The sequence below is a fragment of the Streptococcus caprae genome, assembly GCF_042649745.1.
GTDB lineage: Bacteria > Bacillota > Bacilli > Lactobacillales > Streptococcaceae > Streptococcus > Streptococcus caprae.
Genome location: NZ_JBHRZV010000052.1, coordinates 64,127 through 121,797 on the forward strand (window position 1 = coordinate 64,127; position 57,671 = coordinate 121,797).

50 protein-coding genes and 1 pseudogene (1 of these 51 cut by a window edge) are annotated in these 57,671 nt (G+C 37.0%); 49 read left to right on the forward strand and 2 right to left on the reverse strand.

Annotation, left to right across the window (positions count from 1 at the left end):
• Positions 1-199: helix-turn-helix domain-containing protein (locus ACFORF_RS09735; protein ID WP_380427727.1), on the reverse strand; the 199-nt coding region annotated here is incomplete at its 3' end.
• Positions 200-315: 116 nt separating this feature from the next.
• Between ACFORF_RS09735 and ACFORF_RS09740 the strand changes: the two genes are divergently transcribed.
• From ACFORF_RS09740 to ACFORF_RS09920, 37 genes are all read left to right on the forward strand, one after another.
• A complete protein-coding gene (locus ACFORF_RS09740; RefSeq protein ID WP_380427992.1) occupies positions 316-1,158 on the forward strand; it encodes a hypothetical protein in 843 nt (280 codons plus the stop codon).
• 120 nt (positions 1,159-1,278) lie between these two features.
• The gene (locus ACFORF_RS09745) at positions 1,279-1,545 is read left to right on the forward strand and encodes a hypothetical protein (RefSeq protein WP_380427729.1); all 267 of its coding nucleotides are present in this window, start codon (positions 1,279-1,281) and stop codon (positions 1,543-1,545) included.
• Positions 1,546-1,998: 453 nt separating this feature from the next.
• Positions 1,999-2,334, forward strand: a complete 336-nt coding sequence (locus tag ACFORF_RS09750; RefSeq protein ID WP_380427730.1) for a hypothetical protein — start codon at positions 1,999-2,001, stop codon at positions 2,332-2,334.
• Positions 2,327-2,677 (forward strand): hypothetical protein, encoded by a 351-nt coding sequence (locus tag ACFORF_RS09755; RefSeq protein ID WP_380427732.1) that lies wholly within the window; start codon positions 2,327-2,329, stop codon positions 2,675-2,677. Before ACFORF_RS09750 ends, ACFORF_RS09755 begins: the two co-directional genes overlap by 8 nt.
• Entirely contained in the window at positions 2,674-3,465 is a 792-nt protein-coding gene (locus tag ACFORF_RS09760; protein ID WP_380427734.1) for a DNA/RNA non-specific endonuclease, read from the forward strand. The genes ACFORF_RS09755 and ACFORF_RS09760 overlap by 4 nt, the downstream gene beginning before the upstream one ends.
• Before the next feature lie 10 nt (positions 3,466-3,475).
• Positions 3,476-3,928, forward strand: coding sequence for a hypothetical protein (locus tag ACFORF_RS09765; protein WP_380427736.1), 453 nt, complete (start codon positions 3,476-3,478; stop codon positions 3,926-3,928).
• Between the two features lie 10 nt (positions 3,929-3,938).
• Entirely contained in the window at positions 3,939-4,499 is a 561-nt protein-coding gene (locus tag ACFORF_RS09770) for a hypothetical protein (protein ID WP_380427738.1), read from the forward strand.
• Positions 4,500-4,518: 19 nt separating this feature from the next.
• Positions 4,519-6,885, forward strand: a complete 2,367-nt coding sequence (gene mobP2, locus ACFORF_RS09775; RefSeq protein WP_380427740.1) for a MobP2 family relaxase — start codon at positions 4,519-4,521, stop codon at positions 6,883-6,885.
• A 127-nt stretch (positions 6,886-7,012) separates the two neighbouring features.
• The gene (locus ACFORF_RS09780) at positions 7,013-7,270 is read left to right on the forward strand and encodes a hypothetical protein (protein ID WP_380427741.1); all 258 of its coding nucleotides are present in this window, start codon (positions 7,013-7,015) and stop codon (positions 7,268-7,270) included.
• A gap of 18 nt (positions 7,271-7,288) precedes the next feature.
• On the forward strand, positions 7,289-12,394 hold the full coding sequence (locus ACFORF_RS09785) for a PBECR4 domain-containing protein (RefSeq protein WP_380427743.1): 5,106 nt from the start codon (positions 7,289-7,291) through the stop codon (positions 12,392-12,394).
• A gap of 159 nt (positions 12,395-12,553) precedes the next feature.
• A complete protein-coding gene (locus ACFORF_RS09790) occupies positions 12,554-14,302 on the forward strand; it encodes a type IA DNA topoisomerase (RefSeq protein WP_380427745.1) in 1,749 nt (582 codons plus the stop codon).
• Complete coding sequence (locus tag ACFORF_RS09795) at positions 14,295-16,148, forward strand: AAA family ATPase (RefSeq protein WP_380427747.1); 1,854 nt, start codon at positions 14,295-14,297, stop codon at positions 16,146-16,148. Before ACFORF_RS09790 ends, ACFORF_RS09795 begins: the two co-directional genes overlap by 8 nt.
• 90 nt (positions 16,149-16,238) lie before the next feature.
• On the forward strand, positions 16,239-16,586 hold the full coding sequence (locus ACFORF_RS09800) for a TrbC/VirB2 family protein (protein ID WP_380427749.1): 348 nt from the start codon (positions 16,239-16,241) through the stop codon (positions 16,584-16,586).
• Positions 16,587-16,599: 13 nt separating this feature from the next.
• Positions 16,600-17,673 carry a hypothetical protein gene (locus ACFORF_RS09805; protein ID WP_380427751.1) on the forward strand — a complete coding sequence of 358 codons (1,074 nt, stop codon included), beginning with the start codon at positions 16,600-16,602 and terminating at the stop codon, positions 17,671-17,673.
• 19 nt (positions 17,674-17,692) lie between these two features.
• A complete protein-coding gene (locus ACFORF_RS09810; RefSeq protein WP_380427753.1) occupies positions 17,693-18,481 on the forward strand; it encodes an LPXTG cell wall anchor domain-containing protein in 789 nt (262 codons plus the stop codon).
• Positions 18,482-18,506: 25 nt separating this feature from the next.
• Positions 18,507-21,872 (forward strand): SspB-related isopeptide-forming adhesin, encoded by a 3,366-nt coding sequence (locus ACFORF_RS09815; protein ID WP_380427755.1) that lies wholly within the window; start codon positions 18,507-18,509, stop codon positions 21,870-21,872.
• Positions 21,873-21,967: 95 nt separating this feature from the next.
• Positions 21,968-22,402: a single-stranded DNA-binding protein gene (locus ACFORF_RS09820; RefSeq protein WP_380427757.1), complete on the forward strand. Its 435-nt coding sequence runs from the start codon at positions 21,968-21,970 to the stop codon at positions 22,400-22,402.
• A 398-nt stretch (positions 22,403-22,800) separates the two neighbouring features.
• Positions 22,801-23,058: a hypothetical protein gene (locus ACFORF_RS09825; protein WP_380427759.1), complete on the forward strand. Its 258-nt coding sequence runs from the start codon at positions 22,801-22,803 to the stop codon at positions 23,056-23,058.
• Positions 23,051-26,200, forward strand: coding sequence for a VirD4-like conjugal transfer protein, CD1115 family (locus tag ACFORF_RS09830; protein WP_380427761.1), 3,150 nt, complete (start codon positions 23,051-23,053; stop codon positions 26,198-26,200). Before ACFORF_RS09825 ends, ACFORF_RS09830 begins: the two co-directional genes overlap by 8 nt.
• Positions 26,201-26,300: 100 nt before the next feature.
• Positions 26,301-26,780, forward strand: a complete 480-nt coding sequence (locus ACFORF_RS09835; RefSeq protein ID WP_380427763.1) for an LptM family lipoprotein — start codon at positions 26,301-26,303, stop codon at positions 26,778-26,780.
• Between the two features lie 118 nt (positions 26,781-26,898).
• Entirely contained in the window at positions 26,899-29,112 is a 2,214-nt protein-coding gene (locus ACFORF_RS09840) for a pLS20_p028 family conjugation system transmembrane protein (RefSeq protein WP_380427765.1), read from the forward strand.
• Between the two features lie 5 nt (positions 29,113-29,117).
• Positions 29,118-29,402 carry a BRCT domain-containing protein gene (locus ACFORF_RS09845; protein WP_380427767.1) on the forward strand — a complete coding sequence of 95 codons (285 nt, stop codon included), beginning with the start codon at positions 29,118-29,120 and terminating at the stop codon, positions 29,400-29,402.
• 144 nt (positions 29,403-29,546) lie between these two features.
• Positions 29,547-29,852 (forward strand): hypothetical protein, encoded by a 306-nt coding sequence (locus ACFORF_RS09850; RefSeq protein ID WP_017768584.1) that lies wholly within the window; start codon positions 29,547-29,549, stop codon positions 29,850-29,852.
• Positions 29,852-30,499, forward strand: a complete 648-nt coding sequence (locus ACFORF_RS09855; protein ID WP_380427768.1) for a hypothetical protein — start codon at positions 29,852-29,854, stop codon at positions 30,497-30,499. Before ACFORF_RS09850 ends, ACFORF_RS09855 begins: the two co-directional genes overlap by 1 nt.
• A 10-nt stretch (positions 30,500-30,509) precedes the next feature.
• Complete coding sequence (locus ACFORF_RS09860; RefSeq protein ID WP_380427770.1) at positions 30,510-32,459, forward strand: virulence factor; 1,950 nt, start codon at positions 30,510-30,512, stop codon at positions 32,457-32,459.
• A 13-nt stretch (positions 32,460-32,472) separates the two neighbouring features.
• Entirely contained in the window at positions 32,473-32,733 is a 261-nt protein-coding gene (locus tag ACFORF_RS09865; protein WP_000182621.1) for a hypothetical protein, read from the forward strand.
• A 13-nt stretch (positions 32,734-32,746) separates the two neighbouring features.
• Positions 32,747-34,084, forward strand: a complete 1,338-nt coding sequence (locus ACFORF_RS09870) for a CHAP domain-containing protein (RefSeq protein ID WP_380427772.1) — start codon at positions 32,747-32,749, stop codon at positions 34,082-34,084.
• Between the two features lie 14 nt (positions 34,085-34,098).
• Complete coding sequence (locus tag ACFORF_RS09875) at positions 34,099-34,683, forward strand: hypothetical protein (RefSeq protein ID WP_380427774.1); 585 nt, start codon at positions 34,099-34,101, stop codon at positions 34,681-34,683.
• A 140-nt stretch (positions 34,684-34,823) separates the two neighbouring features.
• A complete protein-coding gene (locus tag ACFORF_RS09880) occupies positions 34,824-35,645 on the forward strand; it encodes a ParA family protein (RefSeq protein WP_380427776.1) in 822 nt (273 codons plus the stop codon).
• On the forward strand, positions 35,642-35,911 hold the full coding sequence (locus ACFORF_RS09885; protein WP_380427778.1) for a hypothetical protein: 270 nt from the start codon (positions 35,642-35,644) through the stop codon (positions 35,909-35,911). The genes ACFORF_RS09880 and ACFORF_RS09885 overlap by 4 nt, the downstream gene beginning before the upstream one ends.
• A gap of 22 nt (positions 35,912-35,933) precedes the next feature.
• Positions 35,934-36,263, forward strand: a complete 330-nt coding sequence (locus ACFORF_RS09890) for a hypothetical protein (RefSeq protein ID WP_380427780.1) — start codon at positions 35,934-35,936, stop codon at positions 36,261-36,263.
• A gap of 115 nt (positions 36,264-36,378) precedes the next feature.
• On the forward strand, positions 36,379-37,707 hold the full coding sequence (locus tag ACFORF_RS09895) for an ISLre2 family transposase (RefSeq protein WP_380427781.1): 1,329 nt from the start codon (positions 36,379-36,381) through the stop codon (positions 37,705-37,707).
• Between the two features lie 726 nt (positions 37,708-38,433).
• Positions 38,434-39,501, forward strand: a complete 1,068-nt coding sequence (locus ACFORF_RS09900; RefSeq protein WP_380427783.1) for an Abi family protein — start codon at positions 38,434-38,436, stop codon at positions 39,499-39,501.
• Positions 39,502-39,554: 53 nt separating this feature from the next.
• On the forward strand, positions 39,555-39,797 hold the full coding sequence (locus ACFORF_RS09905; protein ID WP_043026249.1) for an ADP-ribosylation factor GTPase-activating family protein: 243 nt from the start codon (positions 39,555-39,557) through the stop codon (positions 39,795-39,797).
• Between the two features lie 336 nt (positions 39,798-40,133).
• On the forward strand, positions 40,134-40,496 hold the full coding sequence (locus ACFORF_RS09910; protein WP_380427784.1) for an SAG1252 family conjugative relaxosome accessory protein: 363 nt from the start codon (positions 40,134-40,136) through the stop codon (positions 40,494-40,496).
• Between the two features lie 2 nt (positions 40,497-40,498).
• Entirely contained in the window at positions 40,499-40,864 is a 366-nt protein-coding gene (mobC, locus tag ACFORF_RS09915; RefSeq protein WP_380427786.1) for a plasmid mobilization relaxosome protein MobC, read from the forward strand.
• The gene (locus tag ACFORF_RS09920) at positions 40,851-42,734 is read left to right on the forward strand and encodes an SAG1250 family conjugative relaxase (protein WP_380427788.1); all 1,884 of its coding nucleotides are present in this window, start codon (positions 40,851-40,853) and stop codon (positions 42,732-42,734) included. Before mobC ends, ACFORF_RS09920 begins: the two co-directional genes overlap by 14 nt.
• Positions 42,735-42,941: 207 nt before the next feature.
• Here ACFORF_RS09920 and rsgA read toward each other — a convergent pair whose 3' ends face one another.
• Positions 42,942-43,898 (reverse strand): ribosome small subunit-dependent GTPase A, encoded by a 957-nt coding sequence (rsgA, locus tag ACFORF_RS09925; protein WP_380427790.1) that lies wholly within the window; start codon positions 43,896-43,898, stop codon positions 42,942-42,944.
• Between the two features lie 181 nt (positions 43,899-44,079).
• Here rsgA and ACFORF_RS09930 point away from each other — a divergent pair, with 181 nt between their 5' ends.
• From ACFORF_RS09930 to ACFORF_RS09985, 12 genes and pseudogenes are all read left to right on the forward strand, one after another.
• Entirely contained in the window at positions 44,080-45,975 is a 1,896-nt protein-coding gene (locus ACFORF_RS09930; protein ID WP_380427792.1) for a M13 family metallopeptidase, read from the forward strand.
• A gap of 217 nt (positions 45,976-46,192) precedes the next feature.
• Entirely contained in the window at positions 46,193-47,077 is an 885-nt protein-coding gene (locus ACFORF_RS09935) for a helix-turn-helix domain-containing protein (protein ID WP_380427794.1), read from the forward strand.
• Between the two features lie 427 nt (positions 47,078-47,504).
• The gene (locus ACFORF_RS09940) at positions 47,505-47,633 is read left to right on the forward strand and encodes a hypothetical protein (protein ID WP_380427796.1); all 129 of its coding nucleotides are present in this window, start codon (positions 47,505-47,507) and stop codon (positions 47,631-47,633) included.
• A gap of 145 nt (positions 47,634-47,778) precedes the next feature.
• Complete coding sequence (locus tag ACFORF_RS09945; RefSeq protein ID WP_380427798.1) at positions 47,779-47,913, forward strand: hypothetical protein; 135 nt, start codon at positions 47,779-47,781, stop codon at positions 47,911-47,913.
• 147 nt (positions 47,914-48,060) lie between these two features.
• Complete coding sequence (locus ACFORF_RS09950; protein ID WP_380427800.1) at positions 48,061-50,940, forward strand: thiopeptide-type bacteriocin biosynthesis protein; 2,880 nt, start codon at positions 48,061-48,063, stop codon at positions 50,938-50,940.
• Positions 50,903-52,081 carry a lanthionine synthetase LanC family protein gene (locus ACFORF_RS09955; protein ID WP_380427802.1) on the forward strand — a complete coding sequence of 393 codons (1,179 nt, stop codon included), beginning with the start codon at positions 50,903-50,905 and terminating at the stop codon, positions 52,079-52,081. The genes ACFORF_RS09950 and ACFORF_RS09955 overlap by 38 nt, the downstream gene beginning before the upstream one ends.
• Positions 52,078-53,703: an ATP-binding cassette domain-containing protein gene (locus ACFORF_RS09960; protein ID WP_380427804.1), complete on the forward strand. Its 1,626-nt coding sequence runs from the start codon at positions 52,078-52,080 to the stop codon at positions 53,701-53,703. The genes ACFORF_RS09955 and ACFORF_RS09960 overlap by 4 nt, the downstream gene beginning before the upstream one ends.
• 487 nt (positions 53,704-54,190) lie before the next feature.
• Positions 54,191-54,586, forward strand: coding sequence for an RNA polymerase sigma factor (locus ACFORF_RS09965; protein WP_380427806.1), 396 nt, complete (start codon positions 54,191-54,193; stop codon positions 54,584-54,586).
• 319 nt (positions 54,587-54,905) lie between these two features.
• Complete coding sequence (locus ACFORF_RS09970; protein ID WP_155963033.1) at positions 54,906-55,142, forward strand: DNA-binding protein; 237 nt, start codon at positions 54,906-54,908, stop codon at positions 55,140-55,142.
• 86 nt (positions 55,143-55,228) lie between these two features.
• A complete protein-coding gene (locus ACFORF_RS09975) occupies positions 55,229-56,737 on the forward strand; it encodes a tyrosine-type recombinase/integrase (protein ID WP_380427808.1) in 1,509 nt (502 codons plus the stop codon).
• An 87-nt stretch (positions 56,738-56,824) separates the two neighbouring features.
• Positions 56,825-56,935, forward strand: a pseudogene (rbgA, locus tag ACFORF_RS09980) (ribosome biogenesis GTPase YlqF); the annotation flags it as partial.
• Between the two features lie 55 nt (positions 56,936-56,990).
• Positions 56,991-57,671: the 5' end (the start) of a DUF4982 domain-containing protein gene (locus ACFORF_RS09985; RefSeq protein ID WP_380427810.1), read on the forward strand. Its footprint extends 684 nt past the window's final position; the window shows 681 of its 1,365 coding nt (coding positions 1-681); the start codon lies at positions 56,991-56,993; its stop codon lies beyond the right edge, outside the window.

The following is a 57,671-nucleotide window of genomic DNA, read 5'->3' on the forward strand; positions in this document are numbered from 1 at the left end:
GACCTTTTTGTTTAGCCATTTGGTCATACTGTTTCTGTGCCAAATCTGCAGAGTAGGAACGTTGACATCGTTTTAATTCTCTGGAGATGGTGGACCGATGAACGCCTAATTTTTGGGCAATCTGGCTAGGTTTCAACCCTAATTCCAAATAAGTCTCTATCTTTATTCTCTCTGTTATGGTAAGATGTAAGTAGCTCATAGATGTCCTCGTGCTCTGTTGGTGTCGTTACTTACAGTTTACACGAAAGAAACTCTATGAGTTTTTTTGTTGCACTATATTTTACAATTTATCAAAAAGAAAAGAGGAAAAATCTTATGAAAAACTTCGTTCAAAAATGGAAATCATTAAACAAAATTGGTCTTAAATTATCTCTTATTTGTGGCTTAAATTGGCTCGTTGGTTTTATCTCTAAAAGCCAGTTTTATCTATTCTCAGCTGTTTTTGCAGGCATGTTGACTTATTATATACCTGAGAAAGCTCGACAAATTACATTGGACATTTTAGTGCTTTTAGTCTTTGCCAATTGTGTTGTAAGCCTAGTTTATTCAAGTTTTTTACAAGAGTTTAGAAGGTTGAAATCTGTACTTTATTCTTTAGCATTACTGTTCTTTCTTGAGGCGGGGATTCAATATGTTAGCCAGCACACGTTAACTGAATCTATGGTTGATCGCTTGCTTATTTTGGGGTCAATTAGTTTTGTTATTCTACTTCTTGCTAAGTTTATTTTGCCGACAATATTTAATCACTATCTCTTCAAAAATGTTATTAATAAAGACTATTTAGGAATCCGAAAAACAACAGATGAGTTGCCACCACAATCAAACATTTATGTTGATGCAGATGAAAAAGATGCTAATAAACGGATGAAAAGGATTAACAAAAATGCTATTAAACCAGCTTATCAAGAGTTTGTAGAATTGAGCTTTTTGAATAGAGAAGTGATAACAGCTATTAGCTATAAAATCGTTCAATTTGAGAAAGAAAATAAACGGACTTTTATAGATACTGATACCATTTATTATCCAGTTTTTACGGTTCATCCTTTCGGAAATATTGGAGGAAAGTCAGACTTTTATCATACACTAATGAAATTCAAACTCAGCCGAAAAGCAGCTTTTATTGTAACAGGTGAATTAAGCGTACTGAAGAAAGTTTAACATATGGAGCTCCCTAATTTTGATATTAGGGAGTTTTCTTTTGGTTATCATTTTTCCCCTTAACGCAGGAATTTTGATTATCTCTTATACTAAAATTATCAAAATGAAGGAGGCTATTAAATGGCAAAAAAAGATCTTACTAAAATTGATTTGGAACTAGAGGAAGCAAAGAAAAAAGTTGCTTCTTTAGAAAATGAACGGAAGCTTGTGGAAGAAAATCTTCAAAAACAAATTGGTAAAATTTACGTTCAGATCCAATTGAAAAAGGATAAAAAACAGTCTTATGAAACCATCCTAGATGATTTAAAAACCGAACTTATGATTCTGAAAGAAGAGGAAAAGGCAAGACGTACAGCTGCTAAAAAAGAAGGTGAAGAAGGAGTTTAAAATAGTTAAAACCCCATCCTCTTCAGGTGAATAACTGCTAAAAAAGTTGTGTCGTTTAGTGCGTTAGGGCAGTGTGCTATAGTGTGTTAAGTAGCACTATTTAACACCATTGACGTGTGTTTTAGTGTGGTATGGACACTAATCGCCACACAAATAGTGTGTGTTTTATGTAGGCGTAGCCGAGAAAATTACCGGTACGGGAAACGTTGATACTATCAACTCCAAACGGTACGTGGGGACAGTTTCCCTTATGCTCTTTTTCTCACACAAGACACCCCAAAAGGCATTAGCCGCAACTGTGTGTCGTCGTGTGTTGAAAAAACCGCAAAAGTAGAACCAGATTGGTTCGTGACGTTGCGAGGTTGAGGTTTTCTTTTTTGCTTCTTTTAGCTTTTGCCTCGTCAAAAGAAAAAAGAAGGGCACTGTATTTTTTAGAAAGAAAAGGTAACTAATATGGTAAAAAGCCATCAAACAAGGATTGAAATTCGTGGGCTATCTTCTCAAGAAGTGGATTACCTAAAAGCTCTTGCGATGAAGACTAAAGCTAAATCATTTAATCAATTTTTACTTAATGTATGTCGTGAAAAAATTGAAAAAGAACAATTTAATTTGGTTGAATCGAACTACCTTGCTCATTTGGAAAATATGAAATTGACATCGGATCATGTTTTGTTATTAACTCAAAAACAAACTGACCTTTTAGCAGATTTTGAAACGAAAATGGCTCTATACGCTGATCACATTTCACGCTGGTTAGAATATGAAGGGGAGGTAGAAAGCAGTGACTAAAGAAATTAAAATTAGATTTATTCCAGAAAAAACATGGGAACAGCTACATATGATATCAGAAAAATATCACTATCCATCATTTAATGAATTTATGCTAGCTCAACTCCAACGAATTGTCGAAAATGATGGCTTGGATTTATACGAGAATAAGTTTGCGGAGACTCTGGCAGATATTAAAGAGCAACAAGCTAAGATTTTGGAACAGTTGCTCAAAAATGAAATCAAGTTACTGGCCTATAGTGCCAAGCAGGATATTGTAGAAGAATTAACGATTGACTGGTTACGATTTATAGATGATGTGGATGCACTTGCTGCGGAGAGAGGAGCAGGAGGGCATTCATGAAGAAAAATAAATTCTTATTAGTCAGCCTTTGCTTCATTGGCATTTTTCTAGTTCAACCACAAAATTTTCAATTTGTAAAAAGTGTCTTTACTCAAAATGATTTAGCTAGTCAATTGAATATATCCGATTCACCTGAAGAAAAAAATGATGACTTGGGTAACGCTCATCAGATTCAAAACAAAGAACTGAAATCAAAAGTATTTGATGGTCAACATCAAGTCATAGTGGTTAATGATAAGGCACGATTTACGACAGATGAATTGAGTTTGAACAATGGCTCATGGGAAAGATATAGTAACCTTGATTTTTTGAATCGTATTGGAGTTGCTGAAGCAATGTTGGGTCAAGACTTGATGCCAACAAATGAACGTGAAGATATTTCATCAGTCAAACCGACTGGCTGGAAAAATAAAAAAATCATGTTCAATGGAAAAGAAGATTATTTGTATAATCGCTCTCATTTGATTGGTTTTCAATTAAGTGGTGAGAATGCCAATGTGAAAAATCTCTTTACAGGAACACGTGCCCTTAATGCAAATTTTGATGATGAAAAATCATCTATGGTTTATTACGAAAATATGGTCGCTACCTATATCAAGGAAACAGGACATCATGTCCGTTATCGTGTGACACCAATTTTTAAAAATGTAGAATTAGTTGTTCGTGGGAGCCGTATGGAAGCCCAGAGTGTAGAAGATGACGCTGTATCGTTTGATATCTATATTTTTAATAGTCAACCAGGATATGATATTAACTATTTGACGGGAACTTCAAAAAAATTACAGTAAAGGAGAAACAATGACGACTAGAATTAATATTTATTTTAACGAAGAAACCCTACAAAAATTTTCTGAAATTAAAACATATTTATCAACGCTTGAAGGAGGTTTGAATCGCCAAGGTCAAAATCATACGGCAACCGTTGTGAAGTTGATTGATGTTTTTTATAAACTCTTTTTAGAAACAAGAGATAGACAACCGTTTTCCGAAAGACTGTCTCGGCTGGAAAAAAATTTGGCTGCTTCAGATGAACAGAAACTCTTGAAGTCCATTCGTCATCAGCTAGATCAAATTCTCTATTTGGAATTAACCAATTTTCATGTAGGGACAAAGGGAAGTCGTTTTGATATTCAAGACTTGGAATCTATTCACTCTCATTTTGATCCAAAACAAAATGAACTGATCGCACGTATTGAAGATATTATTCAAGAGGATGTTAGTCGAGGACAAACGATGAAACACTCTCATTGAGGTTAGATAAATGGCAGATATTGTTGATATCTATTTAGAAACAGGAGATTTTCATGAGGCCGTGAAACGGTCTGGACTACCAACTCATATCGCCCACTTAAAACTGATTCAGAGTGGTTGTCTGAAAATTCAAGATAAAATTCAGTATGGATCTCGAACGGCAAAACTTGGTGGAATGGCCGAAGAGCTTTTTCAAAAGTATGTTCCAGATGCAATTGATGCTAATAAGTATTTCAAGAAAAATAATCCCGTTTATGATTTTTGGTTTGATGGACTAATGATTGATGTAAAGTATAGTTCCTTGCACAAAAAGAAAAATGGGAATTCTCAACATTGGCAGATTCGGACTAAAGGAGATCAAGATTTTATTGTGGCTTTCTTAGAAAAAGAATTTGGCTTAGAATTGCAAGATCCTATTGTCTTATTAGTTCCTATGCAATTTATTGAGGCTCAAAAAGAACTACATATTTCCCAGTCAGGTCCGTGGTTAAATGCTTTTCAAGTTGAACCTGAAGAATTACAGCCCTTGTTAAAGGACTATGCTCAATTACGAAGAGATGGTTTATTTTGATTAAGAGAGAGGAGGAAAGATGAGTCTATCTTCTAGCCCGAATATTACCTTTATGCTTCAATACACGGAAGCCAATAGCCAATATGTGGATTACACAAACCGAGATGAAGCCGTTAAAATGGATGAAGAATTATCTCTAGAAACCTACCGCCAAATGGTGGAAGGACTGACTGAAGAAGAGATGAGTCGTATTCAAGAAGCTGTCCCTGAAACACAGTTGAATTTTAGAGAATACATTGATTATATGAATCGCTCCTATGCTACAGAAGAACAGTCTGAAGAATTAACAGCGGTTTTTACTCAAGAAGCAGACTACCTTCGAAAGCAGCGGTTAACAGAGTTAAAAAATCAACTGGAAACAGCCTATCAGAATGGCTCTCTACTATGGCAGGGTGTTATTTCATTTGATAATGCTTTTCTAGCGGAACAAGGGCTGTATGATGTGGCTACTGATCAAGTTGATCAAAAGGCAATTAAGGCAGTTATGCGTGACATGATGCCAACACTTATCCAAAAAGAGGGGCTTTCTGATTCTGCTTTTTGGTGGGGGAATATCCATCTGAATACAGATAACATTCATATTCATTTTGGGCTGTCTGAGGTTGAATCTAATCGTGACAAAATTTTCTATCGGCCTCGTGGACGTATGGAGTACAAAGGAAATTTTTCCCAGAAAACAATCAACCGTTTTAAGAGTGGTATCTATCATGGACTTCTGAAAGAAGAAACACGATCAAACCTTATCAGAAAAGAACAGGTTCTTGCTAACTTAAAAACTGACTTAATGGCTTCAGTTTACCAGGAGGACAAAATCACCTCTTCAGCTGAAAAAAATTTTTTGGAACAGGCCTATAATCACTTGCCGCTAAACAAGAAGTGGCGTTATGGATCTAATGCCAGAGATTTTGCGGTTAGTAAGTTTTTTCTTGATCGTTACCTAGATTCATACTTGCAAAATGAGGGGAGTATTGCTTATCAAGAATTTCTTCAAGAGACTAGGGAATTTCTAAAGACCTACGCAGGGGTCTATTCGTCTGAAAAAAATCAGGTCTATGAAAAAATCCGAAAGGTTGATGGCAAAACAATTCGGACCTTAGCTGAATCAAAGGGGTATGATTTGGAACATCATCTGGCCCGTCGTGTGATGGATTTAAGGGAACGTTTGGCCAACACTATCTTAAAATCCTTCAGGGAGGCCTCTCCTCAGATTCAAGACATTCAGCTGGAAAAAAATTTGGAAAGCTTTTCTAGTTTGAATCAGAGAAAAATCTTAGATCAGATTCCTGAAGCAAGCGTGGTAAAAAGTTTAAATGCTTGGCAAAAATTAGGCTATTCTGTGAAAGACGGAGATAAACCTATTGAAATTGTAAAGCCTGTTTATGAAGCCTATGACAAGCACGGCACAGGAATTGGCCAACCAGAGTTTGTAATAGACTATGTGTATGATATCAGTCAGCTGAAAGAAAATATCCAGACAAAGACCTTGACTCTAAAGGACTTATCCTTATTATCTTCAAGTGAGTTAACAGAATTGGTGGATGCTGCTAAGTCGAAAACTGATTTAACAGAAAAAGAACGTCGGGAATTAGGGACTTTCCGCTATGCGTTGAAACTCAGTATGTTAGAAGCTAATCAGAAGGAATTGCAGGTGCGTCAAAAACTGTTAGAACAGATTCAACCACTGGTTTCTGATCAACCGTTTGTGGATTTTAAGAAACAATCAATAGTTCAGGAGCTCCAAGCTATAGAGTTACAATTAACCCCTAACTACAAGCTCTCAGAAGATGATCAGCTATTGAAGCAACGCTTAAAGAGTCAGTTTGAAGATAGTGTTGCTCTGCCTATCAATAAAGCAACTGCTGGTTCTATACAGATACCTATTAGACAACTACGGACAGAGATAGGCCTGGTCAGTCAAATACAAGACGATACTATTCTCAGCTTGCTGAGGGGTTCCACAACCACCAAACAAGCTTATATTGAGGAACTCCAAACAAAAGTCTCTATTTTTCAGCTGAAATATCAGATTAATAATCGAAACCAACAGATGGACCAGCTATCAGATGAATCGGCTATTAAAGAGATGAAATTGGCCAATGCCCAGGGATTTGCAGAATTGAAACGTTTGTATGCCAAACTACAACTGACTGAAGATACTCAAAATCAGATTACTCAAGCTGTTTCGAAGCAATTACAAGAGCGTAGAGCCATTAAAAAGACTCAAGTCCAACAGTCACAAGGAAGCAGTAGAGTCAATACAGACTTTATGCGACATTTGACGGCTTCCCTCACCCGTTCGCAGCAGGCAAGCAAAAGAGCACTAATGGAACGTGCACGTAGTGATGAACGGGAGGAACAAGAGGAACGTAGACAAGCACAACGCTAATTAGTCATTGATAAGCTATCAATGGCTTTTTTGCTGAAAAACTTCTTTGATTTATACCCTTAACGCAAGAATTTTGATTATCTCTTACACTAGAAGTAACTGTAGGTACAGGAAGGAGGTGAAGATAATGTTACATTTCCCAAGTGTCTCAGAGGAAGAATTTGATTTTGAATCGGACTGGTTGGTTAAAGCCATGGACGACAGTCAGAAGAATATTCTTTTTGCAGGACAAGGAAAAAATGGTGATTTGGAGTTGGAACTCAGCTATCGGGATAATCCAGAGCAGTTTGAGAGTCTTTCGGTGGGAGAACTGGTTCAACTACCAAAAGAAATGTTTAGAGTTTCTGAAGCAACACCTTATCAACCAAATTATGAGTGTTTTTAATGAATGAAAGGAATTTTTATGGTAGAAGAACACACAAACCAGCCATCGTCACGTGGAAAGAGTCGTCGAGAGAGAGTAGAGCACGCTAGGTCTCGTGATATTTTAGATGTCGCCAATGATCTCCATATGGAACTTGTTCGCTCGAGGAGAGATTATCGCTGGAAAGAGCACGACTCGATGGTGATTTCACCTGATAAGAACATGTGGAACTGGTTTTCACGTCATCAAGGTGGCGATGTTATTGCTTTGGTCCAAACTATGAAAGAGATTAACTTTAATCAGGCGATCGACTATCTCAATGATGGGACTTTCAAGGAATTTGCAGCAGCAGAGCGAGTGCAGGAATCTTTTAACTACTATCTGAAACCTTATGAACAACCATTTGAAACGGCTAGAAACTATCTAAAAGAGCAACGTGGCCTCTCTGATGAAACGATCAACTTCTTCTTAGAGAAGGGGGTTCTCGCTCAAGCTAATGCTAAAGTTAATGGCAGTATTGAACCAGTTGTTGTCTTTAAGTCTTTTGATTTCTCAGGAGAGATTGTTGGGGCAACTCTACAAGGGATTGAAGAAAATTGGTCGAAGTGGCCAGAACGTGGCTATGCTAAGAATATTGTCAGAAATTCAGATGGTATTACGGGTATGCACGTAGATATTGGTCAGCCTAACCGTCTTATCTTTGCGGAGAGTGCTATTGACCTAATGTCTTACTACGAACTGAATAAAGATAAACTTCAAGACGTACGCTTAATCTCCATGGATGGATTAAAGGAAGGCGTTATTGGTCGACACTTAGCACAACTGCAATCAGAATTATCTGGTCGGCCTTTACGCTGGAACCATGATGAATTGGCAGAAGGTTTACAGACAGCTATTGACAATAATTTCTTTGCCGATGGCAAACATGCAGATTGGATTACCTTAGCAGTAGATAATGATGAAGCTGGTCAAAACTTTGTGAGCTCTTTACGTGATAAAGGAGCGGCGGTTACTGAAGCCTTACCAGATTTACAACATGGACAGGAAAAGATGGATTGGAACGATGCTCTAAAAAGCTCACTGTCTGATCAAATTTCTAAAATAAATCAGCCAGAAATAGTTGAAGATTACCAGAACCAAGTGGATGAACTTATTGCAGGTATTACACAGGACGATACAGCTTATTATCTGTGGCATGATGAAGAGCTTCATAACCTGGGAGCTGAGGACTCTGTTTTAGAGGATTTCCATGGCATGCTTGAAGATAGAAAATATCCAGTGGCTGGAGCAGAACTCTATGTTGAAGACTCAAGCAATGATGGTGCAACAGGTTATCTCTCGCTTGAAGGCCATGTACTCGATAGAGACGGCCTCTTTGATTATCTTTCTGATCAAGAGTTCTCGGATTTGGAAAAAGTGGAATTTCTAACCAAACTACAAACCAATCTTCCTGAAATTTGGGACAAAGTCCTTAATCACTATGAAGATACATTCGAGGTAGTTGTTAATAAATACGAACTAAAATCCTCTGATTCTCCTCTGATCCAAAATCAAGATACAGAGTCCTTAGCGAGTGAACAGAAAATTGTGACCTATGATTTTGTTAAACAAGAAAATGAAGAATTAGTGAAGCAATTAGAAGCTCGGATAAAAGCAGGAGAAATATCTATTACTTTTGACACAGATATTTACTTGTCTGATGTCTTCGGAAATTTAGGGAATAGCCATCCACTCCAATACATGACTGACAAGCGACTAGAGGTTTTAGCACCACTTCGACCAATTTTATCTTCTATCGATGATAAGACCGTTGATCTGTATAAAAACAAAGGCACGATGGAACAAGACTCCCTATACCAAGCTTTGAAACCTCACCAACGCACGCTAGGAGTAGATATTTCAACCCGATTTGTTGGAGAACTCGCTATCGCTGCATATTCAACAAATAAACAACTTGAAAGTCTCTCAGCTGAACAGTTCGGAGCTTATTATAGCAATAGAACATTCGATAATTTGTCGCAGTCTATAGAACGAATGCTTGAATACCCCTTGAATGAAGCAGGTATCAAGGATTATACTTATGGCTTTGTGACAACTCCCAATGCTTTTTATCATTACCTGATGGAACAAGAAGGTGAAGTTGTTCTCAGTCGATCTGATGTAGAAATGTTGATGTCTCGTATTGAATCACAGTCTTATCAGATAGAAGAACCCATTCAAGAGGAGGCTGCTGTTTCAGAAGAAAAAGAAAAGTCCCTTGAAATGAATCAAGAGACGGGTAGTATTTTCAGACAACAAAAAAATGCTGAGGGTACAATCGGGGATTTTCCTGAAAATCAGGAGGCAGCACCTCTACCTGAAGCGAACGTATCGCAACCTTTGAATGACTTGTCACCAAGCCAAACTCAGCCTCAGCCTTTACTACATTTTAGCATAAATGAGGATGGGAAGTCAATTAATAAGCGTCATTATCATGCTGTTAGTAATAAGGATTTAGTTAAATTGAATCGTTATGCTGGTACGCTACAACAAGTTGCTAACTGGTATCTGAATGAATTAGCAGATAGTAAAATATACTACTTTTATCAAGAAAATGCTTCTATACAAACACTTCAAGTGTCATTTGATAAAGATAAATTTCAGCACTTAACAGGCGTATTTCCATATAAGGAAGGTCAGTCAGCAGAGCAAACATTGGAAGATTTTGCTAATGGTAATGGCGCTTTTGACACAATTCTCTTAGCCAATAAAGGTGCAGCATTTGATAAGTTAAAAGTCTTGCCTGAATTGCCAGCGATTGTAGAATCGGATTCATTCTATTTTGGAGATCTGTCTCAAGTTCCAAAACTTCATTATTTAGATTTGGATAAAGCTATTAAGTCTGGAGATGAGGATATTATTTTGGCATTGAGGACTATTGATAATACCACTTTCCCTGCTAGTTTGATGAAGCTACGTACAGGATTAAAAAATCAGTTAGCTCAATCAGCTGAAGAAAACATTATTTTGGGAGTTTATCGTGAACGAAAAGGGCAACTTGACCAACTGTCAATCAATGAAGACTATGTCAAAGATGGTGGTCAAGAAATGTTATCCATTTTGGAGAATAAGCAATATGAGGAAGCTCTTGACCCAACTCAAGAAATTATTAACAATGATAAAATCTCAGCTGAACTTTTCACTCAAGTATTGGATGCTGCATACAATGTAGGAGATCCTAGAAAAATTGGAACACAGGTACCTGAAGAGTCTAAAGTAGCTTGGGAACGCTATTATGAACTTTCAGATAAACATGAAGGCAACTTTGGCGTAGTAGTTAGTACTGCTGATCAGATGGGACTGATTGATAAAGACTCTAATTTCTATCGAGAATGGAATCAGGATCGTATTTATAATGAAAACTACCATGTACGCCTTCAATGGGCTGAGACATGGCCAGACGGTCCTCAGCTTCCATTTAAGGAAACAGAGCGTGTAGAGTATCAAACATTTGCTGAAGAGCTTTACAAGCAAAATAGAGCCTTCTACGACCGTCATCAAGAAAGTTTGGCAACAGGAAATCAAGCAGATTATGTACCGTTTACTAAAGTTAAATTTGACGTGTATGCTCCTGGAGGCATACTAATCAAAGATAATATCCGCTATGATATTGGTGATGAAACGGAACCTATCTCACGCTTGTTGGGGTTAGGATATCGTCGTTTAGAAGGACAACCTGAATTAGCAGCCATCGATGAAAAGATTCTTTCTCAGCTGGAAAACCAGGAAGTGAATCTGGAGATTGCTACTGAAGCCAATGAGCAGAGCTTGAAGACACAAGAGGTTCTTCAAGATGAAGCGAGTAGCCATAGAGAAAGTTTCCAGTCTCCTAATCAAGAAATGAAGGCTGATTTGGCCCAAAGAATTGAAGAGATTATGGCTGAAGAATCAACTAAAAATCAAGTCAAAGAAGGAGAACAGGATTATACTGTGATACCTGATGAACCATTTGATTATACCAATGCCTCTGCCTATGAAATCAGTGAATACGCCTTCCAAAAAATTCGTGAATACACCCAGTCACCTGAAGACTTGCTGGAATATATGGATTTCATGAGTAAATTCCCGCAGTTATCCCCTCGTAATGTCGCCCTCATTCATGAACAATGGCGTGGGGCGAATGCAGTCGCAACCTATGACCAATGGCAAGCGATGGGAGAGGCTCTAGGAGTTAAGCCAGAAGATGTCATCCAGACAAAGGCAATCTACACAAATAAAAGAACTGGTGAAACCAAAGAAGTGGTACACCAAGGATTGTCTGTCAAAACAGGAGAAAAGTCTCAAATCACACTGTTTCGACCATTGATGGTCAAGATGATTCCAGTTCTTGATGAAAATGGACAACAGCTTAAAAATGATAAAGGTAATCCAAAATTCAAAAAACTTTCTGAAGCAACTCCACAAGAGAAAGCCCTGGTGAAAGATGGTAAACTTCCTGTTCGTCAATTTCAAGAAAGAGATCCTAAAACAGGTTATCCACGTTTCACCACCTTCAAGGTCTTTGAGTTGTCCCAAACAACGCTGAAACCAGAAAGCTATCCAAAAGCCATGCCAAACCGCCATTACAACTTTAACATGGATAAAGTTAAGACCAAAGAGGTGCTGGAAGGTTTGTGTGATTATGCGGAAAGTCTTGGTGTCAAAATGATGAAAGACGAAGCCCATGTTTTAGGAAATGCAAAAGGAGCCTTTTATCCTGGAGAACAACTCATTCTTATCAATCCAGATAATACTCCTGGAGAAAAAATTGCCACCACGATCCATGAACTGGCTCATGCAACACTTCATAATCCAAAACTGGTAGACCAGTATAAGGAACTACCGAAAGGACAAAAAGAATTGGAGGCTGAGATGACGAGTCATATTTTGTCTAAACATTTTGGACTAGATACCTCTGAAAAAGCAATTGATTATATGGCGAGTTGGACAGATAATCTCAAATCATTAGACGATAAGCAGTTAGCGGATTCCTTGAAACGAGTTCACAAAACAGTTTCTAACATGATGAAACAAATTGAAAACCACACTCAGCCCTATCAATTAGGAAAAAGCCGAGGACAAGGGCCAAATTTTCCTAAGCCCCCAACCAAAGGGCCAAGCCGTTAAACCAGAAGGTAGTCTCGAATGAGACTGCTTTTTGTTGTGCAAGAAATAACATAAAAAGTTATATAACTTTTTCAACGTTGATTTAACTAATTCCCTTAACGCAAGAATTTTGATTATCTCTTACACTAGAACTATCAAAATAAAAAGGAGAGAGGTTATATGGTAACAGTTATTCTAGCTGAAAAAGAAAATCAGGCTGCTGCTTATGCGGAAAGCCTTGGTTCGGCTAGTAAAAAAGGTAAAGTACACATTGTTAAACAAACCCCTTATTTTTCAGATGAAGTTCACATTATAGCTGCTGAAGGTCATTTGTTTGAATACGGCTTGCCAGAAGATAATTGGGATTTGAATAACTTACCTCTAGTTGATGTTTCTTTTAAGCAGAGCTTGAAACAAGACACAACTTCTAAAGAAATTTTCAGGCAGATTTATCAGGAAGTAACATCGGCTAAACAAGTCATTATAGGGACGGATTCAGATCGAGAAGGAGAACGTATAGCTTATTCGATCTTATCTCATATTCCAGAAGGAAAGAAAAAGGTCACCAAACGCTTATGGGTCAATTCATTGACAACAAGAGCACTACAAAAAGCTTTTCAAAATCTAAGAGAACCGCTAGAGACTTATAACTACTATTTGGAAGCTGAAGCACGTGCACAATCAGATTGGTTGGTCGGCATGAACTTATCACCTCTAGTCACCTTGGAATTACAAAATAAAGGGAGACTTCCTAAAGGAAAAGGCAATAGTTTATCCGTTGGCCGTGTTCAAACTCCTGGAGTACGTTTAATCTGTGAGAATGACTTGGCTATTCAGAACTTCAGACCAGAAACTTATTGGAAGCTTCGTTTAGAGGATAAAGATTTAGGTATTACTTTTTCAAATAAAGAGAAATATTCTGATAGTGATATTGTCTTATCTACTTCAAGCCAACTTCAATCAGTCTCCACAATCTCTTCAGTTGAAACAGAAGAAAATCAAAGAGCAGCACCCTCATTATTTAATTTATCGGATATTCAGGGGATGGCGGCTAAACAGTGGGGGTTTGAACCAACTAAAACAGAAAATGTAATCGAAAGTCTCTATCTAAAAAAATACTTGTCTTATCCTAGAACCGATACTCGCTTTATCACGGAAGATGAGTTTGACTACTTGAAAAACTATTTGAAGAGCTATCAAGAGGTTGTTAATTGCTCTTTTGAGGCAGTGAATTTAGATCCTAGGGAAAATTATGTCAATCCAGAAAAAGTGGCCAAAACAAGTCACTATGCTCTTATACCAACTGAAAACATTCCTAACCTAGTGACTTTGAAGCCAGATGAGCGGTTAATCTATGAAGCAGTTGTTCGCAGAACTCTTCTGATGTTTGCGGCAGATTGTCGTTATTTAACGACAACAGTTGAAGTGGAAAATCAAGAATTAGTTTTCAAAACGACTGGACGACAAATGATTGACTTGGGGTGGGCCGCTTATAGTCAACAAAAGCTGAAAGGAGATGTAGAGTTACCTGATTATCGTGTAGGAGATCAGATTGAAACCAAAGCAATCATTATTGAAGGAGTGACTAAACCGCCTAAGAGAATTACCGAGAGTCAATTGATTAGTGAAATTTTACCAAAGTATGGATTAGGTACGCAGGCAACCAGAGCAGCTATGTTAAAAACAATCCAGGATAGAGGCTACGTGACTAAAGACAAAAAGACAGGCCAACTATTTCCAACCAATAAAGCCTATCTCTTGATTCATTATCTTTATGATAACGAATTTGCCAGTCCTGAAACAACAGGAGGCTGGGAGTTGTTCCTTTCTCAAATCGGTGAGGGAGAGATTAACCCACGTGAGTTCGTCGATGCCATAAAAGAAAAGCTGGCGAATCAGATTGCTGCTGCAAAGGAAAGGAGTGATTGAAGTGGAAGATGAATTGAAGACCCCCTATCTTGATAAGTACACTGATAATTTGTCTGCTAAGGTTGCTAAAAAATCAGACGATTACCAAGTTTATGGCCGTGATAAGGAAGTAAAAGCGGTCATTATCTCTCTTCTCAGACGAACTAAAAATAATCCTATCTTGGTAGGAGAAGCTGGAGTTGGGAAAACAGCTATTGTGGAAGGTCTAACGCTTGCTATTATGCGTGGTCAAGTTCCTGGACCTTTAAAAGGGTTAACGGTTCGCTCTCTGGAGCTTTCTAGTTTGATGAGTGAAGAAGATGGTGGATTCATTGCTAAGTTTAAAAAAATCATCGAGGAGATGGTTGCTACACGTGGCCATAATCTTCTCTTTGTCGATGAATTTCACACCGTAGTTGGTGCTGGTAGCCAGGATGGACAAGCCCTTGATGCAGGAAATGTGATTAAGCCCGTCCTGGCACGTGGCGATATTCAGCTGATTGGTGCAACTACCTTAGATGAGTTTCATGATTATATTGAAACGGATAGAGCCTTAGAACGTCGAATGCAGCCAGTTATGATAGAAGAGCCGACTATTCTACAAGCAATTACCATCATAGAGCAGGCTAAAGTCATTTACGAATCCTTTCATGGAATCCAGATTTCTACCGACGCAGTTCAGCAGGCTGTTCGTCTATCTGTTCGTTATCTTACAGATCGATTCTTACCAGACAAGGCCTTTGATTTGATAGATGAGGGAGCAACCATCGCTTCAACTGAAGGAAAAAATAAGGTGACAGAGGAAGATATTGCTCAAGTCCTGAAAGATAAAACGGGAATTCCAGTCACCACTATTTTAAAAGGTGACCGAGAACGTTTAGAGGGTTTCAAGGAAAAACTGATGAATCGAGTAAAAGGGCAAGAAGAAGCCGTTGATGCGATTGTAGATGCTGTGACAATTGCTCAGGCAGGTTTACAAGATGAAAATAAGCCCATTTCTTCATTTCTCTTTCTTGGTCCAACGGGTGTTGGAAAGACAGAGTTGGCCAAGGCTATAGCGGAAGCCCTATTTGATGATGAAAATGCCATGATTCGCTTTGATATGTCTGAGTACAAACAGAAGGAAGATGTGGCTAAACTGATTGGTAACCGTGAGACGAAAACAAAAGGACAGCTAACTGAAGGGGTGAAACGTAAACCCTATTCTGTTTTGTTACTAGATGAAGTTGAAAAGGCTCATAGTGAGGTTATGGACCTATTCTTACAAGTGTTAGATGATGGTCGCTTAACAGATAGCTCAGGTCGTTTAATCAGTTTCAAAAACACCATTGTTATTATGACAACCAATATTGGAGCCAAAAAGATTATCAATAAATGGGAGCTGAAGGGAAATTTTAAAGATTTGACTGACCGTGATCGCCAACAATTTGAAAAATCAATGGACAGTGAGTTACAAAATGAGTTTAGACCAGAATTTTTAAACCGAATTGAAAATAAATTGATCTTCAACCTTTTAGAACGTGATGTTATTGAAGAAATAGCTGAGAAAAATCTATCAGAAATAGCTGATCGGATGCACCGTCAAAACCTGAGACTTTCCTATGAACCTAGTTTAATTCAATATTTATCTGATTTGGGAACAGATGTGAAAAATGGGGCACGTCCTTTGGAGCGTTTGATCAAACGCAAAGTACTAGCTCCCATTTCAGCTAAGAGTCTGGCTTTGGATAAGAGAAAGCAGACCTATACTATCCATCTATGGGTCGAGGGCGAGGCTCCAGACAGTCAACACCGAAAAGATTTGAGACAAATTCAATTAGATATTGAGGAGGAAAGAGAGAAAAAAGTGAGTTCTCTTTTCAGCTGAAAAAATTTTTCTCTGAAATTTTTTCCCTTAACGCAGGAATTTTGATTATCCCTTACACTAATAATGTCAATAAAATAAAGGAGGTTTTCTATGGAGAACAAGTTGACAAATTACATCAATGCAGTGAGGACTAAAAGCAAAAGATACTTGCTTAGCCTATCACTCTTTCTTTCAGGACTTCTGACTAATACAGTCTATGCGGATGATCCTTTCGCCAAAACGGATGCCTTGGCTCAACAAGGGATTACGAAAGTGCAAGGAGTAGGAGTTGTAACTCTGGGATTTGCTGTTGTATTAACAGGCCTTGTCTATGGTTTTGGTGGTCGTGAGGTAAAAGCTGCTATTAAAAAACACTGGGTGGCTATTGCGGTATCTATTATTGCGGTGTCTGCTGGTCCAAGTATTGTTGAGTGGTTCTATACCTTTGTGAAAGGTTAAGGAAGGTGGTGTTATGGCATTTATCCCTTTTAAGAAAAGCAATAAATGCTTAGTAACAGATGATCTATTTCTTGAGGTAACTTGGGAAGATGGTAAATCTCCAGATGATGATAGTGAGTTGCTTGGTATTATTGAGGGACTAGATCAACTTTATATGGATTTCCAGCACACGATTGAAGAGTCGTTGCCTTATGTGACCTTCCATCAGGCAGAACTACTGTTTCAAGCCTTACAAGAGGCTTATGGGCACGTCCAGCTGAAAAAAGTAGCTATATGTCATCTGGAGGGAAAAGAGGCTGTATCTGAAGGGGAAGTCTTTGCCAGCCCTTTCATTATAGATAGTAGGTATCAGAACTTACTCATACCGTTAATTCAATCTATTATGACAAGTCAAGACTTCCAATCGTATACCTACCAAGAAAAGCGGGAGTATTTCGTCAATCAAGTTTATCCAGCTTATAAAGCCAGTTTAGGCATTCAGGAGTCAGCTTTACCTCTTTTCCCAGAAGAAGGAGAGCAAATTTCAACTGTGTTACCTCGACAAAAGCAACGGCCACATCACTCTACTGGAGTCACTCCACAGGTTGAAGTAAAAGCCCCTAAACAGAAATCTTTAAAGATGATTTATTTGCTTGTGGGACTACTAGGAGCTTTAGCTATTGGGGGAATGGTTTTATCTGTACTCTCGCATATGCAATTAGCCAAGCAAAAAGAACAAGTGACCTATCTTTACCAAGAGTTGAAAAGTACCCAAAAATTAGTTGATGAAGAGCATCAAATAGATGTTTTCAGTCGCTATTTCTTGCCAAATTATTATTCTGGTAAGAAGGAGAATTTGGTAGATTTTCTTTCGGATGGAGATGCTAAATATACTGTTCCCAAAGAAGGAACTTTGCAGTCAGTTATTCTTGAACAACTGACCTATGACTTAAAAATGAAAGAATACACGCCAACCTATGTCTTATCTGTAAAAGAAGGCGAAAAGGCTTCAAGTATTCGTTTAAGTTTTACTGTTAAAAAATCTGATTCTGCTAAGTACGGTTATATCGTAATGGCAGAACCGAAAGAATCAGCTTATATCAAATAAAGAAAAGGAATAAAACAACATGAAAAAGAAACAATTGTTATCAGCCCTTGCCTTATCAACACTCGCATTAGCTCAAGCTGGCTTCGTATCAGCCGATGAAGTAACGCCAGTGGAACCTTCAGCACCTTCAACAGAAGTTGTCAATCCAGTAGAGCCTTCTACTCCAGCAGTTACAACAGATACATCGGATACAGGGACTTCAACAGAGCCAACCGTCCCTGTTGATCCAACAGGCCCATCTTCAGACGTTACAGAGGTAACCGATGATAATGGGGTGACAACGGATCATACAAATGATAGTGGTACCCAAACAGAAAATAATACAGAACCTAGTGAAGAGGTTCCTAATGTGGATGATGCTGGTGGTGTGGTAACAGACCATACCGTTCCGACGACAGATGGTGGTACTGCAACAGTGACCCCTGATACATCAGTTCCAACCAATAACCCAAACATCTCAGCTGAAACAGCTGCTAATACTAGTGCTTCTCAGGTAGGAACAACCTCTCAAGTGACAGGTCAAGTGGTACAAGATGTGACTAGTGATGCACCAATCTACACCAATACAGGTGCTACCATCGTTAGCACTAAAAATGGCTCAGTTGTACTAGCTGACGGAACGATTACAAGTCCAGATGCCATCGGTGCTAAGACAAACAGTGATGGCACTATCTCAGTCACAACGGCTTCTGGTGAAAGCAAGACTTTACCAATGACAGGTGATACTAATACAAGCCTTCTCAGTATTCTAGGAACAGGACTTCTTGGTCTGGTAGGCTTCCTCTTTAAAAAACGTCAAACAGTTTAAAATCAATTCAAAAAGGAGACATCAAATGAATCAGAAAGAACAATTACAAGGACATGGTTATTTTCGTAAGAAAAAATGGGCAAAAGGTTTGGCTTCAGGGATTGCCCTAGGAGTCGCTGTTATCACTTTTGCAGGTGCGACAGGAGTTTCTGCCGATGAAACAACAACTATTAGTACAGAAGTTCAGACGGAGCTGGTAGCTAGTCAACCTGAAAGTACCAATGAGAATAATGCTTATGCTGAAAATGCTAATACTTCTGAAGGTACTCTAGCAGTTGATATTGATAATAGCGCTGTTGAAAATGCTGCGACAGAAGCTAGCAATATTGGTGTTGATGTGACAAAAGAAGCTACGAAAGACTATGGTACAGATAGCACCACAGCAGAACTAACTGAAACGAAAGCCGGCATTGCTAATGATCAAAATCTTCAAATAGAAACCTTAGAACAAGCAACTGCGACACAAGAAGCTAATAATACAGCTTATGCTCAAGCACAAGCTGCGATTGATGCCAATAATGATTACGTTAATACTGCCAAAGACACTTATGGTTCAGAAACTGCTGTATCTGTGACAAATGATTCCTCAACCGCTACTAATGGTAGTTCAGAAGCTAATAAAGTTGCTAAAACAAGTGCTGAACAAACTCTAGCAGAGAATAAAAAGGCTGTTGCTGACTATGTTGATGCTAAGGCTAAATATGATGCGACTGTCGCAAAAGCTGATGAGTTAAATGCAGCAGTTGAAGCAGCCGCTAACGAATTGAAAAATAAAGGCGTTTCGGTAACAACATCAAGTCAAGTTGTTAATTCTGCTGCTGAAGTAGAAGCTTTACAAGCACAAAATGATGCGGCCATTGTCCAAGCCAACAGTGAAAAAACAGCTGTTGATGCCCTTTTAGCACAATATGCTGCTGATTTAGCTGCCTTTAACAATGGGACAAATGTTTCTGTCTCTGCAGGTGTTAAGACACAAGATGTTGATAATCTAGCATACGGTAATTCCTTTATGAATGGGACAATCAATGCGGATGGAACGTTCACCTTCACTCATGATATGAATGATGGTTTGAATGATACTTATGGCACACTTGGTACTGGTACCCTTACAGGTAAGCTTAACTACCGTGTAGATTCTCAAGGTAATGGTAATATTACCGTCTATTTGGATAGCGTTGAGCTCTATACGTACTCTTACACAGCTTATCGACCAAACTATGCGGTTAATCAAAACCTTAACTTCCACGTTTATACGCTTGGTGGTACTGAAATTTACAGTACTTATCATACTGGTAATAATTCCTTTACAGATACCATTAATAGATCAACAACCTTAACCTATGAACACGGTGTTTCTGTCGGTGATACTCTTGCTAATGTTGGTTTCTTGAATATTGATGATAACTGGATCTACAACACACATGGTCAAGCCGTTATCAGCTTTACCAATACTAATAAAGCACCAGACCCAGTTGATCCACCTGAGGTCAAAGCGAATTTGGTGAATGCTGTTAACCCAGAAAAACCAAGTTTGGAATTAACAAGCTTGTCTGACACCATAAATCAAACTATTAAAGCAAGTTACCATGACTACAAGCTTAACTACAGCCCAATGGTTGAAAAAGATCGCGCCAATAGTGATGGCCTTGATATGGATGGTAAGACTACTGTAAAAGGTGATGTCTTAACAGATACACTTGATATTTCAAATATCTATGCTAATCTTAATGTTGGTGATACCGTTACAATTATTGATCCACTCGAAGCAGGGGAATACTACAATGTTGATGACAATATTGCTGCAGCAGTTGCGAATGGTTGGGAAGTCAGCTACGATGCTGCAACAGAAACATTCACTTATAAGACTACTTATAAAGGCGAAAAATTAGTTGTGCCAACAGTTGATTGGGCACCTGCCTATGATGCTGCTTATTACGATAACACTTATAAAGTGCTTGTTAATGATAACCTTTATCACGTTTATTCAAATACAGTAAAAACACCAACGCCAGAAGCACCTCAACCAACGAAGGAAATCACAGATACTTATGGTAACGACATTGATGGGTCAACAACTTTCGATAAAAACGTTGCTTTCCACCTCAATACTGATTACACCCCTTATACAGAAGTAACAGCTTCAACAGATGCTATTTCTAAAGGGTTTGCTATCTTAGATGACGTTGAAGATGGTATGTTTACCGTTAATGAAGACGGTATTGTTATCCGTTTGACTGATGATAATGGCGAAACAACAACGCTTTCTACTGACATTGCAGATGTTACAGAAGCAGGCGGCGTATCAACTAACCATACAGGTGATAGCAATAGTGAAGAAACAACTGCTGTCAATAAGTTGAATGACCTCTTTACGATGTATCATGTTCTTGCAGGTGAAACAATTTCAGATAAACTCCAAGCTATTTTGGATCAATCAGGTTTATCACCAGTTGGTGAGTTCTATCTTTGGGTAGCTAAAGATCCTGCAAGTTTCTATACAAACTATGTTAAAGCAGGCAAGAACATTACTATTGACCTTCCTGCCTATCTTACAGCAGATGCAGGCACTATTGTTCCTAATGATTTCTATCAAATTGACTTTGGAAATGCTTATCAATCAAATCTTGTAACGGTTCAAGTTCCAGATGTCTCACCAGAAAAACACGCTTTGGATCAAAAAGATGATAACATTATCTTAGATGATCAAACGGTTCAAATTGGTGAGTACATTCGTTATCTTCTTGATGGTGTAACTGTTCCAGTGAAACATGATACGTTGTGGCAATATGATGGTAAAGATAAGCTCGATATTGCACATGACCGCTATACTGGCAATTGGAAAGGTATTATCAAAGGAACTGAATATACAGCTAAAGAAGACCTCGTACTAACCTATGATGTAACGCTTGAAGATGGAACACTTGTTAAAGCTGGTGATACTATCAAATCTGGTTCTAAGTATGCCTTTACCTTTGAATTCGACCAAGATACTAACAGCGATTTTATTAACAAGATTGTGACGGTAACCTGGGATGAAGAAAAGGGTGAGTGGGCTTATCGTATTGATGAAGCCTTCCTACGCTCCCTTGGAGTTGAAGGAACCTTTGATGCAGACTTCTATATTGAAGTTGAACGGATTGCAGCAGGTGACGTTGAAAATACTTTTGTAAATATTGTGAATGGCAAAGAGATGACTGCAAAAGTCACAACTCACACTCCAGAGCCAGCACAACCAACTCCACCACAACCAACTCCACCAGCTCCAAATACACCAGTTAAACAGGCTAGTCTTCCTTCAACTGGTGAAGCAAGTAGCATTCTTACAGTATTAGGTGGATTCCTGCTTTCTGGATTAAGTTTGGCAGGCGTTCGTAAACGTAAAGAAAACTAATTCAGGTAACTGAAAAGCTCGTATGTAACAAAAATAGGCCACAAGAAGAATACGTTATACACTTGTGGCCTTTTATTATCAAGGAGGTTAATAACATGCAAGCATTTATTGCACAAGGGCGAGTGTCAGATATCCCCTCTGATGCAGTTGGTAGAACAGCTAATGGGCATGTCAGCTTTAAGTTTGATTTTGCCTGTGATTCTAGCTTAAAGGGGAATGATGGAAAACCGTTGACGAGTTTCTTCCACGTGCAAGTTTATGGTAAACAGGCTGAAGTTATGGCACAAAGCTTATCAAAAGGTTCTCCAATTTTAGTTAACGGAGAAATTGTTCAGCGTCCTTATACGACTGAACAAGGACAACGTCGCAGCTATCAATACATTGCTCCAAATCAGCAGAATGGCATTACTTTCTTAGAAGGTAAAGAAGCGGCTCAAAGACGTAAGCAAGGAAACTTTAATACTTCTCAGGCAGCAACTCAACCAACGTCGGCTTATCTAGAACCAATGGATGCAGATGAACCCTTTTAATTGTTTGTAAGGCATACAGGACTTTCCATGTATGCTTTATTTTTTGTCGGTGTGTTTTTGTAAGTAGATACATGATATAATGGATAAGTTATGAGAAGAAGATTGAAACCTGTTGTTGTTTATGTATTTTTCCTGTTTATGATAGGTGGATTGATATTTGCGGACCACCAGAATAAAGTAACATCAGAAAGATAAGTAGAAAAGAATGTGATAACAACCACAACTATGCAGATCGTAAAATATAGGGAGCATCTCAAATTGTAGGTGCTTTTTATCATATACAAAAAGGTATATAACTTTTTGCACATCTCTGTAAATTGTGCCCTTAACGCAGGAATTTTGATTATCCCTTACACTAGTTATATATTCATAATGACATTAAGAAAGGAACATTCTTTATGGAAAGAAAACAAACAGACGATCAGTTGGATGATTTGATTGCTGATTCTCTTCAGATAGAAAATTATCTGAAGCAGGGGAGAAGTTGTCGTCGATACACAGTCCAATTGGGAATTGAGCAGGGAATCAATGCCTATTTGGAACGGTATCAACTGATTTCACCTCAGTTGCAATTTAAGGTTTTTCTCTTCTCAAGTTTTTATTTAGGAAAGATAAAACACTTCTTGGACGATAGACGAGGTGAACAGTATGTTTAGTTGGTTAGAAATAATTTACTATACCCTAATCCAACTAGCAAAAGTCAATGGCTTCAATGCGATTCTTTTAGTCAGCTTTATAGGCTATCTTTGTTACCAAGTAATAATGTTTATAAAAAAACCAATGAGACATCTTTTTCAACTGGTGAAAAGTTTCTTTGATGATAAGAATATCATTAAAGAGCATCTCAGAAATAAGAGGGAAGAACTCACTCATTCCTGGACACATTGTCACGAGATCGACCGGAAGTCAGCTGGTAAAAATATAGGGAAGCAGTTGTGGGAATTCATGAAACGACTGGTTACTGTGATTCCCTCATTTTTATTTCTGTTGCTAGGAAATATTCTCTTTCGGATTATCTATAAGTTACCATTTGTCAAACAAGATAGGAAACGTTTTGATAAGGAAATGAAGCCTCTGCTCTACTTCAAAAACTATCGTAGTTTTGTATTCATGGGATTAGGGTTTAGTGGAATAGCCTTTATTCTAACCAACTACCTTGTGACAGTTTTAAGAGCAGCCATCCGCTTCCTTTATTTTTCGGTCCTGTCTCTAGTAGATAATAACCAGGCGCTAGCTTTTAATCTTGATAGCTTACTTGTTCATAACTTGTTTAACGCTAGGGTGTTTGTGATAGCGCCAATTCTAGCGGTACCTATCTTTCTTATTGGACTAGTGATTGCCTGGCGTTCTGCTTGGGTTAACTTTGAGCAGTACCGTGATTACAATAACAACGAGGAGGGGGATGATCGCTTTGCGACAGTCAAGGAAATCCACAAGCAGTACAAGAAGGTGCCTAATAAGACAGAAACCTATCCAGGTGAAGGTGGTGTACCAGTTCTTCATGAGACGAGAAAAAATCTCACAGGTTTAACATTGGCTTCTCAAATGCTTTGGCAAAATCGCACCTTTAGTCGCTATATGACGAATGCTGAAAGAATCTTAGGGATTTATGCGAAAGCTTCAGGGGATTATTACATTGATGACAGCGCCACTAATATGCTTGGTGTCGGTATGACACGTTCTGGTAAGGGTGAAGGGCATATCACAACAACTATGGATATTAATAGTCGTGCAGAAATTCAGCCTTCTAAGGTTATTGCTGATCCAAAAGGGGAGCACTATCAGTCATCCTATAAAACAATGCGCCGACGTGGATATGATGTTAATGTCCTATCTTTTCAGAATATGGATTGGTCCATGTCTTATAACCCACTAGCACTTGCAATAGCAGCAGCTAAGAAGGGCTACTATGAAATGACACAGACAAGGGTTAATGCGGTGGCAGAAGCCATTTATCGTAAAACGAAACCAGGTATGGGCAATGGCAATGCTAAATACTGGGAAGATACGTCTATTTCCCTCTTCAACGCCATTGCTATGGCTCTTATTGACCGAGCAAATGAAACTTTTAAGAATGGGGAAACAGATGCCTGGGATACTGTAACAGTTCGTAACATTGCCAAATTCTTGACTGACTTGGGTTCTGAAGAAGTTTTTGTTAATGACTTTGGGGAAATCGTTGAGAATCCAGACCGTGATCAGCAAGTGAAGAAAAAATCGAAAATCACGGTTTACTTTGATAACTTGCGTAAAATCAACCAGGAACAGTTTTCTAAATTCCGAGACATGGCTGATCTTAACTTCAGGTCATCTGACTTTGCTTCAGAAGAGACCAAAGGAAACGTCTTCTCCAGCATGATGTCTGGGATTAACCTATTCTTGCAAGATAACATTGCAAAACTAACGTCTAAAAACTCTATTGATTTGGAATCAGTTGGATTCCCACGTCGGCTGTCTGTTAAGTTCCGCTCCAGTTCTAATGTCGCTATGCGCAACGAATACGCCCATAAGACAGCTAAGGTTACGATTACCAGTCAATCTGTTTGGGGTAAGACAACTAGACAAGTTACCCACGTGAAAGAAGCAACAGCTCTAATCGATGGCGAAGGCTATCTCACCTATGTGATTGAACCTAAACTACCTGATCAATTCCTGGTAACGATTGACTTTAATCACGAAAACAATGGGGATTCAACTATTCGTAACAAGACCTTCCAATTCTCAGCTGAAAAAGTTTATCAGAAACGTGGTAAGGTCATCAAGCTTGATGAGTACACGAGAAAACCTGTACTGGATCACATCAAGGTTACAGTTCTGAATAAGCAAGAAGATAATCTTCTTCAGGAAGATGATATTGACTTGATTTATTCAGACAATCCTAAAGTGATTTACCTGGTAACACCACCAAACAGAACAGAATACAATAGCATTGTCTCTCTATTTCTTGATCAGTTATTTAACGCTAACTATGAGTTGGCATTGTCTAATGGTCGTAAATGTGTCAATCGGATTCTTCATATACTGGATGAGTTTACCAATATTCCAGCCATTCCCCACATGGATACCAAGATTTCTATTGGTCTTGGCCAGAACATCCTCTATTACCTCTGGATTCAAAACTTGGAACAACTGGTTGATAAGTACGGAGAGAACGTTGCAGCAACTATCCAAGATAACTGCTCGCTTAAGATTTATGTGAAATCCACATCAGATAAGACCAATAGTCGCTTCAGTAAGGATTTAGGAACACGGACAATCACACGACGCAGACGTTCTAGCAATATCTTAGATGAAGCTAACCCAAATGTGTCTATCGAAAATCCGAAGCAGGAATTATTGACACCTACTCAGTTGGCCAAACTTCAGGAAGGAGAAGCGGTTATTCTTCGTGGTGTGAAAGGCCGAGACAATGCAGGGCGTAAGGTAACAACCGATCCAATCTTCCTCCATGAGAAGACAGCTTTCCCATATCGCTATATGTTCCTTCAGGATGAGTTTGATCACTCTATGACCTTGGCTGATATTCCAGTAGAAAGTGAGCATAGAGAGCTGGATCTTCAGGATATAGCGGTAGGGGCACAGAGTACCTTCAATAAGATTATTGACTGGCGACAGGCTTTAACAGACCGTATGAGAAGCAACGGAGAAGTCCCTCAATTAGCAACGAGACAGCAAGCATCTAAACCGTTGGCTCAGGCTCAGTTCACTTCTCCAGCTGATTTAACCTATGCTGTCATTGTAGAAGTATTTGACGAGGAAGATGACGACGAACTCTTCTTTGTGGATGATGTGATGTAAGAAGATAAACAAAAAGTTATATAATAAAACATATAATCTGTTGCGAAAAATCCTATTTCTGATATAATGTGAGTAAGTAAAAAACAAGGAGAAGGTTGTTATGAAAATGAAAAAATGGTTTAGTCTGGTGACGTTAGGGTTCGCACTCATTCTTCTAGCAGCCTGTGGTCAAAAATCAGCTGAAGATATTATCAAAAAAGAATTGAAGGATAGTTATGTAGGTTATTCTGAAGATTCAGGGGGTGGGTATCCATTTAGAGCTGGTGATGATACATTAACTTTTGATAAAAAAGAAAACTCTATTACTAACAGTTATGGAGATATGAAATATTTTTTAGTTATTCCAGAGGAGGATATTCCTTCAGGAACTCAAAGTGTCATTGAGGAATTAGAGCCTCACCTAAAAGGAACGGATAATTTCACGATTATTGTCAGTCGTAAAAAAAATCCAACGGTTGACGATTCAGAGGGTGCGTATCAAATTGCTCTATCAGACGGCGGAAAGTCTATTCGTATTTTTTACTTAGGGCGGGAACCACGTAGCTTTGGCTATTATGATTTTTCAGGAACAGCTGAATAAGTGAAAAAGTCTCAAACTTGAGGCTTTTTTGATGTCTTTTTGTCATTTTTTCCCTTAACGCAAGAATTTTGATTATCCCTTATGATGGAGGTATATAACAGAAAGTAGGTACCTTCATTTGATATATGATACATATTCAGATTTGGTTAATGACCTAGAAAAAGGTTTTTTAGATATAAATGGGAAAACCAACGGGAATATTACGGGCGAAAATGCGGAGAAAATGGCTTCCTTTTACAGATACTGGAGTAACTATTTGGAACCAACGCCCGCCTTCCTCTCTTTCTTGGCCTATATCCCAGGAGGCATTGCCAAGGCCTTGTACTCAATTACAGCTAGTTTGGAACATGTCTTTAACAATATGTTCAAGCTCTTTGGTCTCTTTGGCTACTTAGGTGATAACAATACGGTTATAGGCCAGTTCTTCTATTGGTTTCAGGTGATCGGCACGACTCTTTTTAGTCTGATTCTTGTCGTCTCGGCTATCACAGGTGTCTTTACCAAGCCAGTCAAGTATAAGGGGGTGATTACAAACTTCCTCTTAGTAACCATGGTCACGGCCGTTTTACCACTTGCTCTGACGACCGTATCCGCTGTTATGGCACAAGATGCTATGAATATCCAAACGATTTCTAGCGAGGCTCCAGAGGGAAGTAAGCATTATTCCTCATTAGCTATTCAGCCTATGAAGAACAATGTGGTGGATCTTAAAGTCTTGATTGATAATGATTTCTCAACAGAACTCTTTCATCTAGATGATCAAGGGTATATTAAACCACCTAAAGAAGGCTCTACACCTGTCAATCAGATTACGGACAGTCCAGATAAGAGGGATACGACCAATTTTGCGACCCGAATTGATTTTGGGGCAACTTATGGAGCTTCTAATGCTGATTTGTTAGATGAAATGGACGATAAACAAGAAGGGATAAAAGGACTTTTCTTACACAAACTAAACACGAATCAAGATGGTGTTGAAACTATTACCGAACATAAAATCGTCGGTGAACTAAATGCTTTTGAACCCGTCTATCTACGATACAAAGTCAACTGGATGGGGATGTTCATGCAATATGTGATTCTGATTGTGCTCTTAATTTCTATGGCTATCAAGTTGGTAAAATCCGTTTTTGATATTATCATTCAGGCGATGATCTCTCCCTTACAAGGCTATAGCTCGCTGTCTAACTCTAAGAAGTATAAGGAGCTGTTACGAACAATGGGAGGAGCGCTGGCAGGTATCTTCTTTGAAATCGTGATTATGCGTGTGACACTTGAAATCTTAAGGGATTTACCAACCTTGTCTGTTTCAGCTGTCACAAAACTATCAGGTGGCTTCTTTGATGGCCTCAACATGTGGGAACAGTGTATTGCGGCTTCACTTGTTTATATCAGCGTCTTCTTAGCAGCCATGCAAGGGGTGACCATGATTGAACGCTGGCTTGGGGTTTCTACAGGTCACAGTGATACCGCTCAACAACTCATTGGGGCTATGATGGCTGGTCAAGCCTTTGCGACTGGAGCTGGAGCTGTTGGAAGTCTAGCCATGGGTGCTGGACAACTAGGGATGGATGTCGCTAGTAAAGCTCCAGGAGCCATTGCTGCAGGAACTAAGAAATTTGGGGATAGTCTAGCTGTAACAGGTGGAGGTCTTCGAGGAGCCTTCAATGCTGTGAGAGACCAAGGTGTCGCAGGTGCCACCAAAGGTGGAGTGAGCAACATGGTTGATTTGGCAGATATTATGGGCAAAGAAGCTGTTGGTAATGTCAAAAACTTTGCAGGTGGAGTCGCTGATCGTTTAGGACAGAAAGAACAAGCTGCTCATGATGCGGTATATCGAGGCCTGAAGGATCATAGTCTTCCTGAAGAACCAAGGCCCGTCTCTCCATTTGATCCCGATGCCTTAACAGGATTTGATGGTCCTAGCGATATGTCCGAAGATGTTGGACCATCTGGAGGGGGAATTTCGGATCCTACCGTAGTCCCTACTGAACCATCAGGAGAAGCCTTTGGAGGAATAAACGAACCCATTCAGACCGTAACAATAGAAGATGAGTCGGGCACAAAGATGATGCCATTGCATGAGTGGGTAGGTGACACTAAGCCCCCTAAAGGTGGCTACAAAATGTATGAGAGTGCACCAGATAGCTTAATGAAGCAACCTAACATCAAAGAAAGCTCACACAATCACTCCGAGTCCAAGACTCAATCAAATTTTCAACACTCCATGAACCAAATGCACTACATGGGCCAACAAATGCAACAGTCTGCTCAACGTATGCAAGGACAATCGCATATCAGAGGTGCTGAAATTGATGAAAGTGACGAGTAAGGCCTATGATTGATGTTGCTGGAAAAGTTGTTGTTGTCACAGGTAGTTTACGACCAATGACCAGGCAAGATGTCACTGCTTTTCTTCAAGATAGGGGAGCCATTGTTCAGAACTATGTTTCAGCTCAAACAGATATCCTTATTGCGGGCCATAAACAATTAAATCTCTTTGAACCTGACAAACGTTCTAAGAAATATGAAGCTGCAATATCCAGGATTGCAGAAGGTCAGACGATTACGATTCTGCCAGAAGAAGAGTTTTTCAATATGGTAAAGAAGTCTCAATTTTGAGGCTTCTTTTTTGTTCATAAAGATATATAACTTTTTGTGTATAGGATGAGTTTTAGAAGGAGAGTCTGTGTGATTTATCCCCTTAATGCAAGAATTGTCATTATCTCTTACACTAGAACTATCAAGTTAAAAAGGAGATAGAAAATGAGTGAAAAGTATGGTGTCCCACGTGACATCTACGCCAAAGTTAAAATTATAGGACTAGTGATGGCCGATATCGTTTTCGTAGGCGGTTCAGCTGTTGCGGCGGTATCTGTTGGAACGAGGATTTTCCCGACGAGTCAATGGGCACAATTATTGGCTTTTGTGATTCTAACACCGCTGATGTGCCTCTATCTGGTTTTACCGACGAATGGCGGAAAGAAAAATTGGCACAGCATGTTTCTCTTCTTCAGAAGAAGACGAAAACGCTATGTTAGTCTGAATTATCAAAGAGGGGAGAGACGGTAGTGGCTATTAAACAAACACAAACACAATCTTTAGAAAAACGTCCATTGGGTCGCATGCAGGATAAAAAGAAGGAGAAACAAGAGTACTTCGATCTTAATTCTTGTGTTGAATTACTTGATGTTAAGTCGATTATCGACAATCGTCAAGCCTATATTCAGTTAGTTGATTATGGTTATCTTCAGCTGATGGAGATTCCAGGAAAGGATCTCGGTTCCCTTTCCTATAACGAGATTAGACGAACCATTGATAACTTTGAAAAATGGCTAACGGACTTTAATACAGATATCCAAATTGAAACGACGACATTACCGACCAATACAGATAGTCAGATTATGGATTTGCGCCATCATTTGAGCTTGGTTCGTCAAGAAAAAGCAACGTTATTGCCTGATTCCCGTCGCTACTTGCAGTTGTTAGATCGTGAGAACTGGATTAGAAATGAAATCCAGGTTGAAGAAAATATCCAGCAAGAAATCTATAATACAGAGTTTATTCTTTGGCTCTTTGCACCAACGACAACCGAGTTAGATGACCTGGTTCGAAAGGCTAAATCTTATGGAAATAATGATTTTGTCCCACGTGACATCACCAGGATCAAGAAGGAACAAATTATCAAACAGTTCAACAATATGAACGAAAAAGTATAAGGAGAAACACATGCCAGAATTATCTAAACGTAGGCAACGTCAGCTAAAAGCACAAGGCTATGAGCTAGCTTTTCTCAGTCGTATTCAGCCACAAGGAAACATTGATTTCAAAAAAGATGACCGTTCCTGGATGAGTGGGGACGGTTATCATACGGTACTCCATTTTTACGAATACCCGTCAGAAGACTTAGATCGATTTTGGTTATCTGACCTTATGTTAATTCCAGGAACACGTTCTTTCTTATCGCTTTATCGAGCAAACAATAAAGAACTGAAGAAAGAAATCAAGGACTCCATAGAAGAAAAATCCACACGTATTACAGGCAATAGTAAGATTGTTGATAACCAACAAGAAATAGATGAAATCAAAGATTTGACTCAACTGGATAGAGAGATTACCAAGAAGAATATTGCCATGTTGGGAATGTATGTTCGGAACTATTCTTCTGCTTCAACTAAAGAAGAGCTCTTTAGAAAAGTAGAGGATATTAAAGATAAGACTTCCAACTTCAAATCTACGATTCTCTCAGGTGAATTGGACTTTGAGTACCATGCGCCATTTATTCCAGCACAGTATCAAATAGACCTGCCGAACCACAGACGTGGGATTCCAGTTAGGGCCCATGATTTAGCGGGTGGTTATTTCTTTAATCATACAAAGTTAGAAGATCAACGTGGGGTCTACTTGGGCTGGACACCGACTAAGGGAGCTGTGAATTTTAACTTCCTGGAGAGAGATGAACGTCGGACCAGGTCCTTTATGATTCTTTCGGGAAACCCTAAAATGGGCCAACGCTCCTTTCTTTTAAAGCATACCGATGGCCTCTATGCCAAAGGGAACTATATTCGCAATTTTGATGCCAACGGGACCTTCCTTGATCAGACCAGACTACAACATGGTCTAATTCTTGACTTATCAGGTGAAGCCAACCGCATTAATATTTTCCAGGTATTCCCAACTGTTACAAATGAAGAGGGAACAGCCATTGATAAGAAGAAATCTTATAACCTGCATATCCAGAAGCTAAAGAGTATTCTCAAGCTACTCAATAATGAAGTGACAGGGGATGACTTGACAACCTTCGGTAAGATGTTGAATGAATTTTACATTGAAGAGGGATTGTGGGCCCGTAATCCCAAGTTGAATCCAGAAAAGCTAAAAGCGACAGATTTGGTGAATGAGGAGTATCCGATTTTGTCAGATTTCATTTTGTTTACGGATGACTATAAACGGAGCCTGAGGGCACAAAGTAAACCTGATGAGATTGAAATAAAGTCAGTTAACCGTATCTATAATACCTTTAATGAGTTATTGACGACAAATGCGGAAATCTTTGAAGGCACCACTGAGTTTCAGGATATTTCCTCTGAACAGGTCGTGACCTTTGACTTCTCAGGACTTAAAGGAACACCGCATTTGTTAAATGCCCAAATCTTCTCAGTATTATCTTTAGTTTCAGCGGATATTGTGAATAATGGGAAACGTTGTAAGCAACTGATGAAGGGAAATGCTCATCTAACCGAGATGGATATGGAACATTATATTGTGAACATTAGTGAAGCTCAAACTCTGATCAATCCCAAGTATGAGAGCAGTGTTGAGTTATTAGCTGATATGATTGATTCGATGGGAGAGAATTTTGCAGGTGTTGTTTTATCTGTTAATTCCCTTCGAGGGATTCTCTTTGAATCAGGAATAGGGAATCATAAAGATCTCTATGTGACAGCCGTTCAACGTATCTTTGGCCTCATGCAGTATCGTGTCTTTGCACAGACAGATGAGACCAGTGTTCCTTTACTTGCCAATGCACTTGCGGGATCCATGAACCAATCAGAGCTTGAAACATTACCACGGCTAGCTAAAGGTCAACTCTTTATGAATATAGCAGGAGTTGGCAATCTAGTCTTTAACCAACAATTACTAACACCAGAAGTACAACGATATGGTGGCATTCAGTAGGAAGGATAAGAATATGACAAACAAGAATCCACAAAAATTAGGCATGATTGCCCGACGAAAACAAGCAATTGACCAATATATTGCAGTCCGAAAAGTGAGAAGCCAGGAAATTAGGGATTATTTCGCTTCTGAAGGGGAATCTGATCCAGAGCGATTAGCCGCTCAAAAGGCACGGGATCAAGAGTTTTTAAGGAGCTTGAAGAAATTAGGGATAGGCTTTATTATCTTTTTACTCTTTTATGCCATTCTCAAAACCGCTCTAGGTCTGTGGTAGAAAGAGGAATGATGTGAAGAAGACCGTTTTCTTAAAAATACTGGTTCCCCTTGTCTCAATCGTTTTCTTCATTAGCCTTGGTGTTACCATACTAGCTGGTATTTTGGGAGCTGTTAGCAGTTCACAGGCAGATTGCACGACAGAAGTAGCTCCTTCAACTTCAACTGGATCCTCAGTCTCTTCAGGTGACGGTTCTATCGATTCCTTTGTGAAGGAGCATAAAGAAGCTTATATCCTCTCCTGGAAAGCTGGTGGCTTCTTGCCTTCTGCCTCAATCACACAGACGATGATTGAAAATGGGTTTAACTTCTCTAATCCTAATGGAACCTCTTTTTGGAAAGCTCACAATATGGGAGGAGTTAAAACCTCAAGATTAAGTGATTTTCCAGTCACCTTAGCAACTTATGGTCAGGATAGTGTTGACTTATCAGGAACGAAACCAGGAGCCAATGTTGGTGATGGAACGGGTGGTGCTTACGCTTGGTTTTCAAGTTACGATGCTGGTATTGTTGGCAAGGCTGAATTTATGGCTCACCAAACCCTTTATACTAAGGCTATTAATAATACAGATGGCGTATCCACCCTTTCCGCTATTGCGGACGGTGGCTGGGCTACTGATGGCACCTATAAAACCAAGCTTGTTGACATGTATAACACACTTGGTAGGAAGTATGAGTGGTTAGACAAGGAAGCTATCAGTGCTCATGGTGACAAACCTTACAAGGAGGTCCCTTCACCTGGAGAAGATGGCCCGTCAGATACGTTTACAAGCACTGCTAAAGATTGTAGTGGCTCCTCTTCAGGTGATGCAATAGATGGAACAGGAACGGTCCCAGCTGATGCGACAGCTTGGGGTTATAGTCCAGACAACATTCCAGAGAGCTTAAAACAGTACATCATTGATCCTAAAAGTCTAGGGATGGGCTATGCCAACGCAACAGGATGGTATGTGACTGGCCAAGGGCCACTGTTTGATGGTCAATGTGTTAACTTAACCATTAGCCTAGGAAATCATCTCTGGGGACATTCGGGATCTGTCACTGGAAATGGAAAAGATCAGGCTGCTGCTTGGGCATCCATCTTTGGAAATGGTGTCAAAACAACGCCTAAGAAGGGTGCTATCTTTTCAACTCAAAATGGCGGTGGAGGCTATGGTCATACTGGGATTGTCTGTCATGTCTTTGTGGATGGCTCTATCTTGATTGTAGAACAAAACACACCATTATCAGGATGGGATTACTTCAAGACACCTTATACCTGGAATTACCGTATCTGGACTCCAGAACAACAAAAAGCAGAAATCACGACCTTTGCTTATCCAGACGGTAAAGAACCTAAACTTGGAAAATAGGAAAGGACCTCTCAATGAAAGAATGGATGAAAGAAAATATGATTTATGTGATCGTAGTTAGCTTATTGCTTTTCTTTTCAGGAGTAGCTATTTATAAAAACTATACCAACAACAAGGTTGACACTACTCAAACGAAACAAACAAAACCTTCAGATCCTGATTCTTCCCAAACAGTAGAACCAGAGTCTATCGATGAAAGGAACTATCGAACAGCCAAATTGAAGTTAGAACATCCCTATACAGAAGGTAGTGAGGAACAAAAACAAGAAGTCGCAAAATCATTTGATGAGGCGATTAATTCCATTAAGGAAGCTAAGCATTTGACAGAGGTCAAAGGAACCATAGAAAACCATTTATCTATGAGTCAAGATGGTATGGTCCAAACCTTGGCAATGGCAATTTTGGTAAATCAATACAGCTATCAAGCTTCCAAACTAGAAGTGACATCATCTGAGAATGATGACGTGGTTCAATTTTTAATCGTTCTAACAAAAGAAGGCGAGGACAATTGTTACTTTGTCGGTAACTTCAATACAACAGTCCATCAAATTCAGCTGATAAGCTATATTGGTGGGAATATCGGAGGAACTTTTGGTTAAAACATAAAAGAAAAATACACAAAAAGTTATACAACAATTTGTGTATTTTTTGTTGACAAAAAGATCAGTATATTGTAAAATAGAGATATAAAAAGTTATATAACAATTTAGATAACTAATTACACAAAAGGAGTGCTTCTATGAAGATTCAAACAACTAACCTCGATAAAGGTGGAGGTGGGAAAAGTAGCCATACCTATAACGAGGGAGATTGGTTATCACGTGTTAAAAATAAGCGAGTCTTATTGATTGACGGGGCTAGAGAATGTAACTTGACCCACTCTTTTGATGTGACGAGTGAAAAGACCATCTATGATATTTTTACAACAGGTGAGTATGAAATTTGCCGTATTAATGATAATCTTAGCTTAATTCGTGGTGATGAGCGATTGACAGATGAACAGTTAGACTTATCTAGTCGAAACAATAAATATCTTCAGTTATTTATGTGGTTTAGTGAACATTACGATGAATTAGCTGAACAATTTGATATCATTTTGATTGATACTCACAATGATGAAAGTCTAGTGACAGCGAATTTTATTGCTGTATCTGATATTGTCCTGGGGGTAACAGATGCTTCCACAAATGGTTTTCGTGCCTGGTTAGCTCTAAAAAAATTTGTAGATTATATCAAGAGTGAAGCCGTAGAAGTAATTACAAAGAAAAGTTATGTTAAGACTGAAGCTTATCTTATTGGCAATAAGATTGAGTATTATGGAAATAATGTGACCGAGACTTGCAAGCAATTCTTAGACGTGGTTCAAGAAGATGAGGCTTACTTGGGATCTATTCAGAAGAAAGAACTGGTTGCCAAGAGTTTAGTGATTAACCAAAGTGTCTTTGAGCAACGTGACCATATGACAGATAAACAAAAACAAGACCATCAGAAGTTTTATGATAATATAGAGTATGTCTATCAAAATATTTTAACAGTACTGGAAGGAGAGGTTGCATCATGACGGACAATCGTTTTGCCCAATTAAAAGAAAATTTTGACAAGGAAGCTCCAAAAAGGCGAAGTGGGGTACCCCGTAAAGAGGCAGCGCAAAAATCACCTGATAGCTACAATAAAAAAGGGCGTTTTCCCTTCTCGTTACATCATGATGTGCGTTATGAAAAACTAGAAGATCTCGTTCATTACCATAGTGCTAAATCTGCATCCGATTACCTGGAGAAATTGATTATCCAAGAATGGGAAAAAATGCAGCGAAAATTAAAGGGTTAATTCAAGAGTTAAAGGAGATAAGATGATTATTTTCGTTTCGATCAAAAAACTTGTTCAGACTTTCTGGTGGTTGATTGCTGCTATGGCCCTATATGTCTTTTATCAGACAATCGGGTTAAATATGTTTTTCTTGTTAGTTTTGGGTCTGTTGTCTTTAAAATTTGTACCTGTCTTGTTCTTACCAATTCTTTTGATTGCCGTAGGTGTCCATTTCTCAGGAGATTTTTCATTCATTGCGGATGGGATTGTTTGGGGATTTTGGGGTCTTGTGTCATTGCCTATTGGTTTAGCTTTTCTGGAAACAGTCTATCCTAAATTTGAACATTGGAAGCAAGAGAGGAAAAAAGGTTAAAAGGTATTATCCTATAGGGATAAGCCTTTTTTGTTATCAAAAACAAAAGAAATTTGAAAACTTGGTCGTGAATCTTTAAAATAGTTCTCGTTATTTTTTATTTGGAGGAAAGGTAATGTTGACTATTGATGAACGAGAGCTTAAAGAACAGTTATTTGCACAAAATGCTATAGATTTTCACGATTTTGTGACTAAATATGATGAAGAGATGGTTCCCATTATGAAGGCTAGAGGTTACACATGTATCCATTCTACGGAGCGGACAGTCGCTTTTACCTTTGGGGAATTTACCTTTCGTCGTCGACGTTGGAAAAAGGGAGATAAATGGGTTGTTCCAGTGGATGAAAAACTGGGGCTGAAAAAGAACGTGCGTTTTTCTTGGGAATTCATGTATCAGATTGCTAGATTATCTACGATGATGCCATATGAAAAAGTAACACAAGTAATTCAAATGACTTACCATATCATTATTACAAAACCAACTGTTGTACAGGCAGTTAAGATTTGTGACAAATTACTTGAGGAACGTGCAACGTATCGGTTTTACGAAGATCTTTCAGAATGTGAGAGGCAAAAAGTAGACGTTATTTATATTGAAGGTGACGGCGTAATGGTGAAGGCCCGTGATATCGATACAGATAATAAAAATTATGATTTATCTCACTTTGTTGTTCATACTGGAAGCTATAAAGTAGGAAGTAATCGATTTGAGTTGAAAGATAAGAAAGAATTTGTTGGACTGAATAATCGCTTGGCTAGAGATCAGGTATTGGACTATCTTTACAACACTTATGAAATATCGGATAATACTCTGCTTATAACCAATTCTGATGGTGGCCATGGCTATACTCCATATGTCTTCAGGGAAATTGCCAAAGCTTTAAAAATCAAGCGACACGAGCATTTCTGGGATGAATACCATCTCAATCGAGATATAAAGGTTTTTTTCAAGCCTTACTCGGAGGAGTTATTGGATAAGGCTTTCCAGGCGATTAAACAACATGATAAAAGTAAATTACGCACAGTTCTAGATACGACAGAAGCCTTGGTATTGACTGAAGAGGAAATGGAGGAGTTCGAACGCTTTAAAAGAAAACTACTTAACAATTTTCAATACACTAAACCAGCTGAAATGAGAGGATTTACTCATGCAGGCATTGGTGTTATGGAATCTCAACATCGCAAGATCACTTACAGAATGAAGAAGCGTGGCATGTATTGGACTATTTGGGGAGCAGAGACTATGAGCCAAATGATTGTTTTAGCTTATGAAGACCAACTACGAGAGCTATTCTTTGGTTCTTGGCGTGAAGATTATCAGAAATATATGGATCTGGAGTCTTTTAGTGCAGGCAAAATCAAAAAAGAGCAGAATAAGTTAGACAAACAATATCAACTCCAATCCGTTGGTCGCCTGAGATATGGGAATCACCATAATTTGTAGACAATAAGATGAACAATAAGTTATATAACAAAAACCTTCGTGATAAAGGCCTTTTTGTGCTGCTTTTTACATAAAATGCTTGCTTCGTGTGTCTTTGTGTGTTATAATCTAACTAACTTAATCGAATAAAAAGAGACGAAAAGTGCGACAACACTTTCCGTCTTACCGAGTAAGAACTCGTCCTTCTTACTCAGTCTCTAATTTATGATACAGGATAAAGGTATCTATGTCAAGGGCTGAGCAAGAAATTGTTCAGTTTTTTCTTTACACCTCGGTAACAAGTTCTCCTCAAATAATACAGAATTGCTCATTCTAAAAAATTCTACCGCATACTTTTTACATAAAATGCTTGCTTCGTGTGTCTTTGTGTGTTATAATCTAACTAACTTAATCGAATAAAAAGAGACGAAAAGTGCGACAACACTTTCCGTCTTACCGAGTAAGAACTCGTCCTTCTTACTCAGTCTCTAATTTATGATACAGGATAAAGGTATCTATGTCAAGGGCTGAGCAAGAAATTGTTCAGTTTTTTCTTTACACCTCGGTAACAAGTTCTCCTCAAATAATACAGAATTGCTCATTCTAAAAAATTCTACCGCATACAGAAGTAAACTATTTCTTGCTTAGTAGGGGATCTTGTGGTATAATTTAGTTAGATTAGAAGTCATCGAAGGTACAGCAATGTATAACTAGGTGGCCTTTTTTCATATTATGGAGAGAAATTCGATGACTAATCACATACTTGAATTCACAAATTTTAAGGACTACTTACCATTAGATTTAGATATTACTGATAAAACTCAGTTAGTTTATAGACCGGTATTAGCACCAACTCAATTAAAATGTTCTCTTGAGCCAGCTTTAACTGAAGAACAGTTATATGTCCACATGAAAGAAAGCTCTAACTGGTCTTTCGAGTACGATGGGAATGATGACTTTTATAAACAGGATTGTGTTGATTTTTTACGAGATACAGATTTTCAATCCTTTTCTCAATATGGAAAGTTGGTGGACAGAAAATATATAGAAGCAAAAAGAGTTTACTTATTCGATAGCTACTTTAGAAATTTTCTTCAAGAGATACTGGAGCGTATCGAAGTTTTTTTGAAGAAGAGTACAGCTGATGCTCTGACGATTGGATACAATAAACCTTCTTATATTTTTGAAGACGATGCTCTCTATTATTCAGAACAATCTAAATATCGAAAAGAAAATCCTAAGAGGCAGGATATTGTTTTGAAAACAAAATATCATTTGTCACGATTGATTTTGGAAAAACAAGATGATGCTACCATCAAGAATCAGATTGATCAATATGGTGTCGTGTTACCTTGGACCGTTTTTCGTTTAATGACATTTGGAAACATAGCGTCCTTCCTTGTTGCCCTACAACCAGAACATCGAAATAAGGTTGCTGCCTATATTAGTCTTCCCTTGGACAAGGAGGATAACATTCCAGCTAAAATCTTATTGTCTTGGTGTAACGCTCTTCGTTATCTTAGAAATATTTGCTTACACAATGGTAGATTATATGGTCGCTTACACCACACTTTACCGGCTCTTCATCATTCTGACAAAGAATTATTGATGACAGGTTCAGAGAATGATGACAAGACACTATTTATCTATTTTATAACAATGAGACATCTCATCTTATCTATGTCCCTAGAAACCCATAGTTTTTGGAATAAAAAATTACAAAAGCTTCTGGAAGAAAGTCATCAAGAACAAGTGGACTTGAGACATTATGGTTTTCCAAAAAATTGGATGGACTTATTGGCAATTAAGCAGTGATAATTGTTTAGATGAATAGGTACTAGAAATAGAATCAGGACGGAGGTAAAGCATTGACTCCTATTTCAATCAAAAAATTTGTCGAATTGACTATCAATAATAATCCAGACATCAATCCCAAAGAGCTTGAAGAAACCCTGCGTGCAGTACTTGAAGAAAAAGAAGGAGGGGCAAGGTGTATGAATTGTGGAGCTCCTATTTGGGTAGCAGGGAGTGCACTAGTAGGGAGCCACATGTGTTTCACGTGTCTAACAGGTGAAGCTGATGATAGTGATGATTTTGAAGTTTTAGGTTAAGCTATTTCAGAAATTTTTTGAGAGCTCAATGGCTCTTTTTCTTTTCCTGTGATAATTTTTCCAGCTCTGTCTTGTTACACTCTATCTAAGTAAAAAAATCAACCCTTGATTTTTGTTTGGGGGTTTGGGGGCGAAGCCACCATAGTTTCTTATCGTCGGCTGACAAACCTGTAAGGTTTTGGTTCAGCTGGCGATTAGATTTTGGGTTATTGTGGACACAATAACTGAGCTCGCAAAAGCCGAAAAGCGAAGCGTTGAGGCTTTTTGGAAGCACCCGTATCCCATACGGTATCGGGGCTGACCCGATAGGGGCAAGTAGAGAAGGAGTATAACGAGATGGCAGACCACTATCGCATTATCCGTAAGGAAATCAATCTAACCCCAGAGGAACTGGAGCAGATTCAAGAGCTGATGAAACAGGAACACGCTGACCAGTTTTCACCCTTTGTCCGTCAAAAGCTAATGGATTTAGTTGAAGGGAGGCAGTCGGTGACTGACTGGTTTGCCCTCTGGCAGTCCCAGAAGATTGAACAAATCAGTCGAGACATTTTACAAGTGACTATCATGGCCGAACAGACCCAGCAGGTCACGGCAGAGCACTTACGAATTATCCTAACCTGTGTGCAAGAGCTGATGGCTGAAGTAGAGAAGTCTATCCCACTCAGTCCAGATTTTCGTGACAAGTACATGGGAGGTTAGGCATGGAAAATCGTTACCGCACTAATCTCAAAAAAGTGTTTCTGACGGACCAGGAGTTGGTTAACCTCAATGACCGCATTGCTCAAAGTAGCTGTAAAAATTTCTCTGCTTATGCCAGAAAGGTGCTGCTCAATCCTAACATGACCTTTCTGACCATTGATACCAGTAACTATGACGACCTGGTCTTTGAACTGAAACGTATCGGAAATAACCTCAATCAAATCGCACGAACCGTTAACCAAACTCATCTTTTAACATCAAGTGACCGTGAGCTCTTGGTGCAGGGCATTGGTCAATTGATTAAAGAAGTTGAAAGCGACTTTAACCTTAAATGCCAGCAGCTAAGGGAGTTTTATGGTCGTCACTAAACATTTTGCGGTGCATAGCACCAAGTATCGCAAGAGCCTTATCAAGTACATTCTCAATCCAGAAAAGACGAAGCAGCTGAAGCTAGTTTCTGATTTTGGCATGAGCAATTACCTAGACTTTCCCAGCTATGAAGAGCTGGTGGAGATGTATCAGGCAAACTTGACCAATAATGATCGGCTCTATGATTCCAGAAACGACCGCCAGCAAATCAAGCAGACCAAAATCCACGCCCATCACTTGATTCAGTCTTTCTCTCCTGAAGACAAGCTGACACCAGAAGAGATTAACCGCATTGGCTACGAGACCATCAAGGAATTAACAGGGGGCAACTTTCGTTTCATCGTCGCAACCCACACAGACAGAGACCATGTGCACAATCATATCCTGATAAATTCCATTGACCTCAATTCAGACAAAAAACTCAAATGGGACTATGCCCAGGAGAGAAATCTTCGCATGATTTCTGACCGCTTAGCCAAGGAAGCAGGTGCAAAGATTATTCCGCCCAATCGCTATTCGCATGAGCAGTTTGAAACTTACCGTAAGACCAATCACAAGTTTGAACTCAAGCAACGGCTCTATTTTCTCATGGAGAACAGCAAGAACTTTGAGGACTTTATGGCCAAGGCTCCCGCTCTAAACGTGGAGATGGACTTCTCTCGCAAGCACGCCAGATTTTTCATGACCGATCGAGACATGAAGCAGGTCATTCGCGGCAATCAGCTGGATAAGCGACAGCCCTACACCGAGGACTATTTCCGAGAGCATTTTGCCAAACGAGCCATTGAGCAGCGACTGGATTTTATCTTGCCCAGAGCACGTGACCTCTCTCATCTTTTGGAAATAGCAGAGCAGTTAAATCTAAAAATTTCTCCGAAGAAAAAGCATGTGACTTTTACCTTGAAAGAGGACGACCGAACCATTTCCATTGAGAATAAAAAGGTCAGCACAAAACACCTCTACGATGTCCAGTTTTTTGAAGAGTATTTTGATAACAGAGACATCATACCAGATCCTGATTTGACTAATCTGGTCTCAGACTTTGAATCCTACCAAGAAGAGCAGGACGAGGACAAGCTCCCTAGTGAGGAACTCTTGGTAGTCTACAAGGATTTCAAGGAGAAGCGAGATAAGATTCAGGAGTTTGAAGTTGTTCTAGCAGACCACCAGATTGACAAGTTGGTCAAGGACGGCATCTTTATCAGAATGACTTACGGCGTCAAAAAAAACGGCTTGGTCTTTATCCCAAACCGTAACTTGGATATTCATGAGAGCGAGCAGGGCAAGTCCTACCATGTCTTTATCCGAGAGACAGCCCAGTTTTTTATCTACAATAAAGAGAACTCTGATTTCAACCGCTACATGCGAGGACGTGAACTAATCCGTCAACTCACTCATGACAGCAAGCATATCCCTAAACGCAGACGCCCGACTATGGCCAGTCTCAAAGAGAAAATAGCAGAGCTTAATCTTCTTATTGAATTAGACATCAACAACAAATCTTATCAGGAAGTCAAAGATGAGTTAATCAAGGACATCGCCCAGCTGGATTTGACCATCACGGAGTTGCAGGATAAGGTCGCTCATCTCAACAAAGTAGCAGAAGTCCTGCTCAATCTTAATAACTCCGACCCAGAAAACAAACGGCTGGCCCGATATGATTATGCCAAGATGAATCTGACACCAGATATCAAACTGGAGCAGGTGGATAAGGAGATTGAAGATATTCAAGACCAAATGAATGCAGCTATAGATGACTATGAGTATCGAGTGAGACGGTTGGAGAAGTTTGTAGACAGAGTCAACTTTGAAGATTATCGGAATATAACCAACGTAAAAAAGTTTTCAGATTATGGGCTATTCAATTAAAGTTAGATAGTCTTGATATGAAAACAAGGATGAAGACTATCTATCAAGGAGATTTAGATATTCACTCGGATATGTAATTGCTAAAGAATTGGAAATAAAGTTAAGTAGTTAAGGTTACAAATTAGATATAGAACAAAATAAAAAGTTATCAGAATTACCTGATAACCAGAAGTTTTTGATGAGGCAGCTGTGGGATATTTTTGTAAATTATAATCTCCAACTTGCTCTTCTTTTAGATAATAATTCGAGCTTTTTAATGTTATAGTGGTATCTTTCAAGTATTTCTGGCTTAATAATACCATTGTTGATAGCTTCTTTTACTGCACATTTAGGTTCAGTAAGGTGTAAGCAATCGTTAAATTTACAATATTTGGCATATTCTTCTATTTCTTCAAATAATATTTTTGTATCGACACTTAAAGTTGTATCAATACCTTTAAAACCAGGAGTATCAATAATATTGTATTCTATCTCTGGACAGAAAATGATTAAACTACTAGTTGTTGTGTGTTTTCCTTTGTAGTCATTTCGAACATTATTAACCCTTGCAGTATAATTTGTTTGAAGGTGGTTAAGTAAACTAGATTTTCCTGCTCCCGATGCTCCAATAAACATACCTGTCTTACCAGGAATTAGTAATTCTCTGAATTTTTTGATAGATAATTCATCATATAAACTAATAGGACAAATATTAATTTTAGGATATAATTGTTTAACTTTAGATAGATATTCTTTATAATTTGAAAAAAGATCCTTTTTACTTAGCACAATTGTTAAATCAACATTTTGTTGAGAAAAGACTAAAATGTATCTTTCAATTTTTGATAGAGAAAAATTTTTATCCAGAGGAATAAATATAAAGAGTTGATCAACATTTGTGGCTAAAATTTGATTAGATTCAGAGAAATTATAGCTCTTTGCAGTTATATTACTAGATTTACAAATTACATTTTTACGAGGCAACAATTCTATATTTGAAATAGAGTTATTTGTAACAGAATACTTAATAAAGTCTCCTACATAATAAAGCTGTTTTTTTAAACTAAGTTTGTTGATTTTTTGTGTATCATTGCTTTGAAATCCGAGTATGTATTCACTACGGTGTTCAGAGATAATTCGAGCTATATTACTTTCTTTATCGTCAATCGAAAATGCACTAATCATTGTCTATAATACTACTTTCTTATTTTTGATGTATGTTATTTTTGATTAAATAGATAAACTATACATCTATTTTAACATATATCTCTATAGATGTATAGCTATATTTCCTATTTTGTTGCTTTAATAATTCTTTTGTGATAAGATTGTACCTGAAAAATTTATCAAAACTCAAGGAGATACGATGACTGCAAATAATAATTTTTATAGATTTGTAAATGAGAATTGGGAAAAGTCAGCTACAATACCATCTGATTTAGCCGAAATGGATTCATTTACAGAAATTCAAGTAGATATTGAAAAAAAAATTCAACAGTTTTTGTCTGTATCTAAAGATAATTTTATAGATATGAATGAACATGTTACCAGTGATGATTATATGGTTGAATTTATTAAATACTATACACTCATATCTGACTTTGAAAAACGAGATAAAATTGGCATAGAGCCAATAAAAAAAATTTTAGATTTGTATCAAGGAATAGAAAGTTTTGCTGATTTTATTGTCAAACTGCCAGAATTAGAGTTGTCTGGTAATCCTTCTTTAATGCCTTTTTCAATTGAGCCAGATTTTAAAAAGTCAAATACAAATGTACTTTGGGCTTGGGGCCTAAAAACTATATTACCAGATACATTATTTTATACAGAGCAGTATCAATATGGCAATAATCTACTTCAACAATGGAGACAGTGCCAGCTTAATTTAATTTCAAATTTTGGGTTCGAATTAGCAGAAGCAGAGAGCATGCTGGATGATATTATCTATTTAGATAGAATAGTATCTGAGTTAAATATTTCTAAAGAAGAAATGTCCGATTATAACAATATTTATAATATATATCCTTTTTCTGAATTCAATAGTTGGAATGAAGAAATTGATTTTGGAAGCTACTTTTATGATTTAATAGGGGAAATACCTGATGTTATCATAGTGGCTGAAGAGAAGTTTTGGAAAAATTCAAGAAAAATTTTTTGTTCTGAGAACTGGAAATATATAAAATCATTACTGATTTATCAGGTAATCCTTACTTACGCTGCTTATTTAACTGAAGAAATTCGTATTTCTTCTGGTGAATTTGGAAGATACCTTTATGGAATTAAAGAAGTAAGAAATAAAGATAAAGAAGCATTCTACTTAGCACAATCTTTATATATGCAAGCTATAGGAAATTGGTATGCGGATAATTTTTTTTCAGAGGATATTTTTTTAAGGGTTGAAAGGATAGTTGAAGATCTTATAGAAGAGTATAGAAAAGAGCTTTTAGCAAATACTTGGTTATCAGCTAGTACTAAAAAAATAGCTTTAGAAAAATTGGATAAAATGAATATTCAAGTTGGGAAGCCAAGTAATTTGCCACCTACATATCAATTTAAAAAAATAAATTTAGATAAAACTTTAATTGAAAATATGCAAATGATTCTCGCAGATTCTATTAGCTATATGTGGAAGCAATGGAATAAACCAATCGATAAAAATCAGTGGAATATTTCAGCACATACAGTAAATGCTCTATATGATTTCAGAAGAAATATGATAATCATTCCAGCTGCTATACTTAATGAACCTTTTTTTTCTGCTGACTATACTTTGTCTCAAAATTATGGTGGCTTAGGTACTCTCATTGCACATGAAATTTCACATGCTTTTGATTTAAATGGCTCAATGTTTGATGCGGATGGGAATAGAGGAAGCTGGTGGTTAGATTCTGATTACCAAGAGTTGATGAAAATTTCTAGCAAATTCAATAAACAATGCCTTGCAAAAGATAAAAGTTTAGTTAATAAGATGACTATTTCGGAAGATTTAGCTGACTTAGCGGGCCTGATTTGCTCACTTAATTCATTGGTTGGTAGAGAAGGATATAGCTTGGAAGATTTTTTCACAACCTTTGCAAGATGTCATCGATCAATATTGAATAAGGAGTATGGTGAAATTCAAGAAGTTTTAGATGTTCATTCTCCCAATGAGGAGAGAGTTAACGTCCCACTATCTAATCTTAAAGAGTTTCATGAGACATTTGGAGTTGGCCAAGGAGATTCTATGTGGAGATGTGAAACTGATAGAGTTAAGGTTTGGTAGATTAAATATTGTATAATTGTGTTAAGTAAATAAGGTTGGATTCGGATGAACTTTTGATGACATGAGTGATGGAGGTATTGTAGTGTCTTATACTAGATAATCTCCACAAGTCCAAACTCACTGGCAGGTAATCTTGTTTCGGAATGACTTATTCTAAGTGCATAACTTGGACTTTGGCAGTAGTTCACTGCATTAAATCAAATATAAGGAGTAATATGTGAATAGTTTACTGGCAACGAGAATGAGAGAGCGTCGTTTAGAGCTTAATTTATCACAAACTGAACTTGCTCAAGGATTATGTGAGCAGGCGAAAATTAGTAGAATTGAACAGGGGAAATATGTTCCAAATTCAGATTTGTTACATTCACTGTCTCAGAGATTAGATGTTAAATTAGACTATTTTTATGATAAGACAACGACTGCAGAGATTTCTCAGATTACACAACTAAAAGTAATATTAGAAAAATATATTGCATTACAGGATTTTGCATCAGTTAAGTATATACTTGACTTGGAATTATCTACTCAAAAATCGATAAAATATTCTATTGCTGATAAAATATATCTTACCTGGATTGAATCTTTAGTTTTGTTCTACCATGATAATAAACAAAAAGAGGGCTTAAAAAAATTGAGAAAAATAATTTCTCAAATAGGTAGTCAAATAGATTCTCATCTTTATCTAAAGAATACATTATTAAATTTTTTATTGGAAGAAAAGGGTTCAAACTTTATAGAATTAGAACAAGTTTTTTTAGAGATAGTAGCTGAGTTGAGAAGAAGTGATTTATCTAAAATAGAGAACTTGAAGAACTTAATCAAAATTAGATATAATTATTGTCGGCAATTATGGTTGTTAGGTAATAGAACAGAGCAGGCAATTATAGAAACTCTTGAGACTATAGAAGTCTGTAACGATTATCAATCAAGGTTTCTGTTAGCGGAATTATATTGTTTATTAGGTAATATAAGCGAAGGGTTTCATGAGAAAGAACAGGTAAAAGCATACTATCAACGATCGCAGTTTCTTTTTCAACTAGCTAACAACGAGAAGATGAGTTTAGAGTTAAGTAGGTACTTGTATGAAAACTTTTCAGCTTAATAGTGGTATTTTGTAAGTATAAATAACAGGTAGAAAAATTAGATAAAAATATTTCACATATAAACCAGGCGGAGATTTATAGTAATTTAAGTCCCCGTCTTGTTTATGTGTGATTTTTTGTTGTATTTTAGGAGGGTGATGCTGATGAAGTTGAGCCTCATACTAATCTTTACTTGTCTTTTTCCTATTAGATTACAGTGTTTATAACCAGAATATGTCTTTATTTAGCCTAGTCCGATTACATATTAACGTAGAGCTTAACTAATACTAAACTGCCACCTCCATATGTATCAATTGATTATATTTCCTTTTTTTGTTATATTTTATTTACATAAAAAAAAAAAAAATGCAAAATAGACATAAAAAGTTATTGACAAAATGTTTTTAGAGAGCTATAATTGAAAAAATAAATTAAGGAGCAGTTACGATGAAACGATTATCTAAATTCTTTATTATTACTTTGTTGCTCTCTCTTGCATTTGTAAGGAGTCCAATTACACGTTCTTCAGTTCATAATGGTGTTGATCCAGGTCCAGCTAATGGTCCAAGTAAATAGATAGGAAATATTGGGGAGATGTAATAATTGAATTGTTTCCCCAGTTTTCCACTAAGTATTACCTAAATCGGATTAATACTTAGTGGAAAGCTATGGTAGAAAACAGATTGCTCACATAGTTAAAAAAATATTGGAGGTATTCCGCATGGAAAATGTAAAAAATGAGTTGTTGGTAACGCTTAAAATCGATACTAAAACGTTGTCTATTGGACAGTCTGAACAGAAAATGAAGCATACAGGCGGTTCAGGTGGATGTTCTTCAACACCAAGCTGTCATTAAAAAAATTGCAATTTTAAATGATTTTCATAATTTATTGCAATCTGGTAAATTGTGAAAAAAGTAAAGAGTATCTGTTCTTGTTATTAACAAATAGAAATGTATTATTTGTATAACTAAGAATAGATACTTTTTTAGGAGAGAGATTTTATGATAATATCCAACGATGCTATAGTAAGAGTAAGTAACTTCCAGATTAATGATATAGAGAAATTAATACAAAAATTAGACCATTACTTCGTAAGAGAAGATTATATTCATTTTGTTGATCAAGTACTAGTAAACAAAGAATTAAAAAAAGCAATTTATATTGCCTCACCAGTGTTTATTTCAAATTTGCAAAATATTAGAAACTATAGTATCAAAAAACAAAGAAAACTTTGTATATCACTTTATAAATATATATTAAGAGCGGCCTATAGAGCAACTCCGTTTGGAAGTTTTGCAAAAATTGGTAAGGTTGATTTACATAAAAAATCTGGTGAAGATTGTTTAAAAACATTAGGAAGTACAAAAAGTTATATATATTTATCACCCGAAATTTTAGATTATTTCTATTATGAAATATTGGATAAACTAGATTTCAAAAAAAGTGATTTGAAGTGTTATTTGAACGCTGCAATACAAAATAGAAAACATTTTCTTGATTTTTATCTACCATCGATCATTGAAGATGAAAGAGAGGGAAATAGACTATATTTTTACAAAAATGATGTGCTAAACTTGCTTGTTGAATCTTTAATGAAGAGCAGTTATACATTATCAGATTTAATTATTCTTTTAACTTCTCAATTCCCTCAGTACTCCGAATCGTTATTAATAGATTTTATAAAAGAGCTTCTTAAACAAAAGCTAATAATTCTCAATATATATCCTCTTGATATGAATATTGACACTGTCCTGCAACTTATGGAGACATCACATAAACATTTTAAATCTATTGAATATTTAGGTAGTCTTTTGCAATTAATGGATTCATATTCTAAAAGTAAAAGTCTGGATATTTTAGAAAAGATAGATTATTTATTAAAAGAGATAGACACTTCTGAAAAATATATAATCAATGAAAAGCTATCAAGTGAAAGCTCAATTTCATTATCAAATGATAAAATTCGAGATATAACAAAATTTGCAGACTTTATCATGTCTGATTTTAATAAATCCTATAGCAGAGATAGACTTCAGGTTGAACAATATAAAGATATATTCTCCGAACGTTATGGTTATTATAAGTCTGTAAATCTTGTTGAATTATTCGATGATATTAAGGGACTTGGTTCTCCATTTAGTAAGGATATTGTAATTGATCAAAATCTAAGAGAAGAAAAGTTATGGGAAGATGAATTAAAGACTTTGTATGAATTTGACGAAGACGAAGTATTTAACTTAGCAAGGTTGAAAAATGCAAAACGTAATGAAAATATAAGAGGATTTGATTTAAATTTTAACATATATGGAAGTGATAAAAACATCATATTTTCGTTAGGACGTTCAGCGTATTCTAGAACTCCAAGAGGATATCATGGTCGATTTGATTTTCTAGAGTTGAATGAAACCTCCTCATTTACTCATGGAATCATATACTATCCAAAGGATAAGAAAATAAAGAATGTGGTTACAGCAAATAAGAATCACTACAAAAATAATATTGTTATAAATACATATAAGAATAATGATACAGATTTATCTTTATCAGAGGTATATGTTGGAATATCAAGTGATCATGAATTTTACTTACATGATAATATTGGAAATAGAATTATTGTGGATATGAGAGGTATGATGAACTTAGATTTGAGCAATGATTATATAAAATTTTTAGGTTTACTTAACTCACAGACCGACCGAATAGGTGGCTTTTTATCAAAATTAGAATCATTATCACCTGTACATCAAAAAAGAATTGTTTTCAATAAAATTATTATTATACCTGAGAAGTGGACATTGCACCAAAAGCTATATAAGGAGAGTTCCTCTGACTCTCTGTTGGAATTTTTAAATAGAAACGGTGTACCTAGTCAGTTTGCTTTGGCAATAAATGATCAAATATTAAACCTTGATACTAATAGATGTATTGATATGGAATTATTGGAAGAAATCTTTAGAAGAGAGGAAATGATTGAAATTTATGAAGATTTAGGATTTATATATGGTAGATCACCAGAGGGTAGATTTGCGTCTGAACTAACATTTACATTATTTGATAATAATTTAGAGGTTAGTGATTACCATATAAATCCTATTATAGATAATAAAGATAGATTTCAAAGTCTTTTGGATGGTGAAGGGTGGTTTTACGCTAAATTATATTGTTCTAAAAATTTACAAAATTATCTTTTAGAGTACATAGCTGATTATGTTGCAACAAATAGTATTTCTAATTGGTTCTATATAAGGTATCAAGATGACAGACCACATATCAGGCTGAGGATATATCTTCATAGTAATGGTGCTAATTCTATACAAGAAGTCTTTTCTTTTATCAGTACAGCATTAACTTTAGAATACATTGATGATTATTCTATTTGCCCATATGAACGGGAGTATGAAAGATATGGGGATGGCAATTATAACCTAATTGAAAAATTCTTTATGCTGGATTCTAAGTTATGCTTAGATATTTTAAAATTAAGAGGTAGCTTAAGAAACACTGAGTTCAAAAGTCTTAATGTTTATGTGGCGATAGGTTTATTACAACCTTTCTTAGAAAAAATAGAAAATCAGGAATTTATTTTTCGACAAAAATCCAATAAATTGGATAAATCTGAAGCTAACTTAATAAAATCTGAATTGAGAAATAATAACTATTATTCTAGATGCCAAGAACTAAAATCATATAAAGAGTGTAAAGATTTACTGAAATTGATAATAAATCAGCGAACAGTACCATATGAACAGCTAGCTGATAGTCTATTACATATGCACTTCAATAGATTATTTGGTGATTTGGATTTAGAATTTAGGTATAGAAATTATATTTTAGAGGTGCTCAATGCAGCAAAAAACGGAATTAGAATTAATATCTATTAAGGATTGTTTAGAGAATTTCTCTAATTTTGAAGATATTTCACTATTAAATGGTACATCAGGATATTTGTTATTACTACTTAATCTATATTCAATAGATAAGAATATATACTACGAGGAGCTTGCCATAAGTGTAATACGAAAAACGAACCTAAATTTTGTTGTAAATAGGGAAAATAGAGGCTTGTGGTCTGGACCGCTTGGTTTTGCTTTTGTATTAAATTTGTGGAGCAGGTATTCAAATAACGAAATATTTGAACAATTATCACAAGAATTAAATTTAGTTGCGGAAAGTATCATTCGAACCTTTTTGGAGGATAAGATAGAAGACTTTCAACGCAGTGAAAATATAGATATAATTTATGGACTAGCTGGTGGACTAATCTATTTCACATCTTTAAAAACATATAATCGGAGGTTCCGTCTTCCGAATGATTTGATGGAAAAAATAGTAGAAATTTTTGATAAATTGAGAATTTATGAAATAGCTACAACAGTAGAAGCAGGACGACAAAGTTTAAAAAATCGTTCCAAAGGGAACATTCATATAAATTTTAGTATGTCGCATGGAATCATTTCACTTGTTAATTCACTTACATTTTTTGATTTCTCTAATATCAATTTTTATAGATATAGTTTAGATTTTATTGAGAATGTTTATAAACAATTTAGTAACTTAAGTTTTAGAATTTCAGAATACATTGCAATAGACGAAACAATGAAAATTACTCCAATATATTCTAGAGATACTATAAATTATTCATGGTGTTATGGATTGTATGGTCACTATATTTTTTTAAAAAATAATGATTATGTGATTAAAGATGATCTTTTAAAAATGCTTTTGGAGGAAGCTCAAAGATTAGTAAGATGTAGAAAGAAAACCAATAATGTTAGTTTTTGTCATGGGTTGTCTGGCACGTTATATTCGTGTTGTGATGTTATAACGCCCGATGAATCAGAGGAATTTGTAAAATTAATAGAATCAAACTATTTTGATAATGAGGTTTTATCAGAGTATAGCGAATGGGGAATACTAGATGGTAAGCTTGGTATTGCATTGGTTACTCTATCACTCAAATTTAAAAGAAGAATTATTGGTGAAGAGATTTTTGGTATAAATTGTAACGGAGACATAAGTTGAATATTAGGACATATCTAATTAGATGTAAGAAAGAAAATTTAATTTGGCTGTTTTGGATTTTCATTAATTCACTCTGTGTGTTTTTAAATGGAATGCTTAGTGCCAGAGCAATAACAACACTGGTAAATTTTAACTTGAGAGAGTTTATTATTTACAGTACAGCAATTTTGTTAGTAAATATATTGTGGGTTGTTCAAATTTATCAAGGGTCAAAAGCAAATGAAAAAGCTATTCAAGCCATGTGTAATGAGATAAGAAAAGATATTTCATTGAAATTAGAAGAAGCGGGGATTGAAAATTACGAGAAAAAAAACAAGTCTACATATCTATCATGGATGACAAATGATATTGAGACAATAAGTGATCTTGGATTCGAAACATTAGAACTAATGCTGATGCAGTCGCTTAATATATTTTTTGCGATTATTGCATTCCTTAGTTTTCATTTTTCGTTGCTGTTCACGATTACTGTTTTCTTCATTACAATGATTAAACTACCAAAAATTTTTACTTCAAAATTGGATAAGAATGCTCTGATTTTTTCCGAAAAAAATGAAGAATTAGTTCAAGCGGTAGATGATGTATTATCGGGTTATAGGAATTTAAAGAATAATAATAAGATTTCTTTCATGACTTCAAAAATTATTAGTTTTGCGAATAGGTATTCGGTTGCAAAAATAAATTATGCTAAAACTTTAGGTGGATTAATGGCTGTCCAAAATGGTACAAGTTTTATTAGTCAAATTACTATTTTAATTCATGCAGGTTGCCTTTATTTCCTCAAACTTATCCCTCTTGGAGGTGTGTCTTCATCACAATATTTTTCTTCAATAATTTTTGCAGGCTTGACGGGACTAACTGCAAACTATGCAGAATTCAAGTCAGTAAATAAAATTTTTGAAAAGTTTGAAAATATTGATAGTGAATGGAGTGAAGTAGAAGTAAATAATTCGTTATCAATTGAAAGTGAAAAATTAAAGGGGAGTTTTATCTTAGATAATATATCGTTAGAACGAAGCAACTCTTCAATATTTAGTGATTTCTCATTGGAGTTTTATGCCAATCGTAAATATGCAATAATTGGGAAATCAGGTATTGGTAAATCAACATTATTAAAGATAATTAATCAAGAATTACATCCTTCAAAAGGAAATATTTATTTTGTCAATAATAATGCGGAGAAATTTTCATTGACGAATTTACAAGAGAGTATAAGTTATATTTCTTCTGATGACCATATATTCAACGAATCAATAATTTTCAATTTAACTCTTGGTAAAAGTATACCAAAAGCAGATATTGATAATGTTTTAGAACGAGTCTATTTGAAGGAATGGATTGATACATTACCTCAAGGTTTAGATACTATCTTATCTCAAACTAAAATTGATATTTCCAGTGGTCAGAAGCAACGTATTATGCTAGCAAGGTTATTTTTGGAGGACAAACCAATCTGGCTTATTGACGAGGGAACGTCTGCAATTGACGAACAAATTCGAAAGGAAATCGAACGTGATATTTTAAAAGATAGGGGTAAGACAGTACTTTTTGTAACTCATCATTTGAATAATGAGATAACATCTTTGTTTGATGAATGTATAGACTTAAACGACTTGGTTTAGTAAGAAGTACATTGTTTCCGTTTACAAGTGGCTCGTAACGAAAGTTTGGTGAGTGATGGATAACCCGAATTTTAGAGGTTATGTAGATAGACAATTTATAAATAGAAATGCGCCATTTGTTATTTAGCAGTTGGCACAGACCGTCTGTAAAAAAGAATATTTCTACATAGCTTTTCGAGTGGATATATGGTAACTCTTCTAGTTCTATTTTGGGGCGGAGAGTTACGATCCTATTTGATGTGTATTTGTACTATCTGATTGAGTTAGTTTCCTCAATACTAAACTAAGTGCTAATATTATTTACGGCTATAATAAGCTAAGCGATAGAGCAGTTTGCTTTATCGTTTTTTATATTTTTTTGTGAAAACATTGGTAAAAATACCAGATTTTTCACTCTTAATAGTGAAGTCCAAAAATTGAGAGTGTTTTATGAAAAATCGTTCACCACCGTTTCTTGCCTTATCAAATCTATATAAGGAGAAATAAGATGGAGTATTTTATCTATGTGAATGGGATAAAAGTCCCTGTTTCCAAAGAAATATATTGTGAGTATTGGCGATTGACAAATCGAGAAAATTATCTTAATCGATTAGAGGTCCAATATCGTGTTAGGCCATTTTCAGATTATATTGACAGTCAATTAATAAGTGTTATGACTGATGAGAAAATGGATGTTGAAAGGATTATTGAGACTAAAGAAATCTTGCAGCTACTGTATGAATCTCTGCTTACGCTTAATGATGATGAGTATACTCTTGTCAAGGACTTGTTTTTTGAGGACAAAACATTAAGTGAAATTTCTCGGTCCGAAAAAGTTTCTATCTCAACAGTTGCTAGACGGAGAGATAGAATTTTGAATTATCTCAAAAAATTATTGGAGTAGGGGGGTAAAAGCTGTCAAATTTTCACTCTATATAGTGAAGGGGAACTAAAGTTCTTGTTATTGCCCGTTGACAACTGAATAGACCAATGTGGGACTTTCTCACTTGTCAAGCAATTTAGTCGGATACGCTAGGATATGAGCGAGCAATATCAGCTATAAAATAGGTCGGTCACCTATCTGCCAGGACAACAAGTGAGGATAATGATACTTCTAACCGTTTAGGCTGCCAGCGAGAAAGGACAGCGGGTGTAATCCCCATGTAGAACCTAACCAGTTCTACCCACGGAGGTCATAAATTATAGAGTATAGGGAGGCAGATGTGAAAGTAAAATATGTGCCTGTTGAAAATGCAGTAGCAGAATGGGGAGATAAAAAGTCTCTTCTGAAACGCTGGGAAGGATTGAATCAGTACACCTTGAATCGCTGGATTACTGAGATGCGAGATCATCGACAATTTAGACAATACGTTATTAATCCTACTCATAAGTTGGTTTTTATCAACCTTGATGGATTTGAAGAGTTTTTACGCTGGAAGCAGCGAATAGCGGTAAAATAAGGGAAATCGTGCTATAATGGTAGATGGTTATTTCTATCCTTAAGCAATTCTCAGATTTCTCAGAATAACAAATGAGGTGATGAGAGATGTATTATAGAACGAAAGAAAATACTAAGGGAAAGGTTCGTTATGAAGTAGTAGAAAAATACAAAGACCCTTTAACTGATAAATGGAAAACCGCTGTGGTCTCCTATGAGAAAAATACTTCCAGAGCTCGTAAGCAAGCAGAGCGGGAATTGATGGACAAAATCGATAATTTAATAGGTCAAACAGAGTACCGCTTTAATCCCCAAAAAATTAAGACTTTTGGTGAATTAAAGCAAAGCTGGCTTGAAAATTGGGCAGTCTCAGTTAAGCCCCAGACTGTTAAACGTGAGAAACTTGTTATCAAGCGATTAGGACAGATCATTGGTGATGACTACTTGCTTAAAAAAATTACCCCTATGTTGATGAAGAAGAGTTTATCAACTTATTTGGAAAAATACGATGCTTCGCCATCAACAATGACACACATCAAGAGTACCTGTAATAAAATTTTTAATCATGGTGTCCTTTATAATGTCATTGATTATTCACCCATGTCTGTGGTAAAAATTGATATTCCTTTGGAGAAGAAGAGAGAAGCTAAGAAACGCCGTGAGGCAAAATTCTTAGAGATTCATGAGTTACATGCTTTCTTTGATACACTGAGCAGGCGTAGAAATCCAAATTACTATGATTTAGCGATTGTTCTACTGTTCTCAGGTTTACGTATTGGAGAAGCAGCATTCACTGAAGAAGATTTTGATCCAGATACTGGGGTACTGACGATTGATAAAGCTTTACAATATCATGATTTAAGAGTGGCTGATTTTCATTTTGGAGAAACAAAGACACTTAATGCTGATCGTGAGGTTGCGTTACCTAGAGTAGCCTGTGAGGCTATTTTAAGAGCGATTGAGCGTTCCAGAGAATTTAATCAATACATGATAGAGAACCCTAACGTCAATTTTACGAAGTCAGAAAGTATTTTTCGAACAGAATATGGTTCACCGATAACATCTCACTCATTTAGGGAAGTACTTGCACGAGTAGAAAAAGAATTGATAGGTAACTGTGAACAGAAATACGGTTTCAAATGGATGAAGCATGTCACACCACATTCTTTTAGGCACATGCACATTTCCTACTTGCAAAGTGAAGAGATGACTATTGCTATCTCAGATGTCATGGCACGAGTTGGGCATGCTAATTATGAGACAACGATGGGCTACACTCATCGAGTGAAACAATCTCAAGAGCATACGGTTCAGGCCCTTGATAAATTTGCAGAAGCACATCAATTCCAATTTGCTAGGCTTCAAAAATGGTCTTGTCAATATTCAGCCAAAATTAACGAGCTTATCGAACAGCATAAAACGGTTGGAAGTGTTGAGTTAACACTAGATGAATTTCGAGAGTATCTTGACCTCAGTCCGACCTATCAGCCTAGACATATTTCTGGAAACATCATTCCTAAAATAACCAAAGATATGTCAAAGCACTATCGTAATTTCCAGGTCATCTCTAATCGAGAGGGGAGCCAAAGAATTCTTGGCTATACCTTGACTTGGTGATGATATGTTTGGTGCCTGCTTGGTGCCTAGAAACAAAACAAGACACTCAAGGCTTGAAAACCCTTGATACGAAAGGATTTTACACACATGGCTAACATTCAATGGTTTCCAGGTCACATGTCCAAGGCTCGTCGACAAGTACAGGAGAATATAAAATTTGTCGATTTTGTGACTATTTTAGTAGATGCTCGTCTGCCCTTTTAAAAGCTTGTGATGAGTTGGGACTGTATGTCATGGATGAAACCTTTGACATGTGACGCGTTTTAAAGGGGATTTTGACTACAGCCTTGTCTTTGAAGACCAATGGCGCAAGGATGCGACAGAGATGGTTGAGACAGACTTTAACCACCCCAGTGTGATTCTCTACTCGATTGGAAATGAAATTCCTGAAATTGGAACAGCTCATGGTAGTCGACTGGCGAAAGCAATCCATGATCATATTAAGGCGATTGATGATAGCCGACCAACACTAGCGGGTATCAACGGTGTCTTTGCCGCAGGCGATAAGATGGGCCAAATCATGGGAGATGTTATGGCTCAAAATGCTGCTGAAGGGATTGAAATTGAAGGAAATGTCAATGACTTTATGACCCTGTTAGATACTAATATGGATAAAATTGTGGTTCATCCGGCGATTACGAAAACCCTTGAGTTTGCGACAGCCAGCACAGATATTGCTGGATACAACTACATGACAGCGCGCTATTATGGCGATGCTAAAGCCTATCCAAACCGCGTCATGGTCGGAAGTGAAACTTATCCACCAGCTATTGCTAGAAACTGGGATATCGTTGAGGAATTGCCGAGCGTTATTGGTGATTTTACTTGGACAGGCTGGGATTATATTGGTGAAGCGGGTGTCGGTGTACCAGCTTACGCCTTTGGGGAAGGAGGTTTCGGCGCACAATTCCCATGCCAATTGGCCTTTGCAGGT

Coding starts and splice junctions, on each gene's coding strand:
- ACFORF_RS09740 (WP_380427992.1), top strand. CDS start 316: ATGAAAAACTTCGTTCAAAAATGGAAATCATTAAACAAAATTGGTCTT.
- ACFORF_RS09745 (WP_380427729.1), top strand. CDS start 1,279: ATGGCAAAAAAAGATCTTACTAAAATTGATTTGGAACTAGAGGAAGCA.
- ACFORF_RS09750 (WP_380427730.1), top strand. CDS start 1,999: ATGGTAAAAAGCCATCAAACAAGGATTGAAATTCGTGGGCTATCTTCT.
- ACFORF_RS09760 (WP_380427734.1), top strand. CDS start 2,674: ATGAAGAAAAATAAATTCTTATTAGTCAGCCTTTGCTTCATTGGCATT.
- ACFORF_RS09765 (WP_380427736.1), top strand. CDS start 3,476: ATGACGACTAGAATTAATATTTATTTTAACGAAGAAACCCTACAAAAA.
- ACFORF_RS09770 (WP_380427738.1), top strand. CDS start 3,939: ATGGCAGATATTGTTGATATCTATTTAGAAACAGGAGATTTTCATGAG.
- mobP2 (WP_380427740.1), top strand. CDS start 4,519: ATGAGTCTATCTTCTAGCCCGAATATTACCTTTATGCTTCAATACACG.
- ACFORF_RS09780 (WP_380427741.1), top strand. CDS start 7,013: ATGTTACATTTCCCAAGTGTCTCAGAGGAAGAATTTGATTTTGAATCG.
- ACFORF_RS09785 (WP_380427743.1), top strand. CDS start 7,289: ATGGTAGAAGAACACACAAACCAGCCATCGTCACGTGGAAAGAGTCGT.
- ACFORF_RS09790 (WP_380427745.1), top strand. CDS start 12,554: ATGGTAACAGTTATTCTAGCTGAAAAAGAAAATCAGGCTGCTGCTTAT.
- ACFORF_RS09800 (WP_380427749.1), top strand. CDS start 16,239: ATGGAGAACAAGTTGACAAATTACATCAATGCAGTGAGGACTAAAAGC.
- ACFORF_RS09805 (WP_380427751.1), top strand. CDS start 16,600: ATGGCATTTATCCCTTTTAAGAAAAGCAATAAATGCTTAGTAACAGAT.
- ACFORF_RS09810 (WP_380427753.1), top strand. CDS start 17,693: ATGAAAAAGAAACAATTGTTATCAGCCCTTGCCTTATCAACACTCGCA.
- ACFORF_RS09815 (WP_380427755.1), top strand. CDS start 18,507: ATGAATCAGAAAGAACAATTACAAGGACATGGTTATTTTCGTAAGAAA.
- ACFORF_RS09820 (WP_380427757.1), top strand. CDS start 21,968: ATGCAAGCATTTATTGCACAAGGGCGAGTGTCAGATATCCCCTCTGAT.
- ACFORF_RS09825 (WP_380427759.1), top strand. CDS start 22,801: ATGGAAAGAAAACAAACAGACGATCAGTTGGATGATTTGATTGCTGAT.
- ACFORF_RS09830 (WP_380427761.1), top strand. CDS start 23,051: ATGTTTAGTTGGTTAGAAATAATTTACTATACCCTAATCCAACTAGCA.
- ACFORF_RS09835 (WP_380427763.1), top strand. CDS start 26,301: ATGAAAATGAAAAAATGGTTTAGTCTGGTGACGTTAGGGTTCGCACTC.
- ACFORF_RS09845 (WP_380427767.1), top strand. CDS start 29,118: ATGATTGATGTTGCTGGAAAAGTTGTTGTTGTCACAGGTAGTTTACGA.
- ACFORF_RS09850 (WP_017768584.1), top strand. CDS start 29,547: ATGAGTGAAAAGTATGGTGTCCCACGTGACATCTACGCCAAAGTTAAA.
- ACFORF_RS09860 (WP_380427770.1), top strand. CDS start 30,510: ATGCCAGAATTATCTAAACGTAGGCAACGTCAGCTAAAAGCACAAGGC.
- ACFORF_RS09865 (WP_000182621.1), top strand. CDS start 32,473: ATGACAAACAAGAATCCACAAAAATTAGGCATGATTGCCCGACGAAAA.
- ACFORF_RS09875 (WP_380427774.1), top strand. CDS start 34,099: ATGAAAGAATGGATGAAAGAAAATATGATTTATGTGATCGTAGTTAGC.
- ACFORF_RS09880 (WP_380427776.1), top strand. CDS start 34,824: ATGAAGATTCAAACAACTAACCTCGATAAAGGTGGAGGTGGGAAAAGT.
- ACFORF_RS09885 (WP_380427778.1), top strand. CDS start 35,642: ATGACGGACAATCGTTTTGCCCAATTAAAAGAAAATTTTGACAAGGAA.
- ACFORF_RS09890 (WP_380427780.1), top strand. CDS start 35,934: ATGATTATTTTCGTTTCGATCAAAAAACTTGTTCAGACTTTCTGGTGG.
- ACFORF_RS09895 (WP_380427781.1), top strand. CDS start 36,379: ATGTTGACTATTGATGAACGAGAGCTTAAAGAACAGTTATTTGCACAA.
- ACFORF_RS09900 (WP_380427783.1), top strand. CDS start 38,434: ATGACTAATCACATACTTGAATTCACAAATTTTAAGGACTACTTACCA.
- ACFORF_RS09910 (WP_380427784.1), top strand. CDS start 40,134: ATGGCAGACCACTATCGCATTATCCGTAAGGAAATCAATCTAACCCCA.
- mobC (WP_380427786.1), top strand. CDS start 40,499: ATGGAAAATCGTTACCGCACTAATCTCAAAAAAGTGTTTCTGACGGAC.
- ACFORF_RS09920 (WP_380427788.1), top strand. CDS start 40,851: ATGGTCGTCACTAAACATTTTGCGGTGCATAGCACCAAGTATCGCAAG.
- rsgA (WP_380427790.1), bottom strand. CDS start 43,898: ATGATTAGTGCATTTTCGATTGACGATAAAGAAAGTAATATAGCTCGA.
- ACFORF_RS09930 (WP_380427792.1), top strand. CDS start 44,080: ATGACTGCAAATAATAATTTTTATAGATTTGTAAATGAGAATTGGGAA.
- ACFORF_RS09940 (WP_380427796.1), top strand. CDS start 47,505: ATGAAACGATTATCTAAATTCTTTATTATTACTTTGTTGCTCTCTCTT.
- ACFORF_RS09945 (WP_380427798.1), top strand. CDS start 47,779: ATGGAAAATGTAAAAAATGAGTTGTTGGTAACGCTTAAAATCGATACT.
- ACFORF_RS09950 (WP_380427800.1), top strand. CDS start 48,061: ATGATAATATCCAACGATGCTATAGTAAGAGTAAGTAACTTCCAGATT.
- ACFORF_RS09955 (WP_380427802.1), top strand. CDS start 50,903: ATGCAGCAAAAAACGGAATTAGAATTAATATCTATTAAGGATTGTTTA.
- ACFORF_RS09965 (WP_380427806.1), top strand. CDS start 54,191: ATGGAGTATTTTATCTATGTGAATGGGATAAAAGTCCCTGTTTCCAAA.
- ACFORF_RS09975 (WP_380427808.1), top strand. CDS start 55,229: ATGTATTATAGAACGAAAGAAAATACTAAGGGAAAGGTTCGTTATGAA.